Source organism: Streptomyces sp. ADMS (genome assembly GCF_033441795.1).
GTDB lineage: Bacteria > Actinomycetota > Actinomycetes > Streptomycetales > Streptomycetaceae > Streptomyces.
On record NZ_JAVFVX010000030.1, the window covers coordinates 1 to 55347 of the forward strand.

The 55347-nt window shown below is 69.8% G+C and carries 64 protein-coding genes (1 of these 64 only partly in view); 31 read left to right on the plus strand and 33 right to left on the minus strand.

The genetic code is table 11. The features are described from left to right. The first annotated feature begins 489 nt into the window (after nt 1-489). From acsA to RB628_RS15475, 6 genes are all read left to right on the plus strand, one after another. Nucleotides 490-2280, plus strand: coding sequence for an acetate--CoA ligase (gene acsA / locus RB628_RS15450; protein ID WP_318320991.1), 1791 nt, complete (start codon nt 490-492; stop codon nt 2278-2280). After that, the gene (pdhA, locus tag RB628_RS15455; protein WP_318320992.1) at nt 2277-3371 is read left to right on the plus strand and encodes a pyruvate dehydrogenase (acetyl-transferring) E1 component subunit alpha; all 1095 of its coding nucleotides are present in this window, start codon (nt 2277-2279) and stop codon (nt 3369-3371) included. The genes acsA and pdhA overlap by 4 nt, the downstream gene beginning before the upstream one ends. A 2-nt stretch (nt 3372-3373) precedes the next feature. Beyond that, on the plus strand, nt 3374-4372 hold the full coding sequence (locus RB628_RS15460; protein ID WP_318320993.1) for an alpha-ketoacid dehydrogenase subunit beta: 999 nt from the start codon (nt 3374-3376) through the stop codon (nt 4370-4372). A gap of 2 nt (nt 4373-4374) precedes the next feature. Then, nucleotides 4375-5796: a 2-oxo acid dehydrogenase subunit E2 gene (locus RB628_RS15465; RefSeq protein WP_318320994.1), complete on the plus strand. Its 1422-nt coding sequence runs from the start codon at nt 4375-4377 to the stop codon at nt 5794-5796. Next, nucleotides 5793-6038 carry an acyl carrier protein gene (locus RB628_RS15470; protein WP_318320995.1) on the plus strand — a complete coding sequence of 82 codons (246 nt, stop codon included), beginning with the start codon at nt 5793-5795 and terminating at the stop codon, nt 6036-6038. The genes RB628_RS15465 and RB628_RS15470 overlap by 4 nt, the downstream gene beginning before the upstream one ends. Before the next feature lie 164 nt (nt 6039-6202). Next, complete coding sequence (locus tag RB628_RS15475) at nt 6203-7192, plus strand: Acg family FMN-binding oxidoreductase (protein ID WP_412180660.1); 990 nt, start codon at nt 6203-6205, stop codon at nt 7190-7192. A 12-nt stretch (nt 7193-7204) separates the two neighbouring features. On the opposite strand, the gene RB628_RS15480 is transcribed toward RB628_RS15475, so the two are convergent. Next, nucleotides 7205-8377, minus strand: a complete 1173-nt coding sequence (locus RB628_RS15480) for an MFS transporter (RefSeq protein ID WP_318320996.1) — start codon at nt 8375-8377, stop codon at nt 7205-7207. 378 nt (nt 8378-8755) lie between these two features. Here RB628_RS15480 and RB628_RS15485 point away from each other — a divergent pair, with 378 nt between their 5' ends. Then, nucleotides 8756-9193, plus strand: coding sequence for a hypothetical protein (locus tag RB628_RS15485; RefSeq protein ID WP_318320997.1), 438 nt, complete (start codon nt 8756-8758; stop codon nt 9191-9193). Nucleotides 9194-9316: 123 nt separating this feature from the next. On the opposite strand, the gene RB628_RS15490 is transcribed toward RB628_RS15485, so the two are convergent. Further along, a complete protein-coding gene (locus tag RB628_RS15490; protein WP_318320998.1) occupies nt 9317-9757 on the minus strand; it encodes a PPOX class F420-dependent oxidoreductase in 441 nt (146 codons plus the stop codon). Nucleotides 9758-10464: 707 nt separating this feature from the next. Here RB628_RS15490 and RB628_RS15495 point away from each other — a divergent pair. The 3 genes from RB628_RS15495 to RB628_RS15505 are packed head-to-tail and all read left to right on the plus strand — an operon-like array spanning nt 10465 to nt 13355. After that, entirely contained in the window at nt 10465-11007 is a 543-nt protein-coding gene (locus RB628_RS15495; RefSeq protein WP_318320999.1) for a hypothetical protein, read from the plus strand. A 3-nt stretch (nt 11008-11010) separates the two neighbouring features. Then, on the plus strand, nt 11011-12126 hold the full coding sequence (locus RB628_RS15500; RefSeq protein ID WP_318321000.1) for an MAB_1171c family putative transporter: 1116 nt from the start codon (nt 11011-11013) through the stop codon (nt 12124-12126). A gap of 29 nt (nt 12127-12155) precedes the next feature. Continuing rightward, complete coding sequence (locus RB628_RS15505) at nt 12156-13355, plus strand: amidohydrolase family protein (RefSeq protein ID WP_318321001.1); 1200 nt, start codon at nt 12156-12158, stop codon at nt 13353-13355. A 39-nt stretch (nt 13356-13394) separates the two neighbouring features. On the opposite strand, the gene RB628_RS15510 is transcribed toward RB628_RS15505, so the two are convergent. Then, a complete protein-coding gene (locus tag RB628_RS15510) occupies nt 13395-14300 on the minus strand; it encodes a helix-turn-helix transcriptional regulator (protein ID WP_318321002.1) in 906 nt (301 codons plus the stop codon). A gap of 816 nt (nt 14301-15116) precedes the next feature. Between RB628_RS15510 and RB628_RS15515 the strand changes: the two genes are divergently transcribed. The 6 genes from RB628_RS15515 to RB628_RS15540 all read left to right on the plus strand — a co-directional run bounded on the left by RB628_RS15515 (nt 15117) and on the right by RB628_RS15540 (nt 19824). Next, nucleotides 15117-16169 (plus strand): hypothetical protein, encoded by a 1053-nt coding sequence (locus RB628_RS15515; RefSeq protein WP_318321003.1) that lies wholly within the window; start codon nt 15117-15119, stop codon nt 16167-16169. Next, complete coding sequence (locus RB628_RS15520; protein ID WP_318321004.1) at nt 16166-16921, plus strand: ATP-binding protein; 756 nt, start codon at nt 16166-16168, stop codon at nt 16919-16921. The genes RB628_RS15515 and RB628_RS15520 overlap by 4 nt, the downstream gene beginning before the upstream one ends. A gap of 122 nt (nt 16922-17043) precedes the next feature. Beyond that, nucleotides 17044-17661, plus strand: a complete 618-nt coding sequence (locus RB628_RS15525) for a WhiB family transcriptional regulator (protein WP_318321005.1) — start codon at nt 17044-17046, stop codon at nt 17659-17661. Beyond that, entirely contained in the window at nt 17658-19301 is a 1644-nt protein-coding gene (locus tag RB628_RS15530) for a hypothetical protein (protein ID WP_318321006.1), read from the plus strand. Before RB628_RS15525 ends, RB628_RS15530 begins: the two co-directional genes overlap by 4 nt. A gap of 14 nt (nt 19302-19315) precedes the next feature. Beyond that, nucleotides 19316-19489 (plus strand): hypothetical protein, encoded by a 174-nt coding sequence (locus RB628_RS15535; RefSeq protein WP_318321007.1) that lies wholly within the window; start codon nt 19316-19318, stop codon nt 19487-19489. Nucleotides 19490-19551: 62 nt separating this feature from the next. Further along, nucleotides 19552-19824, plus strand: a complete 273-nt coding sequence (locus RB628_RS15540) for a hypothetical protein (RefSeq protein WP_318321008.1) — start codon at nt 19552-19554, stop codon at nt 19822-19824. 137 nt (nt 19825-19961) lie between these two features. On the opposite strand, the gene ltrA is transcribed toward RB628_RS15540, so the two are convergent. Next, the gene (gene ltrA, locus RB628_RS15545; RefSeq protein WP_318321009.1) at nt 19962-21758 is read right to left on the minus strand and encodes a group II intron reverse transcriptase/maturase; all 1797 of its coding nucleotides are present in this window, start codon (nt 21756-21758) and stop codon (nt 19962-19964) included. A gap of 738 nt (nt 21759-22496) precedes the next feature. Between ltrA and RB628_RS15550 the strand changes: the two genes are divergently transcribed. The 5 genes from RB628_RS15550 to RB628_RS15570 all read left to right on the plus strand — a co-directional run bounded on the left by RB628_RS15550 (nt 22497) and on the right by RB628_RS15570 (nt 26716). Continuing rightward, nucleotides 22497-23027: a plasmid mobilization protein gene (locus tag RB628_RS15550; RefSeq protein ID WP_318321010.1), complete on the plus strand. Its 531-nt coding sequence runs from the start codon at nt 22497-22499 to the stop codon at nt 23025-23027. Next, nucleotides 23024-24751 carry a relaxase/mobilization nuclease domain-containing protein gene (locus RB628_RS15555; RefSeq protein WP_286249420.1) on the plus strand — a complete coding sequence of 576 codons (1728 nt, stop codon included), beginning with the start codon at nt 23024-23026 and terminating at the stop codon, nt 24749-24751. The genes RB628_RS15550 and RB628_RS15555 overlap by 4 nt, the downstream gene beginning before the upstream one ends. Nucleotides 24752-24832: 81 nt before the next feature. Then, complete coding sequence (locus RB628_RS15560) at nt 24833-25279, plus strand: hypothetical protein (protein WP_318321011.1); 447 nt, start codon at nt 24833-24835, stop codon at nt 25277-25279. 103 nt (nt 25280-25382) lie between these two features. Further along, nucleotides 25383-26087 carry a hypothetical protein gene (locus RB628_RS15565; protein WP_318321012.1) on the plus strand — a complete coding sequence of 235 codons (705 nt, stop codon included), beginning with the start codon at nt 25383-25385 and terminating at the stop codon, nt 26085-26087. A 77-nt stretch (nt 26088-26164) separates the two neighbouring features. Beyond that, complete coding sequence (locus tag RB628_RS15570; protein WP_318321013.1) at nt 26165-26716, plus strand: NUDIX domain-containing protein; 552 nt, start codon at nt 26165-26167, stop codon at nt 26714-26716. A 109-nt stretch (nt 26717-26825) separates the two neighbouring features. Here the strand turns inward: RB628_RS15570 and RB628_RS15575 are convergent, their stop codons facing one another. The 6 genes from RB628_RS15575 to RB628_RS15600 all read right to left on the minus strand — a co-directional run bounded on the left by RB628_RS15575 (nt 26826) and on the right by RB628_RS15600 (nt 30271). Continuing rightward, nucleotides 26826-27719 carry a hypothetical protein gene (locus RB628_RS15575; protein WP_318321014.1) on the minus strand — a complete coding sequence of 298 codons (894 nt, stop codon included), beginning with the start codon at nt 27717-27719 and terminating at the stop codon, nt 26826-26828. Nucleotides 27720-27767: 48 nt separating this feature from the next. Beyond that, complete coding sequence (locus tag RB628_RS15580) at nt 27768-28280, minus strand: hypothetical protein (protein WP_318321015.1); 513 nt, start codon at nt 28278-28280, stop codon at nt 27768-27770. 15 nt (nt 28281-28295) lie between these two features. Beyond that, nucleotides 28296-28982, minus strand: a complete 687-nt coding sequence (locus tag RB628_RS15585; RefSeq protein WP_318321016.1) for a DUF317 domain-containing protein — start codon at nt 28980-28982, stop codon at nt 28296-28298. A 78-nt stretch (nt 28983-29060) separates the two neighbouring features. Continuing rightward, entirely contained in the window at nt 29061-29369 is a 309-nt protein-coding gene (locus RB628_RS15590; RefSeq protein ID WP_412180661.1) for a hypothetical protein, read from the minus strand. A gap of 95 nt (nt 29370-29464) precedes the next feature. Then, nucleotides 29465-29824: a DUF317 domain-containing protein gene (locus tag RB628_RS15595; RefSeq protein ID WP_318321065.1), complete on the minus strand. Its 360-nt coding sequence runs from the start codon at nt 29822-29824 to the stop codon at nt 29465-29467. A gap of 198 nt (nt 29825-30022) precedes the next feature. Next, nucleotides 30023-30271, minus strand: coding sequence for a hypothetical protein (locus tag RB628_RS15600; protein ID WP_318321017.1), 249 nt, complete (start codon nt 30269-30271; stop codon nt 30023-30025). A 182-nt stretch (nt 30272-30453) separates the two neighbouring features. Here RB628_RS15600 and RB628_RS15605 point away from each other — a divergent pair, with 182 nt between their 5' ends. Both RB628_RS15605 and RB628_RS15610 read left to right on the plus strand, forming a co-directional pair. Beyond that, nucleotides 30454-31026, plus strand: a complete 573-nt coding sequence (locus RB628_RS15605) for a DUF2243 domain-containing protein (RefSeq protein ID WP_318321018.1) — start codon at nt 30454-30456, stop codon at nt 31024-31026. Further along, the gene (locus RB628_RS15610; protein WP_318321019.1) at nt 31023-31868 is read left to right on the plus strand and encodes a cytochrome c oxidase assembly protein; all 846 of its coding nucleotides are present in this window, start codon (nt 31023-31025) and stop codon (nt 31866-31868) included. The genes RB628_RS15605 and RB628_RS15610 overlap by 4 nt, the downstream gene beginning before the upstream one ends. A 140-nt stretch (nt 31869-32008) precedes the next feature. Here the strand turns inward: RB628_RS15610 and RB628_RS15615 are convergent, their stop codons facing one another. After that, nucleotides 32009-32401 (minus strand): DUF302 domain-containing protein, encoded by a 393-nt coding sequence (locus RB628_RS15615; RefSeq protein WP_318321066.1) that lies wholly within the window; start codon nt 32399-32401, stop codon nt 32009-32011. Nucleotides 32402-32563: 162 nt separating this feature from the next. Between RB628_RS15615 and RB628_RS15620 the strand changes: the two genes are divergently transcribed. From RB628_RS15620 to RB628_RS15630, 3 genes are read left to right on the plus strand one after another with little or no spacing between them, the layout of a single operon-like run. Beyond that, the gene (locus RB628_RS15620; RefSeq protein WP_318321020.1) at nt 32564-33931 is read left to right on the plus strand and encodes an MBL fold metallo-hydrolase; all 1368 of its coding nucleotides are present in this window, start codon (nt 32564-32566) and stop codon (nt 33929-33931) included. Between the two features lie 37 nt (nt 33932-33968). Further along, the gene (locus RB628_RS15625; RefSeq protein ID WP_318321021.1) at nt 33969-34334 is read left to right on the plus strand and encodes a rhodanese-like domain-containing protein; all 366 of its coding nucleotides are present in this window, start codon (nt 33969-33971) and stop codon (nt 34332-34334) included. Next, nucleotides 34331-35074, plus strand: a complete 744-nt coding sequence (locus tag RB628_RS15630; protein WP_318321022.1) for a sulfite exporter TauE/SafE family protein — start codon at nt 34331-34333, stop codon at nt 35072-35074. The genes RB628_RS15625 and RB628_RS15630 overlap by 4 nt, the downstream gene beginning before the upstream one ends. Before the next feature lie 21 nt (nt 35075-35095). Here the strand turns inward: RB628_RS15630 and RB628_RS15635 are convergent, their stop codons facing one another. Further along, nucleotides 35096-35374 carry a metal-sensitive transcriptional regulator gene (locus RB628_RS15635; RefSeq protein ID WP_318321023.1) on the minus strand — a complete coding sequence of 93 codons (279 nt, stop codon included), beginning with the start codon at nt 35372-35374 and terminating at the stop codon, nt 35096-35098. 90 nt (nt 35375-35464) lie between these two features. On the opposite strand from RB628_RS15635, the gene RB628_RS15640 reads away from it, so the two are divergent. From RB628_RS15640 to RB628_RS15655, 4 genes are all read left to right on the plus strand, one after another. Further along, the gene (locus RB628_RS15640) at nt 35465-36031 is read left to right on the plus strand and encodes a rhodanese-like domain-containing protein (protein ID WP_318321024.1); all 567 of its coding nucleotides are present in this window, start codon (nt 35465-35467) and stop codon (nt 36029-36031) included. Nucleotides 36032-36278: 247 nt separating this feature from the next. Further along, nucleotides 36279-37253, plus strand: coding sequence for a serine/threonine protein kinase (locus RB628_RS15645; protein WP_318321025.1), 975 nt, complete (start codon nt 36279-36281; stop codon nt 37251-37253). Between the two features lie 106 nt (nt 37254-37359). Then, nucleotides 37360-37875 carry an ABC-three component system middle component 2 gene (locus RB628_RS15650; RefSeq protein WP_318321026.1) on the plus strand — a complete coding sequence of 172 codons (516 nt, stop codon included), beginning with the start codon at nt 37360-37362 and terminating at the stop codon, nt 37873-37875. A gap of 5 nt (nt 37876-37880) precedes the next feature. After that, entirely contained in the window at nt 37881-39896 is a 2016-nt protein-coding gene (locus RB628_RS15655) for a DNA recombination protein RecN (RefSeq protein ID WP_318321027.1), read from the plus strand. 302 nt (nt 39897-40198) lie between these two features. On the opposite strand, the gene RB628_RS15660 is transcribed toward RB628_RS15655, so the two are convergent. The 4 genes from RB628_RS15660 to RB628_RS15675 all read right to left on the minus strand — a co-directional run bounded on the left by RB628_RS15660 (nt 40199) and on the right by RB628_RS15675 (nt 43017). Beyond that, nucleotides 40199-40378, minus strand: a complete 180-nt coding sequence (locus RB628_RS15660) for a hypothetical protein (protein WP_318321028.1) — start codon at nt 40376-40378, stop codon at nt 40199-40201. A gap of 106 nt (nt 40379-40484) precedes the next feature. After that, entirely contained in the window at nt 40485-41420 is a 936-nt protein-coding gene (locus RB628_RS15665; RefSeq protein WP_318321067.1) for a SpaA isopeptide-forming pilin-related protein, read from the minus strand. Nucleotides 41421-41708: 288 nt separating this feature from the next. Beyond that, nucleotides 41709-42596 carry a hypothetical protein gene (locus tag RB628_RS15670; protein ID WP_318321029.1) on the minus strand — a complete coding sequence of 296 codons (888 nt, stop codon included), beginning with the start codon at nt 42594-42596 and terminating at the stop codon, nt 41709-41711. Between the two features lie 43 nt (nt 42597-42639). Continuing rightward, nucleotides 42640-43017, minus strand: a complete 378-nt coding sequence (locus tag RB628_RS15675) for a DUF317 domain-containing protein (RefSeq protein ID WP_318321030.1) — start codon at nt 43015-43017, stop codon at nt 42640-42642. A gap of 181 nt (nt 43018-43198) precedes the next feature. On the opposite strand from RB628_RS15675, the gene RB628_RS15680 reads away from it, so the two are divergent. Next, nucleotides 43199-43471, plus strand: coding sequence for a hypothetical protein (locus RB628_RS15680; protein WP_318321031.1), 273 nt, complete (start codon nt 43199-43201; stop codon nt 43469-43471). Between the two features lie 28 nt (nt 43472-43499). Here RB628_RS15680 and RB628_RS15685 read toward each other — a convergent pair whose 3' ends face one another. From RB628_RS15685 to RB628_RS15765, 17 genes are all read right to left on the minus strand, one after another. After that, nucleotides 43500-44363, minus strand: a complete 864-nt coding sequence (locus RB628_RS15685; protein ID WP_318321032.1) for a DUF317 domain-containing protein — start codon at nt 44361-44363, stop codon at nt 43500-43502. Nucleotides 44364-44410: 47 nt separating this feature from the next. Continuing rightward, a complete protein-coding gene (locus RB628_RS15690) occupies nt 44411-45094 on the minus strand; it encodes an HAD family phosphatase (RefSeq protein ID WP_318321033.1) in 684 nt (227 codons plus the stop codon). Continuing rightward, complete coding sequence (locus RB628_RS15695; protein ID WP_318321068.1) at nt 45091-46179, minus strand: MFS transporter; 1089 nt, start codon at nt 46177-46179, stop codon at nt 45091-45093. Before RB628_RS15695 ends, RB628_RS15690 begins: the two co-directional genes overlap by 4 nt. A 74-nt stretch (nt 46180-46253) precedes the next feature. Continuing rightward, nucleotides 46254-47480 (minus strand): ATP-grasp domain-containing protein, encoded by a 1227-nt coding sequence (locus tag RB628_RS15700; protein WP_318321069.1) that lies wholly within the window; start codon nt 47478-47480, stop codon nt 46254-46256. 103 nt (nt 47481-47583) lie between these two features. Then, complete coding sequence (locus tag RB628_RS15705; RefSeq protein WP_412180662.1) at nt 47584-47913, minus strand: hypothetical protein; 330 nt, start codon at nt 47911-47913, stop codon at nt 47584-47586. A 60-nt stretch (nt 47914-47973) separates the two neighbouring features. Then, entirely contained in the window at nt 47974-49215 is a 1242-nt protein-coding gene (locus tag RB628_RS15710; protein ID WP_412180663.1) for an MFS transporter, read from the minus strand. Further along, nucleotides 49212-49733, minus strand: a complete 522-nt coding sequence (locus RB628_RS15715; RefSeq protein ID WP_318321034.1) for a hypothetical protein — start codon at nt 49731-49733, stop codon at nt 49212-49214. Before RB628_RS15715 ends, RB628_RS15710 begins: the two co-directional genes overlap by 4 nt. Further along, nucleotides 49730-50617 (minus strand): helix-turn-helix domain-containing protein, encoded by an 888-nt coding sequence (locus tag RB628_RS15720; RefSeq protein ID WP_318321035.1) that lies wholly within the window; start codon nt 50615-50617, stop codon nt 49730-49732. The genes RB628_RS15715 and RB628_RS15720 overlap by 4 nt, the downstream gene beginning before the upstream one ends. Before the next feature lie 29 nt (nt 50618-50646). Beyond that, nucleotides 50647-51075 carry a hypothetical protein gene (locus RB628_RS15725; protein WP_220645619.1) on the minus strand — a complete coding sequence of 143 codons (429 nt, stop codon included), beginning with the start codon at nt 51073-51075 and terminating at the stop codon, nt 50647-50649. 9 nt (nt 51076-51084) lie between these two features. Then, the gene (locus RB628_RS15730; RefSeq protein WP_318321036.1) at nt 51085-51528 is read right to left on the minus strand and encodes a hypothetical protein; all 444 of its coding nucleotides are present in this window, start codon (nt 51526-51528) and stop codon (nt 51085-51087) included. After that, nucleotides 51525-52001: a hypothetical protein gene (locus RB628_RS15735; RefSeq protein ID WP_318321037.1), complete on the minus strand. Its 477-nt coding sequence runs from the start codon at nt 51999-52001 to the stop codon at nt 51525-51527. Before RB628_RS15735 ends, RB628_RS15730 begins: the two co-directional genes overlap by 4 nt. A 112-nt stretch (nt 52002-52113) precedes the next feature. Then, nucleotides 52114-52473 (minus strand): SH3 domain-containing protein, encoded by a 360-nt coding sequence (locus RB628_RS15740; protein ID WP_318321038.1) that lies wholly within the window; start codon nt 52471-52473, stop codon nt 52114-52116. 188 nt (nt 52474-52661) lie between these two features. Then, nucleotides 52662-53384 (minus strand): hypothetical protein, encoded by a 723-nt coding sequence (locus tag RB628_RS15745; RefSeq protein WP_318321039.1) that lies wholly within the window; start codon nt 53382-53384, stop codon nt 52662-52664. Nucleotides 53385-53434: 50 nt separating this feature from the next. After that, nucleotides 53435-54133, minus strand: coding sequence for a hypothetical protein (locus tag RB628_RS15750; protein ID WP_318321040.1), 699 nt, complete (start codon nt 54131-54133; stop codon nt 53435-53437). Between the two features lie 29 nt (nt 54134-54162). Then, nucleotides 54163-54732: a GNAT family N-acetyltransferase gene (locus tag RB628_RS15755; protein ID WP_318321072.1), complete on the minus strand. Its 570-nt coding sequence runs from the start codon at nt 54730-54732 to the stop codon at nt 54163-54165. Further along, a complete protein-coding gene (locus tag RB628_RS15760) occupies nt 54651-55238 on the minus strand; it encodes a hypothetical protein (RefSeq protein WP_318321041.1) in 588 nt (195 codons plus the stop codon). The genes RB628_RS15755 and RB628_RS15760 overlap by 82 nt, the downstream gene beginning before the upstream one ends. Further along, on the minus strand, nt 55235-55347 hold the final stretch of the coding sequence (locus RB628_RS15765) for a hypothetical protein (protein WP_318321042.1). Its footprint extends 382 nt past the window's final position; 113 of the gene's 495 nt are visible here — the last part of the coding sequence; the start codon falls outside the window, past its right edge — the gene reads right to left on this strand; it ends in the stop codon at nt 55235-55237. The genes RB628_RS15760 and RB628_RS15765 overlap by 4 nt, the downstream gene beginning before the upstream one ends.

Here is a 55347-nt window from a genome sequence, read left to right on the forward strand (position 1 = left end):
GCCTACGAGGTCTTCTCCCACGGCACCGACACCGGCGCCCTCAAGGTCGTACTGCGCCGCGGGTAGAGCACCCGGGCCGAGAGCAGCCGCGACCCGCCCCTGGGTGTCATCAAGCTCTGTCAGCCGCTCGGCCTGGGCCGTGCGGCCCTACTACTCACGGGTGGGTTGTGGTGCTATGGAAGTGAGCCGAGGGTCTGATGGGATGCGGCGAAGCGGAGCGAAACCGCGCACCGCGCAATCCGGGTCCGCGAGAAGCGGGCAGCCCTCGGCTCCACGATGCCGGAAGACCGCTGCGGCCAGTCGCTCCAGCGGGGCCTACGGTGCCGAGAGCCCGCACAATCGCCATTGGCTTCCCCCGCCGGATCTGCACCTCCGTGAACCATCACCGCCCCGCCAAGTCTCGTCGGGGGCCGGTCGGCATGGCCCCGCAGTGCGGCCCGGCCCAGGCCGGGCGACTCTGGAGAGAGGCAGGCGTCGGGAGGAGCGCCCATGCACTGGAAGACGATCTCCAAGGACACCGCACCGGGCGTCCCGCCGAATCTCGCCGACTACGACCGGGCTCGTTCCGTTTTCACCTGGTCGCAGGCGCGCACCGAGCTGGCCGGATTGCCCGGCGGCGGGCTGAACATCGCGCACGAAGCAGTCGACCGGCACACGGCTGCGGGCCTCGGCGACAAGGTCGCGCTGAGGTGCGTAACCCGTGACAACGCCGTCTCGACCGTCACGTACGGCGAACTGGCCCACCGCACGGCCCGCTTCGCCAACGTCCTGCGGTCACTCGGCGTCGGCCATGGGGACCGGGTGTTCACCCTGCTCGGCCGCTGTCCCGAGCTCTACACCGCGGTGCTCGGCACGCTGAAGAACACCAGCGTCCTGTGCCCGCTCTTCTCCGCGTTCGGCCCCGACCCGGTGGAACAGCGGCTGCGGCTCGGCGACGCCCGCGTGCTGGTGACCACCGCAGCCCTGTACCGGCGCAAGGTCGCCGCCCGGCGGGCGTCTCTCGACGTCCTCGAACATGTCCTCATCGTCGGACCCGGAACCGACGAACTTCCCGACACGCTCTCTTTCGACGACCTGATGTCCGCGGCCTCGGACAGCTTCACCATCCCGCCGACCTCGCCGGAGGACATGGCGCTGCTGCACTTCACCAGCGGAACCACCGGCACCCCCAAGGGCGCCGTCCACGTCCACGAAGCGGTCGTCGCCCACTACGCCACGGCCGCGTACGCGCTCGATCTGCACCCCGAGGACGTGTACTGGTGCACGGCCGACCCCGGCTGGGTCACCGGCATGTCGTACGGCATCGTCGCCCCGCTCGTGCACGGCGTGACGGTCGTCGTCGACGAGGGCGACTACGACGCCCGGCGCTGGTACCGGATCCTCGGCCAGCAGCGGGTCAGCGTCTGGTATACCGCGCCCACGGCCCTGCGCATGCTGATGCGCGCCACGCCGCGCGAAGGCCCGTACGATCTGCCGCGCTCCTACGACCTGTCGGCTCTGCGGTTCATCGCCTCCGTCGGCGAGCCTCTCAACCCCGAGGCCGTGGTGTGGGGCCAGGAGGTGCTGGGCCTGCCGGTGCACGACAACTGGTGGCAGACCGAGACCGGCTGCATCATGATCGCGAACTTCGCGGCCTGCGAGATCCGGCCCGGCTCGATGGGGCGGCCGCTGCCCGGTGTCGAGGTCGCCGTGCTGAAGCAGGGCGAGGACGGCCGGGCCCTGATCACCGACGGCAGGGTCACGGAGGTGGACAGCCCCGACGTGGAGGGCGAGTTGGCGCTGCGGCCGGGCTGGCCGTCCATGTTCCGCGGCTATCTGCACGACAAGGAGCGCTACGAGGCCGCGTTCGCCGACGACTGGTATCTGACCGGCGACCTGGTCAGGCGGGACGCGGACGGCTGGTACTGGTTCGTGGGGCGCGCGGACGACGTCATCAAGTCGGCGGGGCATCTGATCGGCCCGTTCGAGGTGGAGAGCGCGCTGATGGAGCACGCGGCGGTCGCGGAGGCCGGGGTGATCGGCCGGCCCGACCCCGTCGCCGGGAACGTCGTCAAGGCGTTTGTGTCACTGCGCCCCGGCGTCGAGGCGACCCAGGACCTGGAGCGGGAGTTGCTGGCCTTCGCCCGTCGCCGGCTGGGCCCGGCCGTCGCGCCCCGGGAGATCGCCTTCGACCAGAACCTGCCCAAGACCCGGAGCGGCAAGGTCATGCGCCGCCTGCTGCGTGCGCGTGAACTCGGTCTGCCCACCGGCGACTTGTCGACGTTGGAGGGATCCTCATGAGCGTGGCCCGTAACACCCGTGCCAGGAAGGCCCCGGGAACCCCGAAGCCCGCCAAGGCGGCCGCGAAGAAGACCCCGACGAGCAAGAAGACCGCCCGGACAGAGGTTCCGGCCGCTGGACCGGACGCCGTGCACAGGATGGATCTGCTGGAGGTCATGCTGCGCATCCGGCGCTTCGAGGAACGATGCGTCGAGCTGTACAGCGCAGCGAAGATCCGCGGCTTCGTCCACCTCTACATCGGCGAGGAGGCCGTCGCCGTCGGCATCAACCAGGCGCTGACCCCCGAGGACGCGGTGGTCTCCACCTACCGCGAGCACGGCCACGCACTCGCCCGCGGCATCCCCGCCGATGCCGTCATGGCCGAGATGTTCGGCAGAACGACCGGCTGCAGCGGAGGCCACGGCGGGTCCATGCACCTGTTCGACGCGAGCCGGCGCTTCTACGGGGGCAACGCGATCGTGGCCGGCGGTCTCCCACTGGCCGCCGGTCTCGCCCTCGCCGACCGCATGCGCGAACAGCCCCGCGTCACCTGCTGCTTCTTCGGCGACGGCGCCTTCGCCGAGGGCGAGTTCCACGAGACGGCGAACCTCGCCGTCCTGTGGAACCTGCCGCTCCTGCTCGTCTGCGAGAACAACCTCTACGCCATGGGCACAGCCCTCGAACGGCACGAGGCACAGACCGACCTGGCCATGCGCGCCGCCTCGTACGGCATGGTCGCCTGGGCCGTCGACGGGATGGACGTCGAGGCCGTGGAGAACGCCGCCCGCCGGGCCACCGAAGCCATCCGGGCCGGCGCAGGCCCCCACTTCCTCGAGGCGCGCACCTACCGCTTCCGCGCCCACTCCATGTACGACCCGGACCGCTACCGCGACAAGGCGGAGATCGAGCACTGGAAGACCCGGGATCCCATCAGCCAGCTCATGGACCGCATGCGCCAGGACAATGAGCTGGGCGACGAGGAACTCACCGGGATCGAGCATCGCGCCACCGACGAGATTGACCGCGCCGTCGAAACGGCCGAACAGGCACCGGAGGAACCGGTCGAAGACCTGCTCCTCCATGTCACCAGCGCCCCGGGGGAGGTGAGGTGACCATGAGCGCGGATGGGCAGCCGAAGGAGGCGAAGACGACCTACCGAGAGGCCATGCGTGAGGCGCTGCGGGATGCGCTGCGCGCCGACGACCGCGTCTTCCTCATGGGCGAGGACGTGGGCCGCTACGGCGGATGCTTCGGCGTCAGCCTCGGACTGCTGGAAGAGTTCGGGCCCGAACGAATCCGCGACACACCGCTGTCGGAGTCCGCCTTCGTGGGCGCGGGCATCGGCGCCGCCCTCGCCGGGATGCGGCCCATCGTCGAGATCATGACCGTCAACTTCAGCCTGCTCGCTCTCGACCAGATCCTCAACAACGCCGCCACTCTGCTCCATATGTCGGGCGGCCAGCTCCCCGTACCCCTGGTGATCCGCATGACCACAGGCGCCGGACGACAGCTCGCCGCCCAGCACTCCCACAGCCTGGAGGGCTGGTACGCACACATCCCCGGCATCCGCGTCCTCGCGCCGGCCACCATCGAGGACGCCCGCCACATGCTCGCCCCGGCGCTCGCCGACCCCGACCCCGTGCTGATCTTCGAGCACGGAAGCCTCTACAACGCTTCCGGTGAACTCTCCCCGCCCGCCGCACCCGTGGACATCGATCACGCCACGGTCCGCCGCCCCGGCACCGACATCTCCCTGATCACCTACGGCGGTTCACTGTCCAAGGCGCTGGCGGCGGCGGACGAGCTGTCCACCGAGGGCATCAGCGCCGAGGTCGTCGACCTGCGCACGCTCCGGCCCCTCGACAACGAAGCCATCACCGCCACCGTGGCCCGCACGCACCGCGCGGTAATCGTCGACGAAGCCTGGCGCACCGGCAGCCTCGCCGCCGAGATCTCCGCCCGCATCGCCGAGGAGTCCTTCTACGAACTGGACGCCCCCGTGGAGCGGGTGTGCAGCGCGGAAGTCCCCATCCCGTACGCCCGGCGCCTCGAGGAGGCCGCTCTGCCGCAGACCGCCGACATCGTCGCGGCGGCACACCGGGCGGTGGGCTGACCATGGCCGAGTTCACCATGCCGTCCCTGGGCGCCGACATGGACGAGGGCACGCTCCTGGAGTGGCTGGTCCGGCCCGGCGACCAGGTCCGCAAAGGCGATCCCGTCGCGGTCGTCGAGACCGCCAAGTCCACGATCGAGGTGGAGTGCTTCGACACCGGGACGATCGGGAAGCTGCTCGTCGAGCCGGGCACGACAGTACCCGTCGGCACGGCCCTCGCACTGATCCAGCCGACCGCGGAAAAGCCCCAGAAAGCAGAAAAGCCCCGGAAGCGCGAGAAGCTCAGAAAGCCCGAAAAGACTGAGGCGAAGCAACCAATCCGGCGGGCGCCACAACGCACGCCGGCCCCCACCCGGCCAGAAACCAGCGCAGGCCGCCCCGAGCCGCCCGCCGCCCACGAACACGAGCGCGGGCACATCGAAGCCGGCCCCTTGCTCCGGCACCTCGCCGAACGCCGCGGTATCGAACTGGAGACACTCAAAGGATCCGGGCCGGGAGGGCGCGTCACACGGACCGATGTCGAACAGGCAGCCGCGGCCGCCGCTGCCGCCGCGGCTGCCGCTCCGCCATCACGCGTACGAGCCACCCCGTTTGCCCGCCGACTCGCCGCCGAACTGGACGTCGACCTGACGGCGGTGACGGGAACCGGCAAGCACGGCGCCGTCCAGGCGACCGACGTGCGCGATGCGGCCCCGGGACCGGCAACCACGGCCCCGCCCGCACGCCACGTCACCGCCCCGGTGCGTCCCTCGGATGACCGGTCAGCCGCGATGCGCCAGGCGATCGCCGGACTGATGGCCCGCGCCAACCGGGACATCCCGCACTACTACCTGTCCACGACCGTCGACATGGCCACTGCCATGGACTGGCTGCACGAGCACAACCGGCGCACATCGGTCAGCGAGCGGCTGCTTCCCGCTGCCCTGCTTCTGAAGGCCGCGGCCCTCGCAGCCCGGGAAGTCCCCGAGCTCAACGGCTTCTGGACCGACGACCACTTCACGGCAGGCGACGGCGTCCACCTCGGTGTGGCCGTGTCGCTGCGGGGCGGCGGGCTCGTCGCCCCCGCCCTGCGCGACGCCGACACGCTCGAACTCCCCCAGCTGATGACCTCTCTGAAGGACCTGGTCGCCCGCGCACGCACCGGCAGGCTCCGCGGCTCGGAAGTGTCCGGCTCGACCATCACGGTCACCAATCTCGGTGATCAGGGCGTGGAAGCCGTCTTCGGTGTCATCTACCCGCCACAGGTGGCCCTGGTCGGCTTCGGACGGGTCGTGGACCGCCCCTTGGCCGTCGACGGCCTGCTCGGCATACGGCCCGTCGTCACTGCCACCCTGTCGGCGGACCACCGGGCAACCGACGGCGCCGTCGGAGCCCGCTACCTGACTGTGGTCGACCGCCTCCTGCAGAACCCGGAGCAGCTGTGAAGCGTACCGAAGCACTGGACATCGTCAAGGAATCGATCACCCGCGTCATCCCTGACGCCGACTTCACCGCCGTTGGGCCCGACGATCAGTTCCGCGACGCACTCGAAATGGACTCGCTGGACTTCCTGAGTTTCGTCGAGACGCTAAGTGAACGGACCGGGGTCCGTATCGACGACGAGGACACCCCACAGCTCACCACGCTGTCCGCGAGCACCGACTTCCTCGTCGCCCGCTCGAAGTGAGCGGGTCCGGCCCGCGACACAACCGAAGCCAGGCGGCGCCTTACTGCTCCTCTCTCGTACCGGCCCGCCGGGCGGCAGCCGACCTGCATCCCGGCCTATCGTGGAGACGACGGCATGCCGCGCATCTGCGCACCAGGTCCTCGGCTCCCGAAGGGAGGCGCGAGGTGCAGCACCAACCATTCGACGCGAAGACAGTGACCGCCCTTGTGGAGGACGCCGCTGCCGCTCCCTCCATGCACAACGCGCAGCCATGGAAGTTCCGCTTCCTGTCCGGTGCCCGCACCTTCCACCTGCGCGCGGACCTCGAGCGCGCCATGCCACACTCCGACCCCACCAACCGCGCGCTCCACCTCGGCTGCGGTGCCGCCCTGTTCAACCTGCGCGTGGCCGCGGCCCACGCGGGCTGGGATCTGACGGCCCGCCTGCTGCCCGAGCCTTCGGACCCGGAACTGCTCGCGTCAGTGCAGCTGGCCGACCCCACGCGTCCCGACGACTCCCTGACCGCGCTGTACCCGGCGATCCACCGCCGTCACACCAGCCGCTATCCCTTCGCCGAAAAGGAGATACCCGCCGACATCCAGGCCGAGCTCGGTGACGCCGCCCGCCAGGAAGGAGCGCAGCTGGCCTTCCCTTCCGCCTGGCACAGCGAGACCCTGCTCGACCTCGCCCACGACGCCGAGGGCCGCGACACCCTGGACCCCGCCGCCTTCGAGGACGTGGCTCGCTGGACCCGGCTCGATGACGTCACCGCCGACACCGCGGCCGACGGCATCCCCGCGTACGCCTTCGGCCCTCGTAAGCGAAACGGCAAGGCCCCGGTGCGCGACTTCGCCGGCCGTCGCACGGTAACCGACCGCGGCACGGCCACCTTCGAACACACACCTCACCTGGTCCTCCTGGGCACCGCCGACGACCAGCCGACCGACTGGCTGCGCGCGGGCCAAGCGCTGGAACGCGTCCTGCTCCTGGCCACCCTGCAGGGCCTGGCCACTTCCCTTACCTCCCACGCCCTGGAATCGCGCGACCTGCGCTGGCTGGCACGCGACCCCCTGACAGCGATGGGGTACGTCCAGATCGTGCTCCGCCTCGGATACGGCCCCCAAGGTCCCGCCACGCCACGACGCCCCGTGCGCGACGTACTCGACATCGAGTGACCGTCGGAGAAGTCAAGCATTCCGCCCGTGGACCCCTCGGCGCATGGCGTGCTGCCGGACCACGGTGGCGGTGAAAGCACAGGTGGCGGCCGCCGTGAGGGCCAGGAGCAGGTATCCCCAGGTGTAGTCGTCAGCGATCCCGTACACCGCGCCCATGGCCAGGGGTGGAAAGAAGCCACCCAGGCCGCCGGCGGCACCGACAACGCCAGTGACCGATCCGATCTGGTCAGCCGGTACGAGGCGGGCGACGAGGGCGAACACGGCGCCTGAGCCGGTGCCCAGGGCTGCGGCCATGCCGAGGAAGGCCAGTGTCCCGATCGGGATCAGCGCGAATTCGAAGGAGGCAAGGAGGGCGAGTGCGGCGACGGCAGCGTAGGCCCCGATGAGCACCGGTACGGGGTGGAGCCGGTCGGACAGCCAGCCGCCCACCGGGCGCGCGGCGACCGCGAGGACGACGAAGCCGGCGGTGCGCAGGGCGGCGTCGGAGCGGCCGAGATCATAGGCGGTGGTGAGGTAGGTGGGCAGGTAGACGCTGAAGGCGACGAAGCCTCCGAAGGCCACCGCGTAGAGGAAGGCCAGCTGCCATGTGGTGCGCATTCGCATGGTGGCCGTGGTGCGCGCGAGCAGCGAGCCAACCGGGACGGCGCGTTCCGGCTGGTCGCGCAGGAGGAAGTGGGCAGTGACGGCGTAGACGGCAAGAATGCCGGCGACGAGGGTGAAGGGGAAGCTGCTGGCGACGGCATCAGCCAGCTGCACGGTGGTGAACGCCGAGATGGCGGTGCCCCCCGTGCCGATACCGAAGATGCCGAGCGCCAGGCCGCGCCGCTCGGGCGGATACCAGGCGTTGACGAACGGCACGCCGACGGCGAACGTGGTGCCGCCCAACCCGAGGAAGAAGCCGCCGATGAGGAACTCGGCCAGCGAGTCGGCCAGCTGGCCCAGGTAGAGCACGGGCAGGACGGTCAGGGCGGTGACGAGAGGGAACATCCGGCGGGCGCCGACGCGGTCGGTCAGCGCTCCGACCGGGATCCGGCCGAGCGAGCCGACGATGACCGGCACAGCCACGACCAGGGACTGCTGGAACGAGCTGAGGCCCAGGTCCTCGCGGAGCGTCGGTCCGAGCGGCCCCAGCAGAGCCCATGCCCAGAAGCCGACCATGAACCCGGCCGTGGCCAGAGCCAGCATCCGCGTCGGCTGCGCTGAAGCCGGCGTCCTACCAGGCTCCGGTGTGCCAGGGCGCCTCAACGGCCCCTCCTCTCCCGAACGACCACGCGTCGGTCATCGCCACGGCTCACGATCTTTCCGGACACTGTGGGCGAATACCGGCGACGCGCCCACCATGGTGGCGAGGGGTCCGGCAACCCGGGTATGGGCAGTCCCGGCCCAGGACCGGCGCCCTCCGGCCCCTGACGGTGGCGTACACGGTGCGGCTACCACTGGCAACCGAGGGACACTCCGCTCATCAAATATCGGAAGAAATCGGGGCATAAGGGCAAGTTCGACGTCGCGTGCGTCCACCCGATGGGCCGGGGCGGCGGTCCACGATGAAGGACCCGCAGCGCCATGACGGCGGCCGACATGACGCAGGTCGAGATCCTTACTGCCGTCGCCTACCTTCAGGCCGTCTGGGACCGTGACACCGACGCGGTCAACGCGCTGTCACACCGTGAAGACTCCGAGCGAGACATCCTCGACGTGGCCATCGACCTCGCCGACCGCTTCGGACAAATATCCATGCTCTTCCGCCTCGGCATTGCCCCAGACCTCGACGGCGAATACAAGGCAGCAGCCGAGGCCAAGGTGGACAACGATCCCACCACCGCCGTCACAGCAGTGCCTATCGATGCCTACCGACGATGGGCCAAGACAGCCGAAGGCCCTGCGGTCAGGGAACTAAGCCCGTCCGTGATCGGCTATCTCGCGATGTCGACGAAGGCCACGGAGGACGAGATTCCGAGGCTCTTCGAGATGCTCCGCGACGCTGCCATCACCAACAGCTGAGCGTCACGTCACTTGGGACGCCGCGCCAACGCCAGCCTCAAGAGCCCGTCGGCGCTGAGGACTGTGTGGGGAACGACCCGCACCGCGTGCCGCCGCCTGACGGCAACAGGACGGGAGGCCAGCTCACGCAGCAGGTTCAGTCGACGCAGGGCGGGGAAGCGTGGCCAGTCCCATGGCCCGCTCGATCCTGATCTTGATGACCACGCGCTCGGGGTCCGGGGCCGGAGTCCGTCCGTACCGGTCGGCGTAGCGCGCCACGGCATCGTCGACCGCTGCCGCGTCGGTGAGCACCTCGGCCGTGCCTTCCAGGGTGGCCCAGCGTCCTCCGTCGACCTGGCAAACGGCCACGCGGGCTTCGCCAGGACGGAGCGCCTGAATATTGGCGACCTTCTTGCTTGATTTGCGTGTGATAACCCGAGCGACTCCGGCGTCGGTATCAACGGTGACTCCGACGGGCACCACATGCGGACTTCCGTCTGGCCGCAGAGTGGTCAGCGTGCACAGATGGTATTCATTCCAGAACTCAGAGTGTCCAGACGTCTGGCTGAATTTGTCACTAGGCATGCCCGGGATCGTAACGCGGAGCGCCTCGCGGATTGACGCAGAAGTGACCGCTTCCACACAAGCCCTCACACTCAGGGAGCCGACACTATGCGGTATTGACTACGACATGCCCGCATTGCACCCTTGCGGAATATCTCAAACCGGTAACAGAAATGTGAGCCCGCCATGCGTGAGCGACCAAAATGACCACAAGCGAATCAGCAGTTCAGGGCCATGATCGAAACTCGGGAATGGATGATTTAGCAGGTTTTATTGGCACTGATCACTACCTTTCATTGATCTTCGAGATGTCGATTTCCGGCCTTGATCACATACGAGCCTCACGTAGGGTCCGAGACTGTTCCCGTGAGCCTCACCGAAGGGCTTCGACCTGGCCGAATGCTCGTTCGCGCTAGCGACCGTGTGTGTCCCGAGGGGATCGAGCGTGTCCTCGCGACTCAATCGCTGGGGTCGGCGTGCGCCCTTCGGTCGATGCTGGTCTCGGCGTCCGTGATCACCTTCATGAGTGCCGTCCGGGGACCCGAAAATCGTTGACCCGTGGTGGCCGGCGCCCGGCTCCGAGTAGGAGCCCAGATCGGCCGGTACGAAGGGATTGCTCAATGTCTCCGGGAGAAAGTCGTCGCGGCGCTCCGGAATCTCCGGTGCCTGCGCGAGAGCAGGCGATCCGCCGGCGGTTGGGGCGGTGGCGTACGACTGAGAAGCGGACCGTGGAGCGCGACCTCCACCGTCGGCTGCGGCAAGAGCTGCGCAACCTCCGCATTCACCCGCCCCTGGACGTGGAGGAGCTGGTCCGGGCGCTCAGTGAGAGGCGCGGACGCCCGATCGTCTTGCGCCCCTTCCCGCTGGAGAAGCCGGGGCCCTCGGGGCTGTGGATCGATACGCCGGATATGGACGTGATCCTCTACCAGCAGGAGACGACCCGGCTGCACCAGCGGCAGATCATCCTCCACGAGATCCTCCACATCCTCGTCGCCGAGTGGGAGGGGGACCATGCCACGGAGTCGCCGGAGGAGTCCCCGGACGACTTCGTCGAGGGCTGGGCAACCCTCATCCCCGTACTCGATCCCAAGCTGATCCGGCGGGTCGCCCGCCGCTGCTCGTACGAGGAAGAGGAGGAGTGCTCGGTCGAGCTCGCGGCCACGATCATCCTGGAGTGGTCCTCGGTGCTCGACGAACTCCCGCCGCTGTCGGAGGACCCGGAGGTACGCCGGGTTCAGTCCGCCCTGGGCGACCGGCGAGGGTGGCTGTAGTCCGTGACCGAGATACTCCTGCTGATCATCGCGGCTGCTGTCATATGGCGGCTCTACCTCTGGTCGCGCGCCCCGCACGACGGTCCCACCCGGTCGGTCGCCCTCTCCCTCCTGAGCGCGGGCCTGTCGTATCCGGTGGCCATGCCGGGGGGCACCACCGGTATCGACACCGTGGCCGGGCACGGCACGGCGAAGCTGGTCCAGAACGTCCTGCTGTTGGGGACGGTCTACTTCCTGATGTGTTTCTACCTGTACTCGGCCGACGGGCAAGCGGCTCGGCGTCGCGCTCGATGGGAAGCCGTCGTCGTGGTAATGGTCGCAGTGGCGATCATCGTGGCGGCCGTGAGCGTGCCGCACGAGGCGCTCGCCGGCTCGTTCAGCACGGCGGACATGACGATCCCCCAGGTCGCCTTCTTCTATGCCGGCGCCGGTCTGTACCTGATGTACGCGCTCGGTGCTGCGGGACGTTGGTCCGCCCGCTATGCCCGCATGTCGCGGCGCCCGCACGCCACGGGGCTGTGGTTGACCGCGATCGGCCTCGGCATGATGGCGGTGGCCTGTGCCGTGCGCGCGGTCTTCGTCGCCGTCCGGTGGAGCGGGGGAACCGTGTCGCACCAGCTGATGGCGGGCGTGGCGGTCGGGCTGGTGGTGTCGAGTCTGCTCTTCGTCGTGGGCATCACATATTCGGGGGTCCGCGCCAGGATCACGGCGACGCGGCTGTGGCTGCGCCGGCGGCGGGATCACCGTCGGCTGACCTCGCTGTGGCAGCTGCTGATCGAGGTCTATCCGGAGAATGAGCTGCGCCCTGCTTCCCGCGGGTTCTGGGACCGGTGGCGGGCGCGTGGCGTGCACCGCCGCTACCACCGGCGGATAGTGGAATGCCGTGATGGACTGGTCGACATCAGCCCCTACCTGGTGCGCGGGGAGGACGGCACCGGCCTGCTGGACCTTGAGCCAGCCCAGCTGGCCCGGCGCCTGCGATCCGCCGTGACCATGGTCAAGAACGGCGTCCCGGCACCGGGTCAGGCGGTCGCCCTGGCGGTGCCGCAGGAAGACGACCGGAACGCTGATGTCCGTCAGCTGATCGCGGTGTCGGAAGCGCTCCGGCTGACCGCGTGACCGTGGAAGAACGAGGGAGACGAGACGAGATGCTGATCACCGCCGGCCGGGTCCTGACCGGGTCCGGGACATACCTGGAGGACGGCGCCGTCCTCGTCGAGGGCGACTCGATCACCGAAGTCGGGCCGCGCACGCAGCTCGCCGACCGCGCCGGGGCAGACACGGCTCAACTGGCGTTTCCCGACGCGACGGTGGTGCCCGGACTGATCGACGCCCACGTGCATCTCGCGTTCGACGGCGGCGGCGACCCGGTGGCCACCCTCCACGAGTCCAGCGACGAGAGCCTGCTGCAGGCCATGCGCCAGCGCGCGGAGCAGCTCCTGTCCAGCGGTGTGACCACGGTCCGCGACCTGGGCGACCGCAACGGCCTGGCTCTCCGCCTCAACGAAGAGATCAGCCGGGGCAGCACTCCCGGCCCTCGCATCGTGTCCGCGGGCACACCGGCTACCCCGCCCGGAGGCCACTGCCACTTCCTGGGCGGTGAGGTCTCCGGCGTGGCCGAGGTCCGTGATCTCGTGCGCCGCAACCTCGCTGGGGGTGCCGGCGTGATCAAGGCGATGGTGACAGGCGGCGGCCTGACCAAGGACGGGCCGAAGAGCTGGCAGAGCCAGTTCTCCGCAGAGGAACTCCAGGCCCTGGTGGACGAGGCACACCAGGCCGGAGTGCCGGTGGCCGCGCACGCGCACGGAGCGGACGGCATCGCCGCGGCCGTGGACGCCGGCGTGGACACGATCGAGCACTGCACCTGGATGACGAGCGACGGATTCGACCTCCGTCAGGACGTCCTGAAGAAGATCATCGACCAGGGCATCGCGGTCTGCCCGGCCGTCAGCCCGCACTGGCAGATGCTGCCCCGCTTCTTCGGAGAAGAGCGGGCAGCAGCCATGTTCGCCCTGGTCCGCGAGATGGCCGAAGCCGGCGCCAAGCTCATCGCCGGAACCGACGCCGGCGTTCAGCGGGCCGGGTTCGACGGGCTCGTGCCGGCGCTCGCGTTCTACGAGCACCTGGGCCTGCCCAACAGCCGGATCCTCGACATGGCCACTGCGGACGCGGCCGGAGCCCTGGGGCTGGGCGGACAGACGGGCCGGATCGCGCCCGGGCTCCGCGCGGACCTGCTGATCGTCGGCGGAGATCCGCTGGACGACCTCGGTGCTCTCCAGCAGATCCGTGCCGTGATCGCGGCAGGACGGGTGCACGAGGCAAGCTGGCCAGCAGAGAAGCAGCAGTAGCCACGCCGCCGGCCCGCAGCCCAGAAGCTGCGGGCCGGACTACTTGGTGTCCGCTTCCTTCTCCGTCATCTCCGCCACCAGCTCGTTGACCAGCGCCAACGCCTTGGGCGACAGACCCCGCGGACCCAGGCCGCGAGCTCGCACCCGGCCCACGGCGCCCTTCTTCGCGGCGGCCAGCAGCTGGAGACCCTCATAGACCTGGGCGGCCACGGCCTCGTCCGGCTCGAAGTACATCCGGGACACACCGACAACGGCGGCCAGCGCATCCAGGACCACGGGCGGCGCCGTGTCCGTGACGCCGGCCCGAAGATCGGCGAAGTCTTCCCCGGTGATGATCTCCGCCCCGGCATGGGCATTCACCTCGGCCGCCATCTCGGCGTCCGAGGGGGGTCCCTGCGGACCGGGGTAGGAGCGCTGCAGGAGCAGAGTGATCTTCTCGGCGAGGGATCCCGGCGCCCCGCTCGAGTCCGGAGCCGTGGCGTCTTGGGTTCCGGGCTCCCCCGTCGTGCCGTTCTTCCTCGCCTCTGCGGCGGCCAGGGAACGATCCTCGGCCCGGCGCAACTCCGTTTCGCTGACGCCATACTTCTCTGCCAGGGCCGGGACGTATCTGTCCTTGAGTCGACGGTCGCCTCGCTCGGCTCCCGCGACCGGGCCAGCGCTCTTGGTTCCGATCACCTCGGCCGTCTCGTACTGGTAGATGCCGGCGTCGCAGCGCAGATCAGCCAGATCGGGCAGGCCGCGACGGGGAAACAGATCGTCCAGGTCGCCCCTGAGGGCCGCCGCGTATGCGGGCAGCTTCTCCGGATCGGGCGAGGAGTGGCCAGCCTCCCAGTTCGCCACCGCGGAGTCGGACACGCCCAGCTCTGCCGCCACTTCACTCTGGAAGATGTCGGCAGCTCGCCGTACCGCGCGAGCACGGTCTCGGTCGAAGTGACGGGCAGGCATCAGACCTCGCTTTTTCTCCAAGTTGAAGTGAATGCATCTTGTTGACTTTTACTTCTGGTGGGAATAGCTTCAGCGTAGCGAAAACAGAGCGCCTTCGCATACCGCTCGCCCTCTGGATTCGGCCTCCCCACCAGCACCTCTGGGCTGCGGTGAGGTCCCGCACCTCGTGTGAGAGGTCCCCTCTTCGCGGCGGCGCGGCGTGTTCCACCGCGTGCCTGGGGGTCAGCAGTCCCAGCAGTAGTCCCCCCGGCTCCGCAGTGGATACCCCGTTTCTCCCCTCCCCGTCAGGAAGTCCGCGCCATGCCGCAGCACCCCTTAAGCCCAGCGGCCAGCGCTCGGTGCGTGCGACGCCTGACTCCGGGGATCACTTCTCCTTCGCCTCGCTCCGCCTCCTCGACCCGCCCTGGGCGCCGCCCGACGAGTTGTCGAGAAGGCAAGAGCTAAGTCTGGATGTCTTCGCAGGCCACACGTATGTTGCTGGTCCCCCGCCGGGCATCCGCCCGGCGACCAGCACGGAAGGAGACGCGTGAGGCGCGCACCGCCCACCGCAACGGGCCACGGCCCCGTAAACGCCGACGGCGCCTGAGAGCGGGAACTCTCAGACGCCAAACGGCCAGGACACCCGCGCCCCGGGAAGGGCGCGGAGATCACCCAACGAATCCGCTCTGGTCCCTTTCCACCAGCACCGGAACGGATCTGCTTCAAGGGAGAGTTTCGCATGCCGACTGCCCTGCGTGAAAGGCCGAAGACCCCGGCCTGCGCGGCAGCCTGTGCCCCTGCCACCCCGTCAGTGCGGCGGAGTGGCGGTGATGCCTGATGGCACGTATCCGCACCGTCAAGCCGGAGATGTTCGAGTCGGAGTCGCTGGCGGAGTGCTCGGTGACCGCCATGCTCACCTTCATCGGGCTGCTGACGCAGGCTGACGACTCCGGCCGTCACCGCGACCATCCGGCGATCATCGCCGGTCGGCTGTGGGCACTACGCCCGGAGCACACCGCCGCGCACGTCGCCCAGGACCTGGAGGAGCTGGCCACCGCCGGGGTGATATGCCGCTACACCGGATGCGACGGACGTACCTGGCTGCACGTCGTGACGTGGGAGCAGCACCAGAAGATCAACAAGGCCACGGCGTCCCGGGTGCCGCGCTGCACCCGCCACCAGGACCACCAGCCGTGCGGAAAGTGCCAGACCGGCGCCTGCCCCACCACGCGCACGGCACCGTCCGTGACGTCTCACGGAACCCTCCCGGAGCACTCCGGGAGCCCGCAGGGAGGGGTGCACCGCCCAGTCGCGGACGCCACTCAGCCCGCAGAGACCACGACGGCCCCCGGAGAGCCGGTGTCCGTGCCGCAGACTGGCCCAGCTTCATCCATTGCGGCACCGCCGGGGAAAAGTGCAGGTCAGACGGCAGTCCCGGAGGACTCCCGGAGGACTACGGGAGGACTCCCGGAAGACTCCCGCTCTGGATCTAGGATCTTGGATCCTGGATCTGTACCTAGGGGGCGCGAGGCGCCCGCACCCGACGCCGTCCCCGGATCGGTCTCCGCGAAGGAGCTGGTCGCCGAGTACGTCCGGGACTGCCAGCGCCGACCGCCGGAGGACGTCCTCGGGCTCCTGGGGCGCAAGATCCGGGTTCTGCTGGACGAGCGCTTCGACCCGCAGGACATCCGCACGGCCCTGGAGCGGCTGCGGGCCAAGGGCCTGCACCCGAGCGTGCTGCCGAGCCTGGTGAACGAGGTCGTCAACGCAGCCCCGCAGGCCACCTCGGCGGCGTCATCCGCCTCCGGCGCGGGGCCCTGGGCCAGCACCTCCGGATACACGCCCTACCTCAACCCGACCGAGCCGACGACGTTCGGAGGCCACCTGTGACCCGCGCACACCTCGTCGACCCTCAGCCCGCCATCGGCGAGCGGCTGCGCGCCCGGTTGGAGGCCAGGCTGACCGAACGCGGCATCGACCCGACTGCGCCGCTGCCGGACACCCCGGAGCCGATCCCGGCGCTGGAGGCCGCGCAGGTGCGTATCCCGGTCGACTACCGCGACGCCGTGGTCGAGCACCCCGACGTCGCCGCCTGGGTCCGTTCCATCACCGAGGCCGCGGTCGAGCCGAACGCCGGCGGCCTCAACCCGCACTATGGCAAGGCCGGACGCCGGCGGATCGCGCACGGCCCGTCGCTGCTGCTGTGGGGCAGCACCGGGGCGGGCAAGACGCATCAGGCGTACGGCGCGATCCGGGCCCTGACCGCCGCCGGGTGCGGCGTGTCCTGGCAGGCGACGACTGCCGCCGACCTGTACGCCGACATGCGCCCACAGTCCGGCGTGGACCCGGAGCACATGCTGCGCCGGATCGTGCGGGTGCCGCTACTGCTGCTCGACGACCTCGGCGCCGCCAAGGGCTCGCAGTGGACGGAGGAGATCACCTACCGGCTGGTGAACTGGCGCTGCCAGAACCGCCTGCCGACGATCTTCACCACGAACCTGCCGCCGGTCCGCGACCGCGACGTGCCCCCGCAACAGCCGGTCCTGCGCGACGTGATCGGCGACCGCGTCCTGTCCCGCCTGTCCGGCATGTGCACACCGGTCCACTTCAGCGGCCCGGACCGGCGCTTCCAGCGCCGCTGAACCGGCCGCTCTCGCAACCGACTTCACCTCCGGTGCGGCACCGCCGCGCCCCTGCCCCGCCTCATCACCGCGCCCAGCCACGCTGGTGCCGCACGACCGCTGAGGCGTACCCGGAGACTGACTTGCGCACCATCACCACGAACGACACCGCGCGCCCGACACTGCGCGGGATCGCCGACCACAGCTGGAACGCCCGGGGCTTGTGCTATGGCATGCCGGCCGAGGACGCCGACGAGCTGTTTTTCCACGCCCCACGGGACCACGAGGCCGCCTCGGAGGCCAAGTCCATTTGCGGCCGGTGCCCGGTCAAGAAGGACTGCTTCAACTACGCCCTGGACAACGACATCCGGCACGGGATGTGGGGCGGGCTGACCGAGATCGAGCGCCGCCCCTGGCACGCCCGGGTCAGCAAGCGCCTCGACTACGCGCGGGTCAAGGCAGCCTTCCAGGGCCGCGACGTGCACCTCAGCGACGCCGAACGTGAGGCTGTCGTCCGCCACGCCTACGCCCGCGGATGGTCCCCCGAGCGCCTCGCCTACACCCTCCAGCTCGAACTCGACTGGGCCCGGGACCTGATGCGTCGAGCGGCCCATGCCGTCGCCGACCGCGACCGCTACTGGGGCCTGTACGACGAGGCCGAGCCCACGCCCGACGACGAGGGGGACGAGGTCACCTCCTCGCCCGTGCCCCGGCAGGTGCACACCCACGCTCTGATCACCGCGCTCGGAAGGGCAGCATGACCCACCCCACCGCCATCCCCCTGGCTGCCGTCCCCTTCGGGCTGTCGCCCGTGATCACCGCCGCCGTTGTGCTGCCGGTCCTCGCCGTACTCGTGGGCGGGTGGCTTACCCTGCGCCGCCGCGACCGCGCCAGAACGGAACGGTCGTCTGCGCTGGCGGTGTGGGTCGCCGCGCTCGCCGCGATCGGCTGCACCGCTTACAGCGCCGACACCAGCTGGCGGTTCGCCGCCGACTACCTCGACATGGCCGGCACCGCCGAGCGTGCCGCCATGTTCGGCGCCGCCGAACTGGCGCTGTTCGCCACCGCGCTGATGGCCCGCCAGAACCTCACCTCCCAGGGCGCACCGGGCCTGCCTGGAGTCCTGGTCTGGATGATCACCGGCGTGCAGGTGATCCCCGCCTACGCCGAGTCCGGCCCGGTAGGCGGGACCGTGAGGGCCTTCGTCGGCCCCATCATGGCGGCGATGCTGTGGCACCAGGCCATGGGTATCGAGCTGCGCCTACGCAAACCCGGCGCCGCCTCGCACGGCATCCTGGCCACCCTCGGACGGGAAGCACGCGAGCGTCTGCTCTCCCGCCTCGGCATCGCCGAACGCGACCGGGACGCCGCCCAGATCACCCGCGACCGCGCCACCGCCAAGGCAGTCGCCCTGGCCGCCCGCCTGGCGGAACGTTCCGCCAAGAGCCGCCAGAGCTGGCGGGGACAGCTGATCACCCGGCGGCTGTCCAAGGCCCTCGCCAAGGCCGGCGTCGGCACCGACCTCCAGCAAAGGCGCGCTCTCCTGGACCAGCTCGCCGCCCGCCGCCATGCCACCGCGCTCGCGACGGTCGACCTGCCCTCGCCCTGGACTCACCCGTCACAGGACGCGGAGCACACGGCCCACGATCCCGTCCGCCCGCCCCTCGCCGACGGGACGGCATCCGGGGACCGGCCGATCCGTCTGCTCACGGTCCCCAATGCGAACACCACACCGATCGGGGACGGTCCCGAAGAAGACCATGCAGATCCGGTCCCCAAGACGGCACCCGCCGAAAGCGGGGACCGTCCCCCCGCGGCCCCCGAAACCGGGGACCGCACGCCGACTGGGGACCGGGACAACGCGCTCCCCGGAACCGACACCACACGGGACCGCACGGACGCGAACCCGGAACACGGGGACAAAACCGCAGCTCAAAGCCCAGATCTTCCGTCCCCGACGCCGGTCCCCAATGGGGACCACGATGCCCGCGACTCCGAAACGGGGACCGAGTCCAACGGGGACCGTCCCCAACCGGTCCCCAACGAGGGGGACCACGGTGACCCCGACACCGGAACGGGGACCGAGTCGGGCGGGGACCGTCCCCACTCGGTCCCCGCGCGCAGGAGGCCGAAGGCGTCCCGAAACCGGTCCCGAGGTGGTCAGGGCAAGCCGTCCCGCAGGCAGGGGAAGGTGAGTGTGGACCAGCTCGTCACCCAGCTCCGTCCCCACGTGCCCAAGCTGCTGGAACGGGACGGGAACGCCGAGGTCACGCGCAGCCAGCTCAGGGAGATCATGCGCGCGCACGACATCGGCATCCGCAACGACCGCCTTACGCCGGTCCTGGAGCGTCTGCGCCACGAAACGGCCACGTCCACCACGAAGAAGAGGAGTGCACGGTGAGGACGTGCCCGCGCATGTCGCACATCAAGTCCGACTTCGAGAAGGACATCCGCTTCCTGACCTCCTATGCGGAGCGCAAAGCCGGCACCCCATCGGCCAAGACCAGCGCGAAGCAGGCGATCACGCTCAAAGGCAATATGGCCAGGGCGATGAGCCGGCACTTCGCCCGCTGCCCCGAGTGCGGCTGACACCTGCTTAGACGCAGGTCAGGCGACTCCACTGCACTCAATCGCTGCGGTGGCCCGGCTTCGTGCGGGGCCACCGCCCCCTCCGGAAGGAAAACGCCATCCGACGCCCACGCCCACGGACGTACACGCCCACCGCCGCCGAGGCCGCCGCCTGGGCGGACGTCCTGATCCACCACCAGCTCCTGCACGCGGCAGTGCTGGCGCCGAACGGCCAGTGGCTCGTCCAGGACACACCCGAAACGTACGTCCGTGTCCTCGACGGACCGGCCGCCATGGTGGACCTCGCCGCCGAAATCCAGCACCGACTCCGCGCCACCAGGAACCGCACCCGATGACGAACTCGACTACGAGCCCCACTCCCACACCGGATGAGCCGGTCCCCAACTCGCTTGCTGAGCGGTCGGGTAGCCGGGACCCATCGCTGGGTCCCGGCCCCCTCAGAACCGGACGTGCGACTTTCACCGCATCCGGCTCAAGCAAGCCGCGAGGGCTCCGCTGGACGGTAACTTACGTCCCGATTTCCGTCGTCTGCATGATACGAACGGTGACAATCGGCATGAACAAGGCGGAGGTTGGTCCGTCTATCCGTGCCGCCGCTGCTGCGGTAGACGAAGTGATGCTTGTTCAACATCTTCTTCGTCGCGGCGAACCAGTCAATCCATTCCCGCAGATTGTCCGGCTCGTATTCCGCTCCTTCGATCAACGCCCGCCCGCAGAGAGGGCACAGACCCTTCTGCCGGGCCGCCAGAACCAGACTCGTCTTGTCCATCGGCGGTGGCGCTGTGCTGCGGCGACGCTTCTGCCAGTAATCCGCCAAGGCCGGATCATCCGGAGATGCCGCGCCTTTGACGGGGTGATGCATTACATGACGCGTCCAGGCGAACTTCTGAACGTAGGCGCCACTCGCGTGGTCACCAAATACCCAGTTGTCGCGCCTAGTTTTGTTGAACCTGCCGAAATAGTGGCGTTTGATCCACAGCCCCGAACGGTTCTCGTGACCGCGTTTAGCCCACTTGTAGAGCAGCTTGAACATGTAAGCGTCCATGGAACAGAACACTTGATGCGACGCCGCACTGCGGTAATACGCCGTCCAACCCCTCACAAGCGGGTTGAACTTCACAATGACCGCTTGGGAAGGCGCACCCCGAAGGATCCGCATATCCGTCCGCAGCCGTTTCCGCAGCGCGTTGCAAGCCGCCTTACTCGGCCTGATGTTCAGCTTGTCGCCGTGCCGCTGGATCGTGAAACCCAGGAAGTCGAACCCCTCATCGAGGTGAACGACCTTCGTCTTCGCCTCGTTGAAGCGCAGACCTCGCGGCGCCAGCCAGACACTCAGCTCCTCCTTGACCCGGTATGCCTCCTCCTCGTCGTGGCAGAGCACCACGAAGTCGTCGGCATAGCGGACCAGTACGGGCACACCGACGGACGCGTGGTGAGCACGCGTTCGATACCCGTCGGCGCGGAATCCCGCTGCCTGTTCCATCCCGTGCAGCGCAATGTTCAGCAGCAAAGGGCTGATGACGCCGCCTTGTGGAGTGCCCTCCACGCTCGGCGCCCATCTCCCGGCATCCATCACGCCCGCCCGCAGCCAGCCCCGGACAAGGTCCCTGGCGGGGAACTGCCCGAGCATGGCCGTCAGATGATCGTGACTGATGCGGTCGAAGGCCCCTTCCAGATCCGCATCCAACGCCCAACGACGCCTCGCTCGCGAGCCGCGCGCCGTCTGCAAGATGGAAGCGATGGCATCCTGGCAGCTACGGCCGGGGCGAAATCCATAGGATCGCGACTCGAACCGCGCCTCCCACTCCGGTTCCAGCGCGTTCTTCACGCGTGCCTGGAGCACCCGGTCACGAATGACCGGGATCCCGAGTGGGCGCTGCTTGCCGTTGGCCTTGGGGATGTAGACCCGCCTGACCGGCTGGGCTTTCCACGGGGCGGACGATTGACGGCATTCTGCCACCAATCGTGCCCTCGCCGCTGGGGTGAGGGCTGTCTCCCCGTCGATGCCCGCCGTCTTGCGGCCCTGGCTCTGCTGGGTCACCCGCTTCACGCTCACCAGCGTGTTGCTGTGGCTTCTCAGCATGAGCTTCTGCAAATTGTGGACCTTCTTCAGGTCCCCGTCCTGCGTCGCCTTGAAGATCCGCTGCCTCAGCCGCCGTACGTCGCGCTCACATCTGGCCCAGTGGATCCCGTGCCAGTCGGAGGCCCCGCCCTCGGGTCCGTTCCCCTCGGGCGGGCGGGTGGCTGCAGCCGCCCTGATGGTGCTCATGTCCGCCTCCGGTATCTAACTTGTCCGTCGGTTCCGGTTGCCTTGCCTTGGTGCTTCAAAGGCTCACCTGGTCCACGTGGGCGCCCTTTCGGGCCGGGCCACACGGGCCCGTATCCGGCGGGTTATGGCGAACAGCGGGCAGAGAGGGCCGCCGCCCGGTTTTCCCCTGGCCTTTCGGCCGACCGGCCTTCGCTTCTTGGACCATCCTGTTCCTGCTGGGGACTTGGGCCTTCCTTGCGGTCGGCTTACCGGAACTACTTCCGGACCCCGTCAGGGTTTCCGTGTTCCGCATTTCGAAGATGCGACTGGGGTGGGCGCCCCCTCTACCCCGTGGCCGGCGGTGTCTCACTTCCGGTGTTGCTTGCACCGGAAGCCGCTGGCGCCTTTCAGCGCCGGGCCCTGCCCCGCTGAGAGCAAGCCATCCGCGGGGGTTCCACATATCGAGGCATTAACCAGGGGTTCACACGTGTTCGCCCGTCCAGTCTTCCCCTCGCCTGTGGCCTCTCGATGGCTGAGACGCCCTTGGGCTTGAAAGCTCAGCTTCACACCCCGCCGTTACCAGCGACGCATGTGAGCGCGGGGATGAATCCAGACACTGATTCGGAGGAAATTCCTTTGTCAGAACCTCTCCACGAGGATCACCTCACTTCGGAAAATGCGGCCTCGCGTCGCACAGCAAGTTATCGCAAGAGCATTGCTCCCGTCGGGAGCAATGCTCTTGCCTCCCCCGCCCCTGAAGTGGCGGGAGAAGTCCGGCGCCAGGGGGCGCCGAACGAGCAGGACGCGACCGAGGGCGGCTCGCGTCCGGGGGAAGAGCACGCGCCTACCTGCCACACCGAGCAGTGCGCCCACACCGCACCGTCGAAGCCGCACGTGCAGCAGCGCGAGCGCCTGCGTGACGAGCACAAGCGCGTGCGCCAGCCCAGCTGCCGCATGAACGACGACGAGTACCAGCTGCTCGCACGTGCAGCGTCCGCGTGCCGTATGAGCGTCGCCAGTTTCCTTGCCCACGCCGCTCTCAAAGCCGCCCGCGGTCTCGACCGCACCGCCGCCGAGATCGCCACCGAACGTGAAGTGCTGAACGAGCTGTTCGCCCTGCGCCGACACCTCGGACACATCGGCAACAACGTCAATCAGGTGGCCAAGGCCCTGAACTCGGGTGCGGACGCCCCGAACACGGTGGCGGTCCTCGACGCCGTGACCCGCGCGGCCCGCCGCGTGGACTCCTTCACCCGGCACTACCTGGAGACCGAGACCACCGCGGCATGATTCCCCGAGTCCACGATCGCGGGCAGCGCACCATCGGCCTGCTCTACTACCTCTACGGACCCGGCACCCACGAGGAGCACATCGACCCCCACCTGGTTGCAGCCTGGGACAGCCTCGCCCCTGACCCCGGCCGCGACCCGAACGCCACATACGCCGACCTCCAGCAGCTGCTGGACATGCCCGTCGAGGCCCTCGCCAAAGGCCGTCGGCCCAAGAAGCACGTATGGCACCTGTCCGTCCGGGCGGCCCCCGAGGACCCCATCCTCAGCGACGAGCAGTGGGGCGACATCGCCCGGCGCATGGTCGCGGCCACCGGCATCGCCCCCGACGGCGACGACGCGGCATGCCGCTGGGCCGCCGTACGGCACGCCGACGACCACATCCACATCATCGCCACGCTCGTCCGCGAGGACCGCCGCCGGCCACGGCTGAACAATGACGCCGCCCGGTCCCAGGCCGAAGCCAGGCTGATCGAAGCCGAGTACGGGCTCAAGCAGCTCAACACCGGTGACGGCACCGCCGCCAAACGTCCCACCAGCGCCGAGCGCCACAAGGCCGAACGCGAGGGCCGCGAGCGCCCCGCCCGCGAGGAACTGCGCGAGACCGTACGGCAGGCAGTTGCCGGCGCCACGAGTGAGGAGGAGTTCTTCGACCGCCTGGCCGACGCCGGCGTACTGATCCACAAACGCGTCGCTCCCTCCGGCGACCTCCTCGGCTACAAGGTCGCGCTCCCCGACGACCGCAACGAAGACCAGGAGCCCGTCTTCTACGCCGGTTCCACCCTCTCCCCCGACCTGTCCCTGCCCCGTATCCGTAAACGCTTCTCCAACGGCACCCCCTCACCGAGCGCCGACACGTCCTCGGACCAGGCCACCCCCCTGGAGCCGAGCGGCCCGGCCACGGCCAGGCGCCGGGCGGCCACGGCCGTATGGCAGGCGGTGCTGGTCATCGACGGCGGCCAGGACGCGGCGGTGGCCGCGCAGATCGCGGCGGCCGGGGAAATCCTGGACGCACTCGCCCAGACCTCAGCCGCCCACACCCGTACCCAACTGCGCGATGCGGCCTTCGCGTTCGAACGGGCCACCCGCTCTCACGTACGAGCTGAACGCGGGCGCGACCGCGCCCTGCGCGAAGCCGCCCGCGACCTCGTCTACAGCGGACCCGCCCTCGGCCGCGGAGAGGACGGAGCCACCACGGCGATGCTGATCGACATGGCGTTCTTCCTCGTCACGGCCGCAGCCCACTGGCACGCGAAGAAGAACCACGCCCAGCAGGCCGCCGCCGCCCGCCAGGCCGCCGAGCACCTGCGCGCCGCCTACCAGGCCGCCGCCGGCATCCCATTGGGGGTGCTGTACCAGCGGGGACGGCATCTGTCGCAGCCACTGCGGCACAAGCAGGCTGCCTGTCTACGAGCGGCGGTGCCGCAGTTGGCCGAGCAGATCCTGGCTGAGCCGGGCTGGTACGCCCTCGCGGCCACCCTCGCCGACGCCGAGAGCGCCGGCCACGATCCGGCGGTGCTGCTGGCCGAGGCCGCCGCGCGGCGAGAGCTGGGCACCGCCGACTCCATCAGCGACGTGCTGGTGTGGCGGCTGCGCCGCATGGCCGATCTGCCCGCCGACGCGACCACGATGCCCATCGACTCCATCCCTACCTCGGCCAGTACGCCGGGGCGTGCGACAAAGCCCGCAGCGGGCCGCGGCGAGGGTCCGGGCAAGGCCCGCTGATTACGGAGTCTGAGAGTTGAAGCAGGTCAGGTGCATGAGGCACCCTCCTTGTGGCCTGTCAGACGAAGAGAAGGAGAGCGGATGTTCGGACGTGCTCGTGCCCACCGTGAATTCCGTGAAGCCCAGCGTGCCGGCCACGCCCTGCTGCACACCATGCAGTCGCATCCCGGCTTCCAGCCTCCGGCACCCCCTGCTGATCAGGCTTCGGACCCCTCCGCGGAGGCGGTGGTGCCCGACTTCCTGCCGCCGGATCTGCGGGTCCCCTCGCGTCAGGAGGTCGAGGGCCTGATGATGCGCTGGCAGCAGCCACTCGTCATCGACGGCGAGGTCCGTTCGTGCCCCGAGTGCGGCGCATACCGGGACTGGATCATCTTCAGCATGTGCGACGACACGATCCACCTGCGCTGCCGGGCCGGCCACACAACGCCGGAGCCCCGCCTCGACCCGGTGTGGTTCAACCGCAACTCCGGTCCGGTCGATCACTTCCATCCCACCCTCGACGAGGGCCTGCGCCACCTCGGCCACTGAAGCCGACGAAACCCCTGAAACCCCAACTCCCCTTCTCTCTGCCGGTGCCCGGAGGGCCGGCGCAGTCAACCTGTCCGCTTCGCAGGCCACTTAGGGGTTTCGCATGCGCCTTCCCATCACGACCGTCCTCAGCCTCAGCGCTCTCGCCGCTCTGGTTCTGACCGGCTGCTCGACGGGCAGCACCACCTCCGCCGAGCCGGCCTCCCCCACAACCGCCGCGCCGCGCAAGGTGGGCTCGAATACCGCAGCGTCGGCGCCGCTGTCCTCGGCCGCACTGAGCAAGCGGCTCCTTGACGAGAGCGACCTCGGCGAGGGCTACAGCCGCAAGCCGCAGCGCCCGGCCACGCACGACGATGTCACCGTGATCGGCTGCCCGGCACTGGCCAAGCTCGGCAGCAGCGCGGCCACCGGCACCGGCCTGTCCTTCCCCCGCCAGGCGAAGGCGTCCTTCACCTACGCCGGCGGCAGCGACTCCGAGGTCTCCGAGGTCTCCGAGGAGCTGTACAGCGACACCGCGACGAAGCTTTCGCAGGGCATCGGGGAGATCTTCGACGCGATGACCGCCTGCCCCACGTACCAGCTCGTGTCGGGCACCATCGTCATCGACATGGGCACGAAGCAGACGGCCGCCCCGGACCTGGGTGACGAGCAGTGGAGCCAGCTGCTCACCTACGCGGTCGGCGGGCAGCGCAGCGTCGTCAAGCAGACGGCGATCCGCACCGGCACGATTCTGGTGGTCCTGTCCGGGGCGCCCGCTCTCGTCGACGCCCATCTCGCCGACGCCGTCCAGGCGGCGCAGGCCCGCTGACACTCGACGCTCCGTCGCGCCCCGTTCTCCCCGCTGCCAGGCAGTGGAGAACGGGGCGTTCGTCATCCAGCATTACCGTGCTGCAGGGCCCTGCACACGGCGAGGGCCATGCTCCGGCTCCGGCTTCGGCCGTGGGCCACCCGGACGCTGTCGTACGAAGAGAGGTCACCGGCCTGGTGGACCGTCCCACGAAGACCCGCGGGTGTTTCGCGTTCGTCACTACACCGCGCCGTGAGGTCGTGCTGCAGCTGCGGGACGACAAGGCCGGCATCGGCTGGCCGGGGCGCTGGTCGCTTCCCGGCGGCGGACGTGAGGCGGACGAGACGCCGCTCGAGACGGTCCTGCGCGAGTTGCTGGAAGAGACTGGCATCGTACCGACGGTGATCGAGGAAGTGGCTGTCACCGCCTACGAGGAGGGCAAGACGCCACCCCACGTGTTCGCCGCAGTCTGGGACGGCACCGAGAGCGAGCTGGTCCTCGGCGAGGGGCAGGCCCTTCGTCTGTTCCCGCTGGACGCTCTGCCCGAGCCGATGCCGCCCCATGTCCGGCACTACGTCGAACAGCTTGCACTGCGCCTGCCACCCCGTAGGAACGACCCCTCGCCACCCACATCCTCCGGGTTCCTGTGAGCACCGGGACGGAACGGCACGGCCTGGCGCAACGAAACCGGGCCCTTCGGTGACACGGCGGTCAGGCACGGCGCGTCCAGAGCAGGCTGGTGCGTGCCGCCACAGAGGGTCATGGCAGCGTGGGCATGCCCGCCTCTGGCGCGTGCGGCCGTTCGATGGCAAGCAGGCGATCGGGGTGAAGGCCCAGTTCCACGATCTCGTCGGCGGCGGGGACATAGACCAGGACGGCAAGTCGCCGACCCCGGCCGGGGTGGGTCACGGTCAGGACGTGGTGCTGGTCCGGGCAGCCGGAGAGCGTATAGGCGTCGCCGGAGTTGAGGCCATCGGCACGGCCCTGGAAGGTGTCCAGTTCACGGCGTTGGTCCCACCAGCGGGCGCGTGCCCTCATGTGGGGAAGCGCGGCGGTCCGCCGGTCGCGCTCGGTCCTCCATGCTCGGCGGCAGGGGGCGCATTCGTTGGTGGCCTCGGGGTTCGGTCCGGCCAGCGGCGTGTCGCACAGGCCGGTGCCGGTCGCGGCGCGGCGGCGGTGTCCCGTGACGAGATTGGCGTGGCCTTTGGGTGCCCACAGCAGGTCCTCGTCGCGCGGGCAGGATCCGTCGAAGGACACGCTCACCTCGCCCGCGAGCCGGTGGAAGCGCTCCAGGGCCGCCGCGAGCGCCGAGCAGTTGGCGCACACCCGGCGGGCCGAAGTCGAGCGAGGGTCAAGGGACTTGCCGCAGTAGCCCAGCAGATGGCCGGGGATCGGCAGGTGGGCGGTGGCGCCTTTGCCGGTGCCGGCGGCGGGCCGGAGATCCCGTTCGCCGCCGGGGTGCGGCTGCGTGGTCAGGATCAGCCAGGCGCGTGTACAGCTCTGGCACAAAGAGTGCGTGGTGTTCTCCGCGATCGGTGCGAGATCGGTCGAGTGCGTAGCGCACACCGTCAACGGCTCGGTACCGATCAGGACGCCGTGGTGAGCGGTCCCGTTCGTGGGAGAGATGGACAGCCGGATCATGGGCAGGGGCAAGCAGATCTCCAAGGGTCAGTGTGGGGCGGGTGGGTGACGAAAGGCTCGTCAGAGAAAGTCGAAACGCCCGGGCAGGGTGGCGAGCGTGCGCGCGTCCTCGGCCTCTCTGTCAGCCTCGACGCGGGCGAGCGTGACCGCGCATTGGCCGTACTCGCGCGCGTTCAGCTCTCCGGCCTCGGTGCACTGCCCGTCTTCGATGATGTACCGGGTCACCGTCCGGGCCGGGCCCGAGTCGGTGGGGGTATCGGACACCAGCGACAGCACCGACGACCCGCACCGATTACCCGCATCCTCCAGGGCCCGGTCTACCAGGCGCGTCAGGCGGTCAAAGCGCTCCATGCTCACCGGCCCGAGCACAAGGGTGTTGCCGCCCAGGTAGAGGAGTTCGGCGAGCATTTCCTGGGCAACCAGCGGCCGGATGACGTGCAGGTAGTGACGTCCCGGCCCGGCCGCTGCGATGGCATTGGCGACCGCGAGTCGTCCAGGGGACAGGTATGAAACCGACAGATCGGTGTCCTTTCGCAGCGGAAGCGACCGCCCGGGGCGAGGGGCGGCCGGCATGAGGAGGCGTCGTCGTCAGTCACGGCGCACGACGGTGAGCCGCTCTTGCGCGCCCTCGGGCAGGGTGCGCCGAGGCACGGGGACCGGGGAGGCGAGCGAGGCGGCGAAGGCCGCGACCAGGTCGTGCGGGGCGCTGGCGCTGAAGCTGGCGCACCACAGATAGGGGGCGCCCAAAACAGGTTCCGCCCACGCCTGCCAGCCCATCAGATCGGGGCGCGGGTCGGCGTCCTGAATGAGCTTGGGCAGTTCCTCCAGCGACACGCTGGAAGCGAAGCCGGGGTCCGTGGCCGCGGTCGCGGGGCGGTCCACGTCCCGGATCCAGCCCTGGGAGACAAGCGCGGCCATGACCGCCTGAGGCCCGTCGAACCCGGTGTCGGGCGCCTCGCGGGCATCGAGTGCGACGAGGAGGTCGGCAAGCGCCTCGTGCGGGACGCCCGTGGTGAAGTAGGCGTTCCACTCCGTCAGGGCGCTCGTGGCATGCGGACGGGCGGACAACTGCCACGCCACGGGCAGTCCGCCGAGTTCAAAGGGGTAGCTGGCGAGGATCCACTCGGCGCCGCGCAGCTCGTCCGGGCTCACGTACAGCAGGGTGTGGCGGGAGGTCGGCCACAGCCGCCAGCCCAGGCCGGTCAGCAGGTCGCCGATCCGCTCGCCGAGCGCGCCGTCGTCGCCGGCCAGGTGGCGCGGGGTGACCCAGTACACCGCCTCCTGCGGGTCGGGGTGGGCAGGGTCGTGGGGGTCGTGCGGGTGCAGGGGCGGCTCCGTAGGGTCGTTGGTGGTTCAGCTGCCGTCGTCGCGTGGACCAGTTGCCCTGCGACGGCGGCGTGCGGGAGCCTCGGTCGGCTCGTGCCAGGTGAGCTCGACGGCGACGTCCGGTGGGAGGTGGCCGACCTGCTCGGCGTCCTTGGCCTCGGTGATGAAGGCCAGCGGGTCGCCGTTCTCATCCTGGGCAGCGATCACCCCGCCGATACGGTGGGCCATGGGAAAGAGCGGGTTGATGGCGAGCCGGGCCGTCGCTTCACGGTCGCAGGCGGCCAGAAGGTCGACGAGTTCGCCGACGGTCATCTCGTGCAGATGCGGTTCGTCCACAGCGTTCTCCTCGCGGTAGCGGACAAGGGTGTTCCGAAGCTGGGCAGGGTATGCGGCGCGCGGGGCACCCGGTGGTGTGGCGCCGGCCCCGCTGTTCAGAGCGGCTGGGAGGTGGCGAGGACCTGGGCCACGGCAGCGGCGACGATGGCCGTCGGAGTCTCGGTGTCGAACGACATCCGGTACCCGCGGACCTTCGCGGTGCCGGTGACCGCGATCACCCAGCCCTCACCGTCGGTGCCGGGACGACCCGTCGGAAACCATCCAAGGTAGAACCGCCCGTCCTTGCTGTTCACATGGACATCGGCGCGGTCGTCCACGACCAGCTTGAAATCAGCGTCCGTGAACTGGTCGATCACCAGCGTCGGCTGGCCCGGCCCGAGCTTCCATGAACGCAGCCTCAGGGCCTCGACCGTCGTGGCAAAACCAGGCTGGGCAACCTCCACGGTCACCGGCATCACCTCTCTGACCTGGTATTCTTCTGGGAAGGCATCCACGTTGACATGCTCCAGAAGCGTTGGCCAGTCCTTCCGCGATCTTTCCTGTCTGCCCCAGGCGAACTTGTCCTTTGACAGGGAACCTAGTCGCCTTGTCATTCAATCGAGTCGATACGAAGGCGCGCACGAGGGGCTTCCCTACCGGGCGCCACGAGGGTGTCAGCGGGTGCGGGGCGCGTATATGAGGGTATCCATTCCGATGAGGCAAGTGACGCCGCCGGTGATGTCGTAGAGGTCGGGGCAGTGGCTGTCGGGACCATGCCCAGGCGATCGATCCGAGACGAAGACGCGGCCGTATGCGGCGAGGATGCGTCCGAAGTTGCCGCCGGACTGGAGGGCGGAAGCGAACCGTAGAGGCGAGCGGATGACGGCGATCCAGCCCTTGTGCTCGGTTATGCCCAGCCACACCAGCCACCCCAGTCGATCTTGAGCAGGGCTGCGACGAACAGGGCGATGGAGCGGGAGACACGCACGGTGGCCATATGGCGCTGCCCAGGTTGCAGGTGTGATTCGTGGCTGCTGTGGTGGAACGACCGCTGCCGGGTAACCCGGCTGTGTGTCCGGACATCAGGTCGGCGGAGGACTGTGCCATGTCGGGCAGTGTGAGTGCGGAGCGTCAGGGCGCGATGGCGGGCGAGCGGCCCCGGAGTCTGCAGCTGCCGGGGATCATCCTCGGGGTGGGTCTGGGCGGTTTCGTGGACGGGATTCTGCTGCATCAGCTGTTGCAGTGGCATCACATGCTGACCAGTACGAATCATGATCGGATCGGGGTGAAGTACTACCCGTCGAACACCGTGTCCGGGCTGGAGATGAACACGGTGTGGGACGGGATCTTCCACGCGATCTGCTGGGTGGCGGTCCTCGCGGGCCTGGCCATCTTGTACGCGAGGGTGACGCACCACCGGCGCCGGGTGTGGAGGTCTCCGGCGCTGTGGGGCTGGATCCTGGTCGGCTGGGGGCTGTTCAACCTCGTCGAGGGCATCCTGGACCACCACATCCTCGGCATCCACCACGTCTATGCCGGTGACCAGCAGGTCTGGTGGGACCTGGGCTTCCTGCTGCTGGGCGCCATCCTGGTCGCGGTCGGCTGGATGATCCAGCGCCGGGCGCTGCCCTTCGACCCTGAGAGTGACGGGCCGACGCGGGAAGCGCGGCACGCATGATTGAGCATGAACATCCGGCACATCATCACCAGACGGACGGTCTGCCGTTCGAGGTGCTGGTGCCGGGGGTGTTCGTCCTGGTGCTGGCCGGTGGTTACGTGCTGCTGGCCGCCCGGGCGCGTCGGCGCAACGCGCAGGCCGGGTGGAGCCGGTGGCACACCGGGTGGTTCCTCGCCGGGTGCGGTCTGCTGGCAGCCGGTCTGCTGCCCCCGCTCGCCCCGTGGGCGCACGGTGACTTCCGCGGACACATGCTCCAGCACCTGCTGATCGGCATGTACGCCCCGCTCGCGCTGGTGCTGGGAGCGCCGGTCACGCTGCTGCTGCGCAACCTGCCCGCCGAGCAGGGCCGCCGGGCGACCGGTCTGGTGCTGAGCCGGCCGGTGCATATGCTGGTCAACCCGGTGGCCGCGCTGGTGCTGAGTGTGGGGACGCTGGTGCTGCTGTACTTCACGCCGCTGTACAACGCGATGTCGGCGAGCACCTGGCTGCACTGGCAGCTGCACGCGCACTTCCTGCTCGCCGGGTGCCTGTTCGCCTACGTCATCGCCGGGCCCGACCCAGCCCCGGCCCGGCCGGGAGTTCCGGCGCGGCTGGTGGTGCTGGGAGCGGCGATCGCCGCGCACGCGGTGATCTCGCAGCTCATGTACGGCGGGTTCGGCATCAACATCCACGCGCCCGTCGAACAGGTCCAGCGCGGCGCGGAGATCATGTACTACGGCGGCGACATCGCCGAGCTGCTCCTGGCCGTCGCGCTCGTAGCCACCTGGCGCCCCCAGCACACCGCCCGCCGGACACGGGAGCTGCGCCGTCGGTCGGATGCGGCCCAGCCCGCAGCGCCGTAAAAGTCTGCTCCGCGTCCCCAGCTCCGTGCGCACCCCGGCCCGAGGGCCGATGATCCGCCATGCCGGGGATAGGGCCCCGGAAGGCCGCCGAGGGCAGCGTTCCGGCCCACCTCGCCGAAGGACGGGCGGCCGGGCCATGCCTACTGCTGGGTGAGCGTGGACAGGGCGGCGTCCAGGCGTCGGGTGGCGTCCTCGGCGACAGGCTTGAGGGCGTCCTGTCCCGTGAGGGTGACCATCGTGGCAGGGTCGAGGGCCTGGACGGCGACGCGTTCGCCGTCGGTGCGGACGACGACGTTGCAGGGCAGCAGCAGGCCGATGGACCGGTCGGCCTCGATCGCCTGGTGGGCGAGCGGCGGGTTGCAGGCTCCCAGGATCAGGTAGTCCTCCATGTCGTGCCCGAGCTTCTCCTTGAGCGTCGCCTGCACGTCGATCTCGGTCAGGATGCCGAAACCCTGCTCGGCCAGGGCCTCGCGCACGGCCCTCACGGTCTCCTGGAAGTCACCGGTCACATGGACGGTACGGCTGTAGGTCATGGTCATCGCCTCTCCTCGCCTGCTGACCGCTTCGCGCGGAAGCCACGGGTACCCGTCCTGGACAGGGCGGGACCACCCCGCGAAATATACCCCCGGGGGTACGGGTGTTACGGTGAGAACAGATACCCCCGGGGGTAATTTTCATGCGAAAGGAGTATCCGCGTGTTCTTCGTTGACACCATCGAGCTGGAAGGTCTCGGCAACCGCAGCTACCTGGCGGGCGGTGAGCACACGGCGGTGGCGGTGGACCCGCCGCGGGACATCGACCAGGTCCTGGCGGCTGCAGCCCGGCGCGGTGTGCGGATCTCCCATGTGGTGGAGACCCACCTGCACAACGATTACGTCACCGGCGGCCTGGGACTGGCCCGGATCACCGGCGCCCGCTACCTCGTGCCGGCCGACGCGAAGGTCTCCTTCGCGCGGGTGGCTGTCGCCGACGGTGACACGGTGGACATCGACACCGGCAGCCGGGTGACGCTGGCCGCGATCGCGACCCCGGGCCACACCCCGCACCACACCTCCTACGCGCTGCACGAGGGGGGACGGCCGGTGGCCGTCTTCACCGGCGGGTCGCTGCTGATCGGCACGGTCGGGCGCCCGGACCTGGTCGAGCCGCGGCTGACCGAGCATCTGGCCCGCGCCCAGCACGCTTCCGCACACCGCTTGGCCTCCGGCCTGCCGGACGAGACGGCGGTGCTGCCCACCCACGGGTTCGGCAGCTTCTGCTCCTCGGCCCAGTCCGACGGGGACCAGAGCACGATCGGCAAGGAGAAAAGTGCCAACGCGGCGCTGACCGCCGACGTGGACACGTTCGTCGCCGACCTGCTGGCCGGGCTGGAGGACGTGCCCGCCTACTACGCGCACATGGGCCCGGCCAACGCCGCGGGCCCCGCCCCGGTCGATCTGACCCCGCCCGCGCTCGCGGACCCCGGTGAGATCGCCACGCGGCTCGCGGCCGGCGAGTGGGTGGTCGATCTGCGAAACCGGGTGGCCTTCGCCGAGGGGCACGTGGCGGGGTCGTTCAACTTCGAGGCCGACGGCAAGATCGCCACCTACCTCGCCTGGATGATCCCCTGGGGCAAGCCGGTCACCCTGCTGGCCGCATCGGCAGAGCAGCTCGCCGACGCCCAGCGCGAACTGGTGCGGGTGGGCATCGACCGCCCTGCCGCCGCCGCGACCGGCGGGCCCGCAGCCTGGCTGCCCGACGGGCAGCCGCCCGCCTCCTTCCCGCGCTCCACGTTCGCCTCACTCGCCGCACACCACAGCACCGAGGACGTCGTGGTCCTGGACGTGCGCCGCGACTCCGAGCGCTCGAACGGCTGGATCGAAGGGTCGGTGCACATTCCCATCCACGAGCTCCACGGCCGCCTAGCCGAGGTACCGGCGGGAACGGTGTGGGTGCACTGCGCGGGCGGCATGCGCGCCGCGATCGCCGCGTCCTTGCTCGACGCGGCCGGCCGCGACGTCATCGCCATCGACGACGACTTCGACGCCGCCACCGACGCCGGCCTGCCCCTGACCGCCGGCTGACCCCCACCCACCCACAGCACACGAGAGGGAGAACGTCATGTTCCTCTTCCGCCGCAGCCAGCCCCGTATCAGCGTGGAGCAGGCCCGCAGCCGCACCAGCGGCGAAACCCCGGACGCGGTCCTGCTCGACGTCCGCGAACAGCCCGAGTGGAACGCTGGCCACGCCCCCGGCGCCCTGCACATCCCGCTTTCGAAGCTCGTCTCCGGGTCCGCCCTGCCCGACGGGGCGTCGGGCAGGGCGCTGGTGGTGATCTGCCGCAGCGGACACCGCTCCCAGCAGGCAGCCAAGCTCCTCACCCAGCGCGGAGAACAGGCCGTGGACGTCAAGGGCGGCATGAACGCCTGGGCCGCCGACGGATACCCGGTCAGCGACGAACGCGGGAACAGCGGCCGGATAGCGTGAGCGCCCTGAGTCTCGCCCTCGTCGCCGGGGCCGTCATCGGCCTGGCCCTGGGAGCCCTGGGAGGCGGCGGCAGCGTCCTGGCCGTGCCCGCCCTGATCTACCTGCTCGGCTTCACTCCGGCAGCGGCCACCACCGCCAGCCTGATCATCGTCACCGCCACCTCCGCCACCGCCCTGTACGCCCACGCACGAGACGGCCACGTCGCCTGGAAGAACGGATCGCTGTTCGCCGCGGCGGGCATCATCCCCGCCTACCTCGCCGGAGCCGCCTCCGGCCACCTGCCCGACGCCACCCTGACCACAGCATTCGCGGTGATCGCCGCACTGGCGGCCCTGCGCATGCTCCGCCCCGCCGCGTCCGAACCGGCAGGCCCGATACGGCCCGGCAAGGCGGCCGGGGCAGGCGCCGGGCTCGGTGCGGTGACCGGACTCCTCGGCGTCGGCGGCGGATTCCTCGCCGTCCCGGCCCTGGTGAGCGTGCTCGGGCTGACGATGCGCCGCGCGGTGGGCACCAGCCTGCTCGTCATCACCGTCAACTCACTCGCCGCCCTGACCGCCCGCACCGGAACCGGGAGCGGACTCGAGTGGGAAGTCATCGCACCGTTCACCGGGGCCGCGATCCTCGGCGCCTGGGACGGCAAACGCCTCGCCGCCACAATATCCGGCCCCACTCTGCAGAGAATCTTCGCCGGTGTACTCCTGGCCGTGGCCGCGTTCATGCTCATCGACGTGATCGCATGACCACGGCAGCCACCACGGCTGTCAGGCCAGGGACAGGAACAGCTTCTCCAGCCGGGCCCGCATCTGGTCGCGGTCGCCGGCCGCCTGCCCGCCGTCGGCCATGCAGTGCTGCAGCCCGGTCGCGATGATCGCGAACCCGGCCCGGTCCAGTGCGCGGGAGACCGCCGCAAGCTGCGTGATCACGTCCTCGCAGTCCCGGCCCTCCTCGATCATCTTGATGATCCCCGCGATCTGCCCCTGAGCCCGCCGCAGCCGGTTCAGCACCGACTTCAGCTCGTCGGCCGCCATCTCAAGCTCCACCGTCCACCTCCACAAAGAAAATACCCCTAGGGGTATCATACCGGGTGCAGGCACCCGCCCCCGGAACCCCGTGAAAGGACCACCCCGCACATGAGCACCCCCACCGCCCTCATCCCCGCTCAGGCCGCCGCCCGCCTCCAGGACTACACCGTCATCGACGTACGCACCCCGGGCGAATACGCCGCAGGCCACCTCCCCGGCGCCCACAACATCCCGCTGGACCACCTCCACACCGCCCTGCCCGCCCTCAAGGCCGCAGCCGCCCGCGGCGACCTCCTCATGGTCTGCGCCTCCGGCAACCGCTCCACCACCGCCTGCACCGAACTCGCCGCCGCCGACATCCCGGCAGCCACCCTTGCCGGCGGCACCACCGCATGGGCCGGCGAGGGCCACACCCTCCAGCGTCCCGAGAACGGCCGGGCCGTCTGGCCCATGGAACGCCAGGTCCGCCTGGCGGCCGGATCCCTCGTCGTCCTCGGCCTCGCCGCCGGCACCCGCTGGCGCCCCGCCCGCTGGCTGTCCGCCGCCATCGGCACCGGCCTGGTCTTCTCCGCCGCCACCAACACCTGCGGAATGGCCGCAGCCCTCACCAAGCTCCCCCACAACCAGCCCCGCACCACCGACCTCGACGCCACCCTGCAAGCCCTGCAGGGCTGATACGACCACCAGTTACGTCGCTGCACGGGCGCAGCAAGAAGTGCTGCGATTCTGCGCGACACCGCTGACCAGCGCTCCGTGTGCCTTGTCGCTGGCCGTGCCACTGCCGGGATACTGCCGACCGCAAGCACCTTGATCGAATGATTCCGTAACACGTACGCTGACGGCCGTTACTGTGTGTGGCGCAGGGTGAACAGCCCGCTGAACGCGGTTCGCTCGGGTTGCCTGCGGGATGCGGGGGTGCAGGTTGGACAACTCCATGCCGGTGGCAGCTGGTGTTCCGCCTATCCATTTCGGAGTGCACGAACTGCGGACCGGAAGCGCGGACGGGGCACGGGCCGACTTCGAGAAGATGCTCGCGCAGCTCGCGAGTGCGACCAATCCGAACGTCCGGATGATCGCCGCGAATCCGGGCGACTGGGGAATCGACGCTTTCGCCGGTGACCTCGGGGGCGCTATCACTGTCTGGCAGTCCAAGTACTTCATGCCGAAGACCACAACCAGCCAGTCGCAGCAGATTCGCGAGTCCCTCGCGAACGGGCTGAAAGCCGCGGCGGCCAACGGTCACACCATCACGCTGTGGATCCTGTGCATCCCCTCCAGCATGGACGGGCCGGCAGCCCAATGGTGGGACGGCTGGAAGAAGCGGCAGGAGAAGGCGCATGGCCTCGTCATCGAGCTGTGGGACGAGACCAAGCTCGTGAAGAAGCTGCTGAGCCCCGAAGGTGACCAGGTACGCCGCGCCTATTACGAACCCTTCACGGCGCCCGCCGCCCCCGCCCAGGAACAGATACGCCTCGTGCTGGACGTGGAGGAGGACAAGGCGGCGGCGCTCGACTCGGCTCTGTTCGTGCGCCAGATGACCGAGGCCGGTCACGTCGAACTGGACTCGGCAAAAAGGCAGTTCTTCAACGCCGACCTGGTGGCGCGCGAAGTCGCGCACAAGGGCGTGCCGGCTGAGGTTGCTGCACTGAGCTCTGCTGACGCCACCCTTCACGGGGTGTGGGAGATGCAGTTCAACGAGTGCTCGGCCGAGGGCACTCTCGCAGCTCTGCACGGCCGGGTATGGCGCGAGGTGCGCGGTGAGCACGACAGACTGCCCAAGGTGCTGCGTCTGGAGGTGACGCACAGCTGGGGTCTGGTCCATCGGCTGGTCGACAACCGGCGGGCGGGGTGGGTCACGCACTGGCGGCAGATCGCGAGCGGTCATGCCGACGACTGAGGTTTCGTGTCCGTCCGTATCGCTCGACCACTGATGAGGAGCTGCCGTGCAAGCAGACCGGCCGGTTGTGATGCCCGAGGACGAGGTACCTTTTCGTCTCGCTCAATTGCTTCTGCTCCTTGACGCCGTCGCCGCGCAGGACGCGAACGGGGCGACCTTGGAACGCATCGGGTACTACGACTTCCTTTCCGCGAATCCCTTCCTCGTAGTTCCCTCCGAGGGCCGGGACGCGAGCCTCCTCCGGCTGGCCGGATTCGACCCGCAGGTCCTTGCCTACGCGTCTTCCTCACAGCGATTCACGAGCCGGCGAGAACGGATCCAGCACGACTTGGCGCTCCTGGTGGCCTATGGGTGCTGCCGGGTCCGAAATAGCAACGGCTCCCTCACCTACTCGATCACAGAGGCCGGTCAGCACCTCGGCGGGCAGTTCACCGCCACCTACGCCACCTCCTTTGCTACCGCCGCGGACATCGTCGTCCGCCAGCTCCGCAAACTCAGCGACAAAAGGCTGCGCGAGCAGACCGCACGGTGGCTCAGGCCGGACGGACCCGGCGGACCTGCGGCTGCCCTCATGAGCGTCCTGGGGCCAGGACCCTCGCTGGAAACGTCCTGGGAGGGATGATCACCATGGAGCCGCTTCCCGGCATCCGGATCCGCCGTCTGCGCCTGGTCGGCATGGAGCGGTCCTACGACGTCGATTTCACCGCCGAACAGCGGGTACGGAACCTCTCCGTCATCGCCGGGGCGTTCAGCTCCGGCAAAACAGCGGTACTGGAGTTCATCGCCTATGGGCTCGGCGCGAAACGGCACCCCCGCCACCAGGAGGTGCTGCGAAGGGTCCGTTCATGCCTCCTGGAGGTCGAGCTATCCGGCGAGCCGCACGTGATCGAGCGGTCGGTCGGAGAGCCTTCGAAGGTCGCTTTCGTACGCCGCGGAACCCTCGACAGCAGGCCCGCGTCCAGGGCCGAGAGCAGGCCCATCGACCCGCCCGGGGCACCGGAGAGCCTGTCCTCCCTCCTCTTGAGTCACTGCAAGCTCGAAGGCGTCCAGCTACGCGAAGCGCCCACCAACAGCGAATCCCGCACGGACCCGCTCAGCTTCCGCGACTTGATGTGGCTCGCCTTCCTGCCCAACGAACGCGTCGCGGACAAGAACTTCCTGTTCGAGAACGACTACATGCGCAAGCACAAACTACGGCAGGTTGTTGACGTCGCCTTCGGGGTCCACGACGACCGCGCCGTCGAACTCGGCCAGCGCATCCAGGAACTCGGCGGCCGGCTCAACCGCGCCAAAGCCGAACTCGCAGCAGCCCGTACCTTCGTCGTGGAGCAGGCTCCCACCGCACTGGACGGTGAACCCACACCTGCCGTCCACGAACAGGAGCTGGCTGACATCACGAGCCAGCTCACGGAGTTGGACCGCCGGGCGCAGGCGGGAACGGAATTCGCGGCCCAGCTGCGCCACCAGCACACAGAGGCGGCCCAGACTTCTCACCGGGCGGCAGCGGTCCTACGGGACTGCGAAACACAGCTCCAACGCCTGATGCCTCTCCGCGCACAGTACGCCGACGATCTCCTCAAGCTCGGCATGCTCGGCGAGGCACAGCAGATCTTCGACCCCCTGAGCGTCACCACCTGCCCCGCATGCCTGAACCGGCTGTCGGCTCCCCCCACCGCCGACAACGGACGCTGCAGCCTCTGCCACCACGAACTGACAGCAACGGAAGGGCCGTTGGTCCTGGGAACTGCCGACACCGGCAGCCAGGCCGGGGACAACCGGGTGGACGTCGCGGCCGAGACCCGGTCCACCAAGGCCCGCCTCAAGGAGATCACCGGCTACATCGACGAGCTCGGCGCCTCGCTCGCCTCACTCAAACTCCGAGCAGAAGAGGCGGCCGTCCGGGAAGAGGAAGCCGCCGCCGCGCTGGACGCCGCGACATCGCCCTCCGTCTCACCATTCCTCGCCGCCCGCGACGACCTCCACCGGAGGCGCGAACAGGTCCTGCGACAACTCGAACAGGCCGAGGCCGCGGTCAAACTCCGCGAAGGACTTGCCAAACGGGCCGACGCCGTGGGACGCCACGAAGCCCAGATCGCCCGTCTCCGCGAGGAACTCGCACGGCTTGGAGACGCCTCCCACGACCGCGATCGGGTCATCGCCAAGATCAGCAGCCGATATGGCGAGCTCCTGCGAGCCTGGCGCTACCCCAAGGTCAGTACGCCGTTCATCAAGACCGACCTCACCCCCTTCGTGCGCGGTGAGCCGTACCAGGAAGCCTCTTCCGGCGCCCGCACCCTGCTGACCCTGGCCTGGCAGCTGGCCGTCTTCGAGATCGCCGTCGAAGCAGGGGCCGCACACCCGGGATTCCTCATGATCGACAGCCCTCAGAAAAACCTCGGCCACGGCGGCACCCTCGATGCCGTGATCGCGGACGCCGTCGCCATCGACGACTTCTACCACCACCTCTCCCTCTGGCTCGCAGAGCGCGGTAGCCGAGCACAGCTCATCGTCGCCGACAACAGCCCGCCACCGCTGGTGGAAGGCAGCGTAGTGGTGCGCTACAGCCGCAACGAGGACCGTCCGCCGTACGGGCTGATCGAGGACGAAACCAGTGCGGACGAAGAGGCAGAAGCCGACGCGTGAAACGCCCTCCCAAACACGAGACCTTTCGAGGCGGGCGCGCAGCGGCAGGGGGCATCGGTCCATTGCAGACGGCCGTTGGCGGGCGGTACAGACATAGTGGGGGCCGCTCTCAGAGGTCCAGGAAACGGTGGCGGAGCGATGGGGTGCGCGCCGAGCCGGAGCGCGAGTCGGGACTGAGGAGCGGGGTCCTCAGTGCTCCAGCTAGGCGCCGGGTGCTCGTCGCCGCATCACGCGCATTCGCCTGTGTCCTCTGGGTGCAGGGGTGCAAAGGGGTGCCCCTCCGCTGTAGTAGGGCTGTGGGGTCACGCGCTGTCCATTAGGGGCAGGTGACGCAGCAGGGACGGCCCGATGCTGGTGGGCTCGGGCAGGAGGTCATCGGCTCCGGCCTCGCGGAGAGCAGCGGGAGGGCCCCAGCCCCAGACCGCTCCGAGGACGAGGACTCTGGCGCTGCGGTTCGAGCCGCGGACGTGGGTGGCCTTCATAGCCCCCCTGGACGGGATCGTGCACAGCCCACGATGTGTCCGGGCATGCGTGAGCCCCAGGCATCCGGTGGATGCCTGGGGCTCACGGCGGGCGGGCTCAGATGAGTCAGTTCTCGAGTGCGCCGGCCTCAGTACGGCGTCGGCGGGTGGCGACGACCACGCCCACGCCGGAGGCGAGGAGCAGTCCGGCGCCGCCGATCAACCAGGGGGTGGCGTCGGCTCCTGTGTGGGCGAGAGTGCCTTCGGGTGTAGTGGCGGGGGTGCTCGCGGCGGGCTTGTCCGCGATCGTGGTGTCGGACGTCGAGTCGGTGGAGGGGGCCGAGGAGACGGTGCTGTCGCCCTGGCCGGAGGTGTCCTGCGTCGGCTTGCCGGACGGCGTCTGGGTGGCTGTGGGCGTCGGTGTCGTACTGGCGGTCTTGGCGTTCGTGACGGTCACGGTGACCGGGGCGCCGGGCTTCGCAGTGAAGGCACGTGAGGGCTTGTAGAGGTCGTATCCCTCGGGTGCCTTTGTCTGTTTGACCCAGAAGGCGGTTCCGGTACGGCTGTTCACGGGCAGCTTGGCAGACGCGGTGCCGTTGGAGCCGGTGGTGAGGGTGAGAACGACCTCGTCACCGGTGCCGATGTTGACGGTGGATCCGTGCAGCAGCTTGCCGCTCTTGCTGGCCTTGGCCTTGAGCGTGACCGTGGCGGGCTTGAAGGGGTCAATGATCGTCAGCGGCGCGTCGGTACCCGGGGTGACGATGACGTCCTGGTCGTCCACGACGTCGTGCAGCGGGCTGCCGCTGGAGACCTCCTTGAGCCGGTAGACGCCCGGGGCCAGGTCCTTGAAGGCCAACTGGCCGTCGGCGTCGGTTATGCCGGTGCCGACTTGCTGGCCCGCAGAGTCGAAGAGGGTGAACGTGGCGCCGGCAAGGACGTCGCCAGCGGAGTCCTTCTTGTGGATGGCGACGCCGCCGGTCTCGGTGGCACTGAGCGCGGTAGGCGGTGACGGGGTGGGGTCCTGGGCCACAGCGGCCGGCGCCCACATCAGGGTTCCGGCCATGGCGGTGGCGAGCGTGACGACAGCGGCCGAAGCCGTACGGCGAGTGGATTCGATGCGGGTCAAAAGGGATGGCTCCTGGGGTGTGCAGGGAGAAGCGATGTTGAGCAGGTCGACTGGTCGGCGGCGTGGCATACGAAGTCGCACGTGGGTGCGTGCCGGCGCAGAGTGGGCGCGAGGACGTGCAACAGGATCTGGACGTCGGTGCCGATGTCGGCGTGGCAGATGCCTACCGGGTGTGGTCCACAGGACGGCGCCGCCTCTTGCCGTGTGCCGGGGACGGTGAGCAGCTCACCGTCCCCGGCTCGGCCGCGCCGGGTTGGAGGAACGTGGTGGGGCGATGGCTGGCCGGAGGCTCGCGGGGGCCGGAGTGGTGAGGGCGCAGCGGCGGGCGGCGGCCTTGACGATTTGCTGTTGCTGTTCGGCGGGCAGGCCGACGATGTGGTCGATGCCTGCGGCGAGGGCCGGGCCGAAAGGTGAGTCGACGGGCAGGCCGGCGGCCTGGACGATCTGGGCGGCGGCCTCGGCTTCGATCAGGAGGCCGAATGCCGGTGGGATGCCGAGCAGTTGGGCGGCGTGATCGCGGGTTCCGGTCAGGGCCTCAGTGAGGGGAAAGTCGTCGTCGAGGACGCTGTCGACGATGTCCAGCCAGAGCGGCGTGGCGCGGTGGAGGCGGGTGAGGAAGTCGGCGTCGGTGAGCCAGCATCCTCGCGCCGGCGCAGGATCGGTGTCGTGCTGCACCGACCGATCCCGTTCGGCGACGGCCGTAGTGGGCGGGGCGAGTCCGGGAACCCATACGTTTAGGTAGTCCTGGATGGCATGGCTCAGGGGCGTGAGGGCCGCGCCGATCCAGGGTGAGATGTCGTCGTGGTGCCAGTCCCGTATGACGCCGTACCCGTCGTGTCCGGGCTGTCTGCCGATGCGGGAGTCCCGCACGGTGAAGGTGCTGTGGTCGGCGAAGGACAGGTACGCGTTGTCGAGGACACCTTGATCCGGGTGGAGGATGCTCAGGCGCAGTCCGCCGTACTCGCGATGCCGGATGGTCTGGGCGAATTCGATGCGCAGACGCAGCGGGGAGTCGGGCGAGATCACCGCGTAACAGGCGTCGCCGATCACCCGTCGTTCGTGGACGGGCAGGTCGAGGAGTTCGGTGAAGAAGTGCTGGACGTGCAGGGACAAATGCGGTGGTGCTCCTCAACAGCAGAAAGGGGCGCAGGGGCGGTCACCTGCGGCGGCCGGCAGGAAGTCCGGAACCGGACAGGCGCATTGGGCCGGTGCTCGGTGCCGAGGCCCTGGCGTTCGTGCGCGACGCGGTGGCCGCCGGCGAAGGTGCCCCGCTGAGCGGCAGTCCGGGCTGGTGTCCGACCGAGTCGGTCCGGGCCTCGGGAAGGGTGAGGTGCAGGCGGGCCTCGGCCGGAACGCTCCACACGGCGCGCGCGAGCGGCACGGTAGAGGCCAGGGACGAGGCGAACGCCGCGACCAGAGAGGCGGGGACGGCGGAGGAGAACGTGGCTTTCCACAGAGTGCTGTCCGGTGGTCCACCCCAGGCGGACCAGACAGGCGCGGCCGGGTTCTTGCGAACGTAGGCGTGTTCAAGCACACCGTATCCGTCCGAACTGCGGAAGTACTGGGTGCCGTCCGTCTTGACCGTGTGTCTCCACCCGGCGGCGAGCAGTGGCAGATATACGTCTTGGGGGCGAACGTCGTCTGGGCGCAGCAGGTCGCGTTCGCCCTGGGCATCGGCCTCGCAAAGGGCGAGGACTTCGGCGGAAGGGATCCTTGTGCGCAGCGACCAGCCACTCGCCGCCTCGCGGGTGGGTCTCAGGCGGGATGTGTCCGGCGAGCAGCCGCATGCCAGGACTGATAGCGATGGCAGGTCCGTCCTCGGAGCGGTTGAGGGTCCAGTCCTGGTCGAAAGGGAAGGGCCACACGTCGACGAGCTCGTGGATGCCGGGGCCGGCGAGGTGGCGCGGGAGGACCTCGACCACGTCATGGTCGTCGAGATCGTCCAGAGGGCTGAGCGACACAAGGTCCTTTCGGTGGGCCGGGATTGAAGGTCACGTGCACCCGTGCGCCGATGGGTCAGCGGCGCACGGGTGCACGCGGGGCGACGGCTGCGGCGGGCGGGCTGCTGGTGCTCCAGCGCGGCACACTGCGGGCGGTGGGGGCCGGTCCGCGGCGGGTGGCGGCGCGGTGCACGTCGAGCGGGGTCGGCATCGGGGGCCCGGGAGGGGTCACTGGCGTGAGCTGGGCGCGGTCGGTGAGGTAGCGGAGCATCGAGTCCTTCCAGCGCGGCAGGGGCTCGGGGTCGGAGACGCAGGTGGTGAGGGCCGTGACGAGGTGGACAGGGGTGTGAGTGGAGGCGGTGGCGTACCAGCCGGCGGCGGCAGGTCCGCCCTGCAGATACCAGCGGGCCTGAAGGGTGGTCAGTTCCTGGCCGGCGTCGAGGCGGCCGGTGGTGTACTCCAGGCTCGCCAGGCCGTCGGGCGTGCGCACCTCCAGCACACCCCACCTCGGGTGCTGGATCGCCCAGCCACGCTGGATGAGAGGGGCGACGGCCCGGAAGGCGTCCAGTTCCGGGTCGTCGGCGGGTTCGGGGAGGTAGGCGGCCGGGCCGGTCGTGTAAGCATCGGCGAGGGCGGCGGTGAAGGCCGTGACGAATTCCGTGGGGCACATGTTGTTGAAGGACGCACCCCACTTCGGCTGGCCGAAGGGGTCCTCGTACGCGGTGATCCGCCACAGGCCGTCGTCGGGGCCTTCGGGCAGATAGCCGAGGCGGACCTTGCGGTCGGGGGCCGTGACGTAGACGTTGCCGTCCTCGTCATGCTGCAGGTCCCAGCCCAGGGCGAGCAGCGGGGCCAGGGCGGGGTCACCGGTCCAGGTGGTTCCGGCGAGGTAGCGGGGGGTCACGTAGACGTCGCCGTCGATCTCTTCGGTGTCGGGCACGAAGGTCCTGGGGGTCGGGGTGGGGGTGTCGAGCGGAGGGGAGGCAGTCAGCGGCTGGTGCCGCGCGGGTATGCGGGTGCGCGGAAGGCCACAGCTGGGCGGGGGCGGAGCAACTGTGCTTCCAGTTGGGCGGGTTGGCCGGTGTAGTGCAGGGTGCGCAGGCCCAGCTCGGCGGCGGCCTGACAGTTGTCCTCTCGGTCGTCGATGAACAGGACGCGTCCGGGGTCGTCGATGCCGGTGGCGGCCAGGGCGTGTTTGTAGGCGGCCGGGTCGGGCTTGCACAGGCCCAGGCGGGCCGAGTACAGGGCGTCGGTCATCAGTTCGCGCCGCCAGTCGGTGGCGTCAAGGACGTCACTCAGGAAGTGCGGGGCATTGGAGAGGAGCACCATGGGCAGTCCCGGCTGGCGGGCGCGGTGCAGGATGTCGAGGACGCGGTTGTCGGTACGGATCCACATGGCGGTGTCTGCGGCGCGTAGGGTGCGCAGCCACCGCGGGCTGGGGTGGTGGCCGAGGACCTTGGCCCAGTAGGCGAGATCGCTCAGTTCTCCGGCGTCGTACTCATTCCGGGGAGCCCAGAAGGCGTCCTGGAAGGAGTCGAGTTGCCCGCTGGGCCACTCGGCGATGTCGGCGAGGCGGGTCCACATGGCGTTGGTGGGCTGCAGACCGGCGACACCGTTGTAGTCGGCGATCACGGCGTCCACGCCGGTCGGGGTGAGGGAAGTGCTGGTCAAGGGGTGGGGTTCTCCAGGGCTTTGCGGGACAGGGCGGCGACGGCGGCTGCGAGGAGGGCGGGCAGCAGCAGCGCGTGGGGCAGGGCGGTGAGGGTGGCGAGGGCGCCGATGAGGGCGGGGCCGGCGAGCAGTCCGGCGTAGCCGGTGACCGAGACGGTGGCGACGGCGCGGGGTCCGCCGCGTCCGGCGGCGGTGATCAGGCTGGGGATGGTGACGGACAGGCCCAGGCCCAGTGCCGCCCAGCCGGCCAGGGCCGCCGGGACGGTGGCCAGGGCCAGGCCAGCTGTGAGCCCGGCCGCAGCAAGGACGGCGCCGATGCGTACGACCATCGGGGCGCCGAAGTGGGCGATGAGGCGGTCCCCGGCGAGCCTTCCGGCGGCCATGGCCGCGCTGTAGAGGGCGAACGCGGCGGCGCTGACCGCCGTCGAGGCATCCAGGCTGTGCAGGTGCACGGCCGCCCAGTCGGCTGCGGCTCCCTCCCCCAGCAGACACGCTGCGGCCAGCGCCCCCAGCAGCCACAAGCGCGCCCGGGGCAGGCCCGGCGAGTCCTTCGGGTCCGGCGAACGCCGGGATGTGGCGGGGGTAGTGGGCTCAAGCATGCCGAGGGTGCGGGCCACTGGAGCCATGGCCACAGCAGCCGAGGCGACGGCGAGGCCGGTGACGGCGAACAGCCAGGTGTGGGAGGTGCGGGCGCTGAGAGCGGCGAGTCCGGCCCCGCCGAGCGCGCCCAGGCTGTAGGCGGCGTGCAAGGACGACATGATGAAACGTCCGAGACGGTCCTGGCAGCGGACCGCCGCGGCGTTCAGAGCCACGTCCAGCACACCGTGCGCGATACCGAACACGAACGCCCCCAGAGCGAGGGTGAGCGGCGTGCGACAGGCGCCGATCACCGCCAGTGCGGCGGCGAGGCCGACAGCGCCGCTGGTCAGCAGCTGCGGCTCCCGGGCAGGAGCGGCAAGACGCCCGCCGACGTGAAGGCCGATGACCATGCCGACGGCGGCGGCGAGCAGGACCAGGGCGAGACCTGCGGTGCTCAGGTCGGCCGCCTGCTGGACGGCCGGCATCCGTGCGCCCCAGACGGCCATCACGACCCCGAGCGCGGCGAAGTACCCCGTCAGCAGACGGCGGCCGTGGATGGGGGCGTGAGCAGTCGTCGTGCTCACGTGGCCGAGTCCTGTGCGGGGACGGCGGTCGGGTGCGGGGCGACCTGGACAGTGAGGTGGCGGTATGCCTCCTGGGAACGGTCCTGGGCCACGTCGGCGGTCGGGCCGGTGGTGATCAGGAACCCGATGCGGGCGGTGAACAGGTCGCCGTCCGGCGGCAGCATCAGCTGGTCGCCGACGTCGCGGTGGAAGTGGGCCCGCTCCAGCCACGGCGCCTGCTCGGCGAAGCCGTCGGTGAGGTGGCGTGCGGTGAGGGTGCCCGGGTGGGCGGGGTAGATCATGCGGATCGCCGCTGCCCGGCTGTGCGTCCGGGTGAGGTCCGGGGCACGTCCGCAGGCGATGTCCGCCGCCACCCGGGCGAGGTCGACGCCGATGGCGAGGTGCACGAGGTGGCCGATCATGTCCCCGCCGAGGCGGGCGTTGACCTCGATCAACCGAGGGCGGCCGTCGACGAGGCGGAGTTCGACGTGGCTGACGCCGTCGGTGACGCCGAGGGCCTGCACGGCGGCCTGGGCAGTTGGGGCAACAGTGGCCAGCAGCGGGTCGGCGGCGTCGACGGCGTGCGCGATCTCCTCGAAGTACGGCGGGAGTCCTACCGTCTTGCGGGTGACGGCGACCACGGTGGTGGTGCCGTGGTAGGTGACGCATTCGACGCTCACCTCCGGACCGTCGAGGTATTCCTCGACCAGCACCTCGGTGCCCTCGGCCCCGAGGCGGGCGGCCTGGGCGGCGAAGGCGTAGGCGTCCGGCAGTTCTTCGGGGGTGTCGACGCGGATCACTCCGGCGCTCGCGGCACGCGCAGCGGGCTTGAGGACGATTGGGTAGCCGATGTGCTGTGCGGCGCGGGCCGCCTCCGCAACGGTGCGGACGCCGTTCGAGGTTGCCGAGGGCACCGCGTGCCGGGCGAACAGGGCACGGGAGGTGGCCTTGTTGCGGCAGCCCTGCATCACCTCCGGGCCGGGGGTGGGCAGGCCCAGGCGGCGGGCGAGGCGGGCCACGGGCACGAGGTACCACTCGGTCCACGTCATCACCCCGGCCACCGGATGCCGCTCGGCCAGGGCCAGGGCGGCGGCGCTCAGGGCCGCCTGGTCCGTCGGGTCGGCGACCTCCCAGTCCAGAAGGTAGGGGCGTTCCCACGTCGGTTCGGCATCGGTGATCAGGACGACGTCGTAGTGGGCGGCGACGTTCTCAAGGCAGTACGCGCGGTATGCCTCGGACTCCATGTCAGCGGCGGCGACGATCAGGACGACGGGGCGAAACGGCAACAGAGTGCTCCAAATTGGCGTTGCGGTGAGGGGAGTTGGTCTGGTCTGGTTCGCCGTCGGGTCAGGGAGTACGTCGGCGGCGCAGTTCGAACGCGCCACCCCAGTCGGGGTGATCGGCGATCAGCTTGCGTGCGTACAAGGCCGTGAAGTTGTTGTTCAGCCCTCGCAAACCCTGCGGGAGTCGCCAACGCAGCGCTTCGAAGAGGGCCTTCAGTCCGATGCGGGTAGCTCCCGCCGCTATCCGGTCTGCGGTGAGCCGCTCCAACGCGCGGTAGACGTATGGGTGTTCAGTGTCGAAGTCGTGGAACTGCTCCGTGATCGTTCGCCTGTCGATACGAAGGCCAACAGGTTCGGGAAGCGGCAGGACGTCCTGCTTGACGGCGTGGGGCATGGGAATCGGGCAGCCCTCCAGGAAGGCGGACGGGTGGGCGAGGCGGGTGCGAGGTGGAGGTCAGGCGGCTGACGGGCGCAGGTCCGGGAGGGTGCGCAGCCGGGTGAAGGCGGTGGCGAGGCCGATTGCCTGCAGGACGGCGCAGGCGGTGATCGCATGGCCGAGCTGGCTGGGCGGGATGGCGGCAACGAGCAGGCCGGCGACCGGGAAGGGCGTAAGGAGCAGCAGGATCGTCACCGCGAGGGTGTTGCCGAAGACGTCGGCGGGGATCAGGTGGGAGCGCAGAGTGCGCAGCACGACGGTCATGCCGCTTTCGCCGGCCATGAAGAGCGCGATCAGCGCCAGATAGGCGGGGTAGGTGTGCGTGAGGGCGAGGGTGAGGCAGGCCGAGGCCGTGATCGTCGCGCAGACGGCCCCGGCGGGCCACAGACCGCAGCGGTCGATGGCGTGGCGGCACAGGGAGATCGCGATCAGGGAGGCTGCGGCGGCTGCCGACCAGAGCAGGCCGACATCGGCGCTGGAGTGGCCGAACTGCTGGACGACGATCACCGGGGCGGCGGCCTGCAGGAGGCCGACGGCGAGGTTGGACAGCGTCAGCCCCGCGACGAGCCAGCCGAGTGCCGGCAGCGCGCGCAGGGTCTGCCAGCCCGTCTTCCATCCCTGCCGTACGGCCGCCGGGGTAGTGGCGTGCTGGTCGGTGTGCTGCTTGGGGGCGAGGATGGCGGCGAGCAGGGAGAAGGCGGCGGTCGCGGCGAGCATGCCGGTGGCGCCGGTGTGGGCGAGGAGCAGTCCGGCGAGCGCGGGTCCGGCCAGGGTCGCCGTCTGATCAATGCCGAGGAGCACCGACTGCACACGGTGAGCACGCGCACCGGCGGTACGGCTTGCCAGCCCGCCCGCGGTTTCGGCCGCGACGTAGCTGAACTCGGTGAGCACACCGGTGCCGGCGGCGAGCGCCATCACCGTGATTGTCTTCCCCAGCCCGCCCGTCTGGGCCCCAAGGAGCAGCGCGGCGGCCAGGACGAGGGTGGCCCGGGCGGTGGCCGCGAGGCGGAAGACGCGGGTGGTGCCGTGGCGGTCGACCAGGGCACCAGCCACGGCGAAGGCCATCAGCCGCGGCGCCCATTCCAGTGCGAAGGCCAGGCCCGTGAGGGCCGCGGATCCGGTGGTGGCGAGGACCAGCAGGGGGATGCCGTACGTCGTCATGGCGAACGCGGCGGCGTCCATGCTGCGCGGGAGATAGACACTGCGCAGCAGGGGGGAAACCGGTCGGTGGGAGGGCCGGTTTCCGGTACGGGCTCTCACGCAGCGTGCTCCGTCTCATCCGCCACGTGGGAGGAGCGGGATGCAACGGCGTTAAGGACCTGCGGATGCGTCTGGAGCCAGTCGGCCAGAGTGGTCCGCAGCTGACCAAGCGCGAAGGCCGCCTCGGTGGGGAGGACGGCGCCGTTGTCCCCGAGCAGTTTCAGGGTGTGCTGGACGCGCGTGACGAAGTCCCTCGCGGTGGTGGGGTATTGGTGGGTGCGGGACCAGCGGGCGACGGTGTCGTACACCGAGGCGAGGTCCTCGCCTGCTTCGGTGAGCCGGTAGCGGGCCGGTGCGTGGTCGGTGAAGTGCACCAGGCCCAGTGCGCGGGCGACGTCGATGGCGTAGCGCAGCTGGTGGCGGGTGAGGTCGCCGAAGGCGCCCTGGAGGCTGCCGCGTCGGTGGCTGATGGGGCCGTTGTCGTCGATCTCGCTGACCAGCCGGATCAGGGATGGCAGGGACAGGGTGTTGATGACCTGGCCGGTGTGCGGGTGGTTGAGGATCGCGGTGCTGGTCATCGGCGCGGGCCTCCTACCGGAGAGATCGCCAGGGGGCGGGCGGGTATCGGGTGGGAGAAGAGGTCGCCGGGCTGCCACGGTGTGGCCGGGGCCTTGGCCATCTGGCCCTGGGCGGGCGCGGCCGGTGGCGCGGGCAGTCGGGACTGGGTGGTCAGCCATGGTCCCGAGCGGGCTGAGGAAGACGGTGTCAGGGCCTGGCCCCACAGGGAGTGGGTAGCTTCGCCGAGGGGGTATCCGGCCGCCCACGCGGAGAGGGCCTGGTAGACCGGGGCGAGGGCCTTCCCGCTGGCGGAGAGCTGGTAGTCGCCGGCCGGTGTGGTCTCGGCCAGCCCGTCGTCGATCACCCGGCGCAGCGGCGGGTAGACGCGGCTGAGGCTGTAGTGGGGCATGACCTCGGCGGCCAGTGCCTTGGCGCTCGCCGGCCCGCGGGCTTTCAGCGCCCACACCAGCGGTGTGGAGTGCCGCGGGCTGATCAGAGCGATCGTGTCCTCGATGTTCTGTGCCACAGCGACCGGCTGCGGCTGAAGCTCGCCGGTGGCCTTGTTCCGTACGAGAGGCTTCTCCAGATGCGTGTCCCCCCAGGCGGCGAGCACGGGCAGGACGGGCATCAGGTCGGCGCCGCGACGGGTCAGTCCATAGGTGACGTGCCGGGGGGTGTGCTCGGTGCGTTCGACGAGACCGGCGTCGACGAGCTTGCCCAGCTTCGGGTGGAGCTGGCCGTCCGCAAGCAGGGCGAGCTTTGCCTTGACCTCGCTGTAGCGCAGCGGCTGGGCGGCGAGGGTCATCAGCACCCACACGCTCCAGTTGGGGGCGAGCATCTGAAGGCTCTCGGTGACGCGGGACAGGTCGTTCAGGGTGGTGCGGGACAGACCGGTGGCGGCCAAGGGGGAATCTCCTCAGGCGGGGCGATGGGTCAGCGGGTACGGGCGACGGCACGCGCGGGAGCGGGAACCGGTGCGGCAGTGGGGGCGGCCGGCGCGGGCTCGGGCTTCGCGTCCGGGGCGGGGACGCGGTGCAGGCTGGCCAGGACGCCGCTCAGGGTCTTGGCGTGGGCGTCGCGGGTGGCGACGGCGTCGGAGATCCGGCGCGCGCAGTCGAGGATGTGACCTGCCTCGAAGGTGCCGATCTCTCGTTCCGGATCGGCTAGTTGAAGCAGCCGCTGGCGTTGGAAGTCGATGTTGCGCTCGGCGAACTGCAGGTCGGTGAGGCCGGCGATCAGGGCGGCGAGCATGCTGCCGTCGGGGTTGAGGCCAGCCAAGGTTCCGAGGTCGGCCAGCGGCTGGGCGTACAGGTCCTCGATGCGCTCGGCGATCGTCTGGGCCGTGGCGTCAGGTGCGGGCAATCGGGGCTTTCACGGTCGGGGCCCTCGCACTGCCCCGGCTCGGATGTCGGCCGGGGCAGGCGGAAGGGCGGTGGTGGTCGTCGGCTGCGTGAGCCGTACGGGTCGGCGTGGCACCGGCCCGGGTGGAGGCATGGTGCGCAGCAGCTGGCCGAGGGCGGCGACGTAGCCGTTGCGCCCGGCCAGGGCCGCTTCCATCCACTGGGCGTCGAAGCGCAGGTCGTCGGCGGACAGTTCGCTCATGTCGCGATCGGCGGCGGTGGCCTCGTGGACGCGGTCCCGTACCCAGGCCACCTGCTCCTCGGCCACCACGAGGAAGGAGCGCAGCTCCAGCGCCCGCCGCAGCGCCGCGGACGCATCGCGTCCGGACGCCTGCGTGTACAGCTCACACACGGGGGCGCCGAACGTCTGCTCCAGCAGGCTGTCCTGGCTGGAGGTCTTGTCGGCCACGCTCACCGGGCCGCCCCGCGTACGGGTGCCCGCGCGGTGTCCGGCACAGACGGTGCGGTGGTGGGCAGGGCCGGGCCCCGGCGGGCGGTGGGCGCCGTCCCGCGCCACGCCCCCGGGCTGCGGTTCCCGATCGCCTGAGGGTCGAGGAGGTGGCGCACCGTCATGGCGCGTCCCTCCCGCACGGTGTGCGCGATGTTCACCGAGTCCGCGAGCCGCATGACGTGTTCGGGCAGCTCGACGGATTCGCCGTCGAGCACCGTGTCGACGTGGTGGGCGAGGGCTTGGGCAAGGGCGTCTTCGGCCCTGTTCAGCACCTGCTGGGCCTCGGTAAGCAGCCCGTGCCAGCGCACGATCGTAGTGGCTTCCGGGTGGGCCTGCGGGGCGGCGACTACCGCGCGTCGCAGCTCGGCAATCGGCATCTGGAAGCGGGACTGGATCTGCTCGGTCAGGACGCCCAGCACGTCGTCGGCGTCAGGCACAGCGCAGTTCCTTTCCGTTGGATTCGAGGAGGCAGGGCGTGGCATTTCCACGGCCCAACCGCCTTACAGACGAGTGCGATTCAGGGCCGTTCGGGAGAGAGGGGCAGACTGGTTAGTCCAGGCACATGCGGACGTCGCGATAGACGTAGGTCCCGGAAACCCAGCCCTTGACGCCGGTGGTCTTGTCGGTGATGTACACCCACTTCGCACCCTTGGTGGTCTTGTGCACCGTGAACTTGTGCGACTTGTAGAGGATGCCGACGGCGGTGGACTTGGTCGTCGCCTTCTTGCGGATGGTCACGGCGTTGGTGCCGTGGACCGCCCACGGGAGGTACGGCTTGCTGGTGCAGGATGACGCGGGCACCGCAGTGGCGACGGACGTCGGCGCTGCGGTGGCCGCAGAAGCCGACGCGAGGGGCAGGGCGAGCGCGCCGAGCAGTGCGGCGGATATCGCAATTCGGGTTGAGCGCATGGGAAATTGAGCTCCGTGTCAGGAAGAAGGAACAGAGAATGCAGGCCGGACAGTTGCCTGTGCGGGCCGGATTCAAGAGTCCGGAGAATCCCCGGTTTCGCTAACCGGGGATGGAGTGCTATGTTTCGCCGCCGCCGGGACGGGAGCGGCGTGAATCGCCCGGAAATCAACGGGCGTTGCCGCAGCCCTCACCGGCCGTGCCGGCGCGGTGGTTCAGATGGCCCGGCGCGTGCCGCAGCCACAGGCCGGGTGCTCTGGCGGGCGGGAGGCGCGGTCGTGGGCAGCGGGACGTCTTGGCCGCTCCAGTGCGCTTCCCACCACGTCGTGGCGGCTTCGAAGGTGGCGAAGCCGCCTTCGCGCAGGGTTCGTGTCCAGGTGTCGGTGTCGACTTCTTCCAGCAGCACCCGGAAGGGCAGGGGGACTCGTTCGTCCAGCGCCCGCAGCAGCACCGTGGTCTGCAGGGGCGCGTCGTCCTTGGTGTAGCTGGTCAGGAGGGCGAAGTGATCGCCGTCGCCGCGCAGCCGCTCCTCCAGGGCACGGGTGGCGTCGTCGGCGGGTGTGCCGCCCAGGCCCTTGGGCAGCAGGATCTTGTCCTTGGAGCAGCCGCGGGCTATCAGCCAGGACTGGGCCATTGCCGGCAAGGGCAGTGTGGCGTGGTCGAAGCGGAAGGTCTTTGTGGCGGTGTCGCGCTGGAGGTGGAGGGCGGCGAGTTGGGGGTCACCTGGGATGCCCCAGGTGACGGCCCCGTTGTGGAGCACGAAGTAGCTGTGCCGGCGGTCGCTGGTGTGGTGCTCGGCCAGGACGGTGAGTTGGTCCTCGTCGATGCCGATGTGCTGCCAGAACTGTTCGTCGACGGAGTCGTTGACGGCCTGGTAGCCATCGAGGCTGAAGTTCGGGGAGACTTGGGCCATAGATGCTTTCGGATCGATCAGCGGTTGAAGTGGCGGTCCTGGCGCCCGGGTCAGCGGCGTGGGGCGGAAGAGGCTGGCCAGGTTCCGGGACGCTGCGCGGGCGGTGCAGTCGGCGTGGCCGGCCGTCGCGGTGAGGCGAGGAGCGCACGGCCGGCGTCGGTGAGGGTGACGGGCTGCCCGGCGTGCAGCGGATGGGAGTCGTCGCGTACGACGAGACCGGCCGCCTCAAGTCGCTGAAACTGGCTGTAGGCGAGGCGGGTGCCGGATGCGGTCACGACCGACAGGCGCTGGGTGAGCAGGTGTTCGCGCAGCTTGGCGCCCTGGGCGATGGCTAGCAGGGCCGCGTGATCCGGCGCCGGCAGCTCCGCCGCCGGACCTGTTCCACCCGAACGAACGGCAGCCTCGATGGGTTCGAGCGCCGCCACGACCTGCTGCTCGCGCTCGTCGCGGGTGGCGGCGGCCTCTTCCAGCGTGGCGACGGTGCGGTTGATGCGCGAGAACAGGACCTGGTCGACCGCGAACTCCCCGGAGGCCAGCCGCTGGAGCTGAACCCGGTAGAAGGTCACGCCGTGTTCGGCCTGGACCAGAGTGCGGTGGGCGTCGACCAGGCGGCTGCGCGGCTCGTCGAGGAGGTCGCGGTCGCGGTGCTGCCACAGCTGGTCGATGCTGTGGCCGACGGCCGCCTCGATGCGGTGATCGAGCACCGTGAGCGCCTTCTTCGCCGGCGCGGGGGCAGGAGTGGCAGGCATGAATAGGACTGGTTTCTCGGTGGGGGCGATCACGACGGCTCATGGCCGGCAGGGGTGTCGCCGAGGGGGATGCGGACATCGAGGTGAGAGCCGTCGCGGGTGTGTACGGCGGGGCCGAGCCGGGCGAGGAGGCTCAGCATCGGCGTGTTAGCGGCCTGGAGGTACGCAGTGAGGGTGTGGGCGCCGCGGCGGCGGGCGTTGTCGGCGGCGTGCCGGGCCAGCAGGGTGCCGATGCCGCGGCGCTGGTGGGCGTCGGCGACCTGCAGTCCGAGATCGACGACGCCCGCCTCGTGGCTGACGAGCCCGGCCGAGACCATCGCGAGCGGACGACCCTCGGCGTCGAGGCCGATCCAGACATCGCAGTGGTCCAGCAGCCGGGTGAAGTCGCGATGGGTGATTCGGGTCCGGCCCCAGCGCAGGAGCAGGTTCGCCTCGGAGCAGTCCTGGTGGAGGGATTCGGCCAGCGGCCCGTCCGCCTCGGTCGCCGGGTGGATCGTGGCGAGAGATGACTGGTGGATCAGAGGGCGAAGCCCTGCAGGGCGAACAGCACGGCACTGCGCCGGTATCCCTTGACCTCCCGGTCTTCGTCCATGGCGCAGGCATACACGCTGTTCAGGGCCAGGAGCTTGGCCAGGCGGGTCTCGGTCCATCCGGCGTAAGGGCCGCGCCCGTCGGAGCCTCCGGAGAGGTCGCTGAGTAGGCCGACAAGGTCCGCTGCCGTCAGGGCGGGCGGATCGCCGGCAGCGTCGAAGGCGTCGCGGCAGGCATGCAGGATCGTCTCGGGCTGGCTCCGGCAGTGCAGCGGGACGTCCTCCTCGGCTTCGCTGGCCTCGGAGACCGGCGCGCAGCAGCAGGGCTGGGACACCAACCGGGTCAACTCCACTTCGAAGCGCAGGCGCTGCGCGAGCCGGTGAGCGAAGAGCTCGGGCCGTTCGATGGCGAGGACGCCATCTGCGTGGTCTCCGACGAGGGCATCGAGTGCCTCGTCGAGGTCGTAGCAGTCCCGGGCGATCTCCAAGATGGCCAGGTGATGCTGGTTGGCGGACGAGGGCTCGACAGCCAGCGCCTCGGCGACACGGTCGAGGATGAAGGACAGGCGGGTCAACGGACAGGGCCTTTCAGGGGAGTGGGCGCGAGTGCGGGGGAGGGAAGGCCGGGCACCGCGTAGGGCGGCGGGCCGGGCTTGGGGATCGGCGGCCGTTGCGTGTCCAGCT

Excerpts from the sequence above, each read along its gene's own strand:
- RB628_RS15705 (WP_412180662.1), bottom strand. The coding sequence starts at position 47,913 with ATGCCCCACGCCGTCAAGCAGGACGTCCTGCCGCTTCCCGAACCTGTT.
- RB628_RS15610 (WP_318321019.1), top strand. The coding sequence starts at position 31,023 with ATGATTGAGCATGAACATCCGGCACATCATCACCAGACGGACGGTCTG.
- RB628_RS15560 (WP_318321011.1), top strand. The coding sequence starts at position 24,833 with ATGTTCGGACGTGCTCGTGCCCACCGTGAATTCCGTGAAGCCCAGCGT.
- RB628_RS15485 (WP_318320997.1), top strand. The coding sequence starts at position 8,756 with ATGACGGCGGCCGACATGACGCAGGTCGAGATCCTTACTGCCGTCGCC.
- RB628_RS15750 (WP_318321040.1), bottom strand. The coding sequence starts at position 54,133 with ATGCCTGCCACTCCTGCCCCCGCGCCGGCGAAGAAGGCGCTCACGGTG.
- RB628_RS15640 (WP_318321024.1), top strand. The coding sequence starts at position 35,465 with ATGAGCACCCCCACCGCCCTCATCCCCGCTCAGGCCGCCGCCCGCCTC.
- RB628_RS15740 (WP_318321038.1), bottom strand. The coding sequence starts at position 52,473 with ATGCGCTCAACCCGAATTGCGATATCCGCCGCACTGCTCGGCGCGCTC.
- pdhA (WP_318320992.1), top strand. The coding sequence starts at position 2,277 with ATGAGCGTGGCCCGTAACACCCGTGCCAGGAAGGCCCCGGGAACCCCG.
- RB628_RS15465 (WP_318320994.1), top strand. The coding sequence starts at position 4,375 with ATGGCCGAGTTCACCATGCCGTCCCTGGGCGCCGACATGGACGAGGGC.
- RB628_RS15510 (WP_318321002.1), bottom strand. The coding sequence starts at position 14,300 with ATGCCTGCCCGTCACTTCGACCGAGACCGTGCTCGCGCGGTACGGCGA.
- RB628_RS15700 (WP_318321069.1), bottom strand. The coding sequence starts at position 47,480 with ATGGAGTCCGAGGCATACCGCGCGTACTGCCTTGAGAACGTCGCCGCC.
- RB628_RS15745 (WP_318321039.1), bottom strand. The coding sequence starts at position 53,384 with ATGGCCCAAGTCTCCCCGAACTTCAGCCTCGATGGCTACCAGGCCGTC.
- RB628_RS15505 (WP_318321001.1), top strand. The coding sequence starts at position 12,156 with ATGCTGATCACCGCCGGCCGGGTCCTGACCGGGTCCGGGACATACCTG.
- RB628_RS15615 (WP_318321066.1), bottom strand. The coding sequence starts at position 32,401 with ATGACCTACAGCCGTACCGTCCATGTGACCGGTGACTTCCAGGAGACC.
- RB628_RS15605 (WP_318321018.1), top strand. The coding sequence starts at position 30,454 with ATGTCGGGCAGTGTGAGTGCGGAGCGTCAGGGCGCGATGGCGGGCGAG.
- RB628_RS15490 (WP_318320998.1), bottom strand. The coding sequence starts at position 9,757 with ATGCCTAGTGACAAATTCAGCCAGACGTCTGGACACTCTGAGTTCTGG.
- RB628_RS15460 (WP_318320993.1), top strand. The coding sequence starts at position 3,374 with ATGAGCGCGGATGGGCAGCCGAAGGAGGCGAAGACGACCTACCGAGAG.
- RB628_RS15665 (WP_318321067.1), bottom strand. The coding sequence starts at position 41,420 with ATGGCCGGAACCCTGATGTGGGCGCCGGCCGCTGTGGCCCAGGACCCC.
- ltrA (WP_318321009.1), bottom strand. The coding sequence starts at position 21,758 with ATGAGCACCATCAGGGCGGCTGCAGCCACCCGCCCGCCCGAGGGGAAC.
- RB628_RS15660 (WP_318321028.1), bottom strand. The coding sequence starts at position 40,378 with ATGAAGGCCACCCACGTCCGCGGCTCGAACCGCAGCGCCAGAGTCCTC.
- RB628_RS15695 (WP_318321068.1), bottom strand. The coding sequence starts at position 46,179 with ATGGCCGTCTGGGGCGCACGGATGCCGGCCGTCCAGCAGGCGGCCGAC.
- RB628_RS15580 (WP_318321015.1), bottom strand. The coding sequence starts at position 28,280 with ATGCCGGCCGCCCCTCGCCCCGGGCGGTCGCTTCCGCTGCGAAAGGAC.
- RB628_RS15555 (WP_286249420.1), top strand. The coding sequence starts at position 23,024 with ATGATTCCCCGAGTCCACGATCGCGGGCAGCGCACCATCGGCCTGCTC.
- RB628_RS15625 (WP_318321021.1), top strand. The coding sequence starts at position 33,969 with ATGTTCCTCTTCCGCCGCAGCCAGCCCCGTATCAGCGTGGAGCAGGCC.
- RB628_RS15655 (WP_318321027.1), top strand. The coding sequence starts at position 37,881 with ATGGAGCCGCTTCCCGGCATCCGGATCCGCCGTCTGCGCCTGGTCGGC.
- RB628_RS15530 (WP_318321006.1), top strand. The coding sequence starts at position 17,658 with ATGACCCACCCCACCGCCATCCCCCTGGCTGCCGTCCCCTTCGGGCTG.
- RB628_RS15480 (WP_318320996.1), bottom strand. The coding sequence starts at position 8,377 with ATGCTGGCTCTGGCCACGGCCGGGTTCATGGTCGGCTTCTGGGCATGG.
- acsA (WP_318320991.1), top strand. The coding sequence starts at position 490 with ATGCACTGGAAGACGATCTCCAAGGACACCGCACCGGGCGTCCCGCCG.
- RB628_RS15595 (WP_318321065.1), bottom strand. The coding sequence starts at position 29,824 with ATGCCGGTGACCGTGGAGGTTGCCCAGCCTGGTTTTGCCACGACGGTC.
- RB628_RS15515 (WP_318321003.1), top strand. The coding sequence starts at position 15,117 with ATGGCACGTATCCGCACCGTCAAGCCGGAGATGTTCGAGTCGGAGTCG.
- RB628_RS15535 (WP_318321007.1), top strand. The coding sequence starts at position 19,316 with ATGTCGCACATCAAGTCCGACTTCGAGAAGGACATCCGCTTCCTGACC.
- RB628_RS15715 (WP_318321034.1), bottom strand. The coding sequence starts at position 49,733 with ATGACCAGCACCGCGATCCTCAACCACCCGCACACCGGCCAGGTCATC.
- RB628_RS15565 (WP_318321012.1), top strand. The coding sequence starts at position 25,383 with ATGCGCCTTCCCATCACGACCGTCCTCAGCCTCAGCGCTCTCGCCGCT.